Source organism: Glycomyces salinus (assembly GCF_016428645.1).
GTDB lineage: Bacteria > Actinomycetota > Actinomycetes > Mycobacteriales > Micromonosporaceae > Glycomyces > Glycomyces salinus.
Map to the genome: position 1 here is coordinate 1 of NZ_JAELXW010000015.1, position 55,931 is coordinate 55,931.

General features: G+C 68.5%; 53 protein-coding genes, 1 tRNA gene and 4 pseudogenes (1 of these 58 running past the window's edge). 34 read left to right on the forward strand and 24 right to left on the reverse strand.

The window, feature by feature from the left end:
- Nucleotides 1-71: 71 nt before the first annotated feature.
- Nucleotides 72-1,337, reverse strand: coding sequence for a M18 family aminopeptidase (locus tag JFB92_RS05955; RefSeq protein WP_233162458.1), 1,266 nt, complete (start codon nt 1,335-1,337; stop codon nt 72-74).
- 49 nt (nt 1,338-1,386) lie between these two features.
- On the opposite strand from JFB92_RS05955, the gene folP reads away from it, so the two are divergent.
- Entirely contained in the window at nt 1,387-2,253 is an 867-nt protein-coding gene (gene folP / locus JFB92_RS05960; RefSeq protein ID WP_199035915.1) for a dihydropteroate synthase, read from the forward strand.
- A 12-nt stretch (nt 2,254-2,265) separates the two neighbouring features.
- On the opposite strand, the gene JFB92_RS05965 is transcribed toward folP, so the two are convergent.
- The 3 genes from JFB92_RS05965 to dapE form a co-directional block, all read right to left on the reverse strand.
- Entirely contained in the window at nt 2,266-2,877 is a 612-nt protein-coding gene (locus tag JFB92_RS05965) for a Uma2 family endonuclease (RefSeq protein ID WP_199035917.1), read from the reverse strand.
- 165 nt (nt 2,878-3,042) lie between these two features.
- Nucleotides 3,043-3,729, reverse strand: a complete 687-nt coding sequence (locus tag JFB92_RS05970; protein ID WP_199035918.1) for an LOG family protein — start codon at nt 3,727-3,729, stop codon at nt 3,043-3,045.
- The gene (dapE, locus tag JFB92_RS05975; RefSeq protein ID WP_199035920.1) at nt 3,726-4,829 is read right to left on the reverse strand and encodes a succinyl-diaminopimelate desuccinylase; all 1,104 of its coding nucleotides are present in this window, start codon (nt 4,827-4,829) and stop codon (nt 3,726-3,728) included. The genes JFB92_RS05970 and dapE overlap by 4 nt, the downstream gene beginning before the upstream one ends.
- 73 nt (nt 4,830-4,902) lie before the next feature.
- On the opposite strand from dapE, the pseudogene JFB92_RS26860 reads away from it, so the two are divergent.
- The 4 genes and pseudogenes from JFB92_RS26860 to JFB92_RS05990 form a co-directional block, all read left to right on the forward strand.
- Nucleotides 4,903-5,019, forward strand: a pseudogene (locus JFB92_RS26860) (helix-turn-helix domain-containing protein); the annotation flags it as partial.
- Between the two features lie 53 nt (nt 5,020-5,072).
- Nucleotides 5,073-5,240 (forward strand): annotated as a pseudogene (locus JFB92_RS26865) (transposase); the annotation flags it as partial.
- A 36-nt stretch (nt 5,241-5,276) separates the two neighbouring features.
- Nucleotides 5,277-6,206: a DapH/DapD/GlmU-related protein gene (locus tag JFB92_RS05985; RefSeq protein WP_307789035.1), complete on the forward strand. Its 930-nt coding sequence runs from the start codon at nt 5,277-5,279 to the stop codon at nt 6,204-6,206.
- Between the two features lie 106 nt (nt 6,207-6,312).
- Complete coding sequence (locus JFB92_RS05990; protein ID WP_199035931.1) at nt 6,313-6,681, forward strand: YbjQ family protein; 369 nt, start codon at nt 6,313-6,315, stop codon at nt 6,679-6,681.
- On the opposite strand, the gene JFB92_RS05995 is transcribed toward JFB92_RS05990, so the two are convergent.
- Nucleotides 6,671-7,810 (reverse strand): Mrp/NBP35 family ATP-binding protein, encoded by a 1,140-nt coding sequence (locus JFB92_RS05995; RefSeq protein WP_199035933.1) that lies wholly within the window; start codon nt 7,808-7,810, stop codon nt 6,671-6,673. The two genes, JFB92_RS05990 and JFB92_RS05995, sit on opposite strands and share 11 nt — an antisense overlap.
- A gap of 87 nt (nt 7,811-7,897) precedes the next feature.
- Here JFB92_RS05995 and JFB92_RS06000 point away from each other — a divergent pair, with 87 nt between their 5' ends.
- On the forward strand, nt 7,898-8,737 hold the full coding sequence (locus tag JFB92_RS06000; protein ID WP_199035935.1) for a PhzF family phenazine biosynthesis protein: 840 nt from the start codon (nt 7,898-7,900) through the stop codon (nt 8,735-8,737).
- A 10-nt stretch (nt 8,738-8,747) separates the two neighbouring features.
- On the opposite strand, the gene amrA is transcribed toward JFB92_RS06000, so the two are convergent.
- A complete protein-coding gene (amrA, locus tag JFB92_RS06005) occupies nt 8,748-9,344 on the reverse strand; it encodes an AmmeMemoRadiSam system protein A (protein ID WP_199035937.1) in 597 nt (198 codons plus the stop codon).
- A gap of 118 nt (nt 9,345-9,462) precedes the next feature.
- Here amrA and JFB92_RS06010 point away from each other — a divergent pair, with 118 nt between their 5' ends.
- Nucleotides 9,463-10,353 (forward strand): SDR family NAD(P)-dependent oxidoreductase, encoded by an 891-nt coding sequence (locus JFB92_RS06010; RefSeq protein WP_199035939.1) that lies wholly within the window; start codon nt 9,463-9,465, stop codon nt 10,351-10,353.
- Between the two features lie 43 nt (nt 10,354-10,396).
- Nucleotides 10,397-11,047, forward strand: coding sequence for a vitamin K epoxide reductase family protein (locus tag JFB92_RS06015; RefSeq protein WP_233162462.1), 651 nt, complete (start codon nt 10,397-10,399; stop codon nt 11,045-11,047).
- Here JFB92_RS06015 and JFB92_RS06020 read toward each other — a convergent pair.
- Both JFB92_RS06020 and cysC read right to left on the reverse strand, forming a co-directional pair.
- Nucleotides 11,044-11,466, reverse strand: coding sequence for a hypothetical protein (locus JFB92_RS06020; RefSeq protein ID WP_199035941.1), 423 nt, complete (start codon nt 11,464-11,466; stop codon nt 11,044-11,046). The two genes, JFB92_RS06015 and JFB92_RS06020, sit on opposite strands and share 4 nt — an antisense overlap.
- Nucleotides 11,467-11,520: 54 nt before the next feature.
- Nucleotides 11,521-13,065 carry an adenylyl-sulfate kinase gene (gene cysC / locus JFB92_RS06025; protein WP_199035943.1) on the reverse strand — a complete coding sequence of 515 codons (1,545 nt, stop codon included), beginning with the start codon at nt 13,063-13,065 and terminating at the stop codon, nt 11,521-11,523.
- 339 nt (nt 13,066-13,404) lie between these two features.
- On the opposite strand from cysC, the gene ppc reads away from it, so the two are divergent.
- Nucleotides 13,405-16,161 (forward strand): phosphoenolpyruvate carboxylase, encoded by a 2,757-nt coding sequence (gene ppc, locus JFB92_RS06030; RefSeq protein ID WP_199035945.1) that lies wholly within the window; start codon nt 13,405-13,407, stop codon nt 16,159-16,161.
- A gap of 12 nt (nt 16,162-16,173) precedes the next feature.
- Here ppc and JFB92_RS06035 read toward each other — a convergent pair whose 3' ends face one another.
- Nucleotides 16,174-17,034 carry an arylamine N-acetyltransferase family protein gene (locus JFB92_RS06035; protein WP_199035947.1) on the reverse strand — a complete coding sequence of 287 codons (861 nt, stop codon included), beginning with the start codon at nt 17,032-17,034 and terminating at the stop codon, nt 16,174-16,176.
- A 138-nt stretch (nt 17,035-17,172) separates the two neighbouring features.
- On the opposite strand from JFB92_RS06035, the gene JFB92_RS06040 reads away from it, so the two are divergent.
- The gene (locus tag JFB92_RS06040; RefSeq protein WP_199035949.1) at nt 17,173-18,018 is read left to right on the forward strand and encodes a metal-dependent hydrolase; all 846 of its coding nucleotides are present in this window, start codon (nt 17,173-17,175) and stop codon (nt 18,016-18,018) included.
- An 83-nt stretch (nt 18,019-18,101) separates the two neighbouring features.
- Nucleotides 18,102-21,761 (forward strand): transcription-repair coupling factor, encoded by a 3,660-nt coding sequence (gene mfd / locus JFB92_RS06045; RefSeq protein ID WP_199035950.1) that lies wholly within the window; start codon nt 18,102-18,104, stop codon nt 21,759-21,761.
- A gap of 30 nt (nt 21,762-21,791) precedes the next feature.
- Here mfd and JFB92_RS06050 read toward each other — a convergent pair whose 3' ends face one another.
- The 5 genes from JFB92_RS06050 to JFB92_RS06070 all read right to left on the reverse strand — a co-directional run bounded on the left by JFB92_RS06050 (nt 21,792) and on the right by JFB92_RS06070 (nt 27,664).
- Entirely contained in the window at nt 21,792-22,844 is a 1,053-nt protein-coding gene (locus JFB92_RS06050; RefSeq protein WP_199035952.1) for a hypothetical protein, read from the reverse strand.
- The gene (locus tag JFB92_RS06055) at nt 22,841-24,937 is read right to left on the reverse strand and encodes a hypothetical protein (protein ID WP_199035954.1); all 2,097 of its coding nucleotides are present in this window, start codon (nt 24,935-24,937) and stop codon (nt 22,841-22,843) included. Before JFB92_RS06055 ends, JFB92_RS06050 begins: the two co-directional genes overlap by 4 nt.
- Nucleotides 24,934-25,968, reverse strand: a complete 1,035-nt coding sequence (locus JFB92_RS06060; protein WP_199035956.1) for a nucleotidyl cyclase domain-containing protein — start codon at nt 25,966-25,968, stop codon at nt 24,934-24,936. The genes JFB92_RS06055 and JFB92_RS06060 overlap by 4 nt, the downstream gene beginning before the upstream one ends.
- A gap of 106 nt (nt 25,969-26,074) precedes the next feature.
- Nucleotides 26,075-26,704, reverse strand: coding sequence for a Crp/Fnr family transcriptional regulator (locus tag JFB92_RS06065; RefSeq protein ID WP_199035958.1), 630 nt, complete (start codon nt 26,702-26,704; stop codon nt 26,075-26,077).
- Between the two features lie 216 nt (nt 26,705-26,920).
- The gene (locus JFB92_RS06070; RefSeq protein ID WP_199035960.1) at nt 26,921-27,664 is read right to left on the reverse strand and encodes an SDR family oxidoreductase; all 744 of its coding nucleotides are present in this window, start codon (nt 27,662-27,664) and stop codon (nt 26,921-26,923) included.
- An 81-nt stretch (nt 27,665-27,745) separates the two neighbouring features.
- On the opposite strand from JFB92_RS06070, the gene JFB92_RS06075 reads away from it, so the two are divergent.
- From JFB92_RS06075 to JFB92_RS06110, 8 genes are all read left to right on the forward strand, one after another.
- Complete coding sequence (locus tag JFB92_RS06075) at nt 27,746-28,216, forward strand: RrF2 family transcriptional regulator (protein WP_199035962.1); 471 nt, start codon at nt 27,746-27,748, stop codon at nt 28,214-28,216.
- Nucleotides 28,217-28,307: 91 nt separating this feature from the next.
- Entirely contained in the window at nt 28,308-28,988 is a 681-nt protein-coding gene (locus JFB92_RS06080; RefSeq protein WP_199035964.1) for a hypothetical protein, read from the forward strand.
- Nucleotides 28,985-29,902: a nucleoside triphosphate pyrophosphohydrolase gene (locus tag JFB92_RS06085; protein ID WP_199035966.1), complete on the forward strand. Its 918-nt coding sequence runs from the start codon at nt 28,985-28,987 to the stop codon at nt 29,900-29,902. Before JFB92_RS06080 ends, JFB92_RS06085 begins: the two co-directional genes overlap by 4 nt.
- 114 nt (nt 29,903-30,016) lie before the next feature.
- Nucleotides 30,017-30,583 carry a diaminobutyrate acetyltransferase gene (ectA, locus tag JFB92_RS06090; RefSeq protein WP_199035968.1) on the forward strand — a complete coding sequence of 189 codons (567 nt, stop codon included), beginning with the start codon at nt 30,017-30,019 and terminating at the stop codon, nt 30,581-30,583.
- 169 nt (nt 30,584-30,752) lie between these two features.
- Nucleotides 30,753-32,012, forward strand: a complete 1,260-nt coding sequence (ectB, locus tag JFB92_RS06095; protein WP_199035969.1) for a diaminobutyrate--2-oxoglutarate transaminase — start codon at nt 30,753-30,755, stop codon at nt 32,010-32,012.
- Nucleotides 32,009-32,425, forward strand: coding sequence for an ectoine synthase (locus JFB92_RS06100; protein ID WP_199035971.1), 417 nt, complete (start codon nt 32,009-32,011; stop codon nt 32,423-32,425). Before ectB ends, JFB92_RS06100 begins: the two co-directional genes overlap by 4 nt.
- Before the next feature lie 17 nt (nt 32,426-32,442).
- A complete protein-coding gene (thpD, locus tag JFB92_RS06105; RefSeq protein WP_199035973.1) occupies nt 32,443-33,330 on the forward strand; it encodes an ectoine hydroxylase in 888 nt (295 codons plus the stop codon).
- Between the two features lie 251 nt (nt 33,331-33,581).
- A complete protein-coding gene (locus JFB92_RS06110) occupies nt 33,582-34,418 on the forward strand; it encodes a cellulose binding domain-containing protein (RefSeq protein ID WP_199035975.1) in 837 nt (278 codons plus the stop codon).
- 83 nt (nt 34,419-34,501) lie between these two features.
- Here JFB92_RS06110 and JFB92_RS06115 read toward each other — a convergent pair whose 3' ends face one another.
- The 4 genes from JFB92_RS06115 to JFB92_RS06130 all read right to left on the reverse strand — a co-directional run bounded on the left by JFB92_RS06115 (nt 34,502) and on the right by JFB92_RS06130 (nt 38,966).
- Complete coding sequence (locus JFB92_RS06115) at nt 34,502-36,031, reverse strand: hypothetical protein (RefSeq protein ID WP_199035977.1); 1,530 nt, start codon at nt 36,029-36,031, stop codon at nt 34,502-34,504.
- A gap of 15 nt (nt 36,032-36,046) precedes the next feature.
- A complete protein-coding gene (locus JFB92_RS06120) occupies nt 36,047-36,580 on the reverse strand; it encodes a SigE family RNA polymerase sigma factor (RefSeq protein ID WP_199035979.1) in 534 nt (177 codons plus the stop codon).
- Between the two features lie 225 nt (nt 36,581-36,805).
- Nucleotides 36,806-38,440 (reverse strand): hypothetical protein, encoded by a 1,635-nt coding sequence (locus tag JFB92_RS06125; protein ID WP_199035981.1) that lies wholly within the window; start codon nt 38,438-38,440, stop codon nt 36,806-36,808.
- A 7-nt stretch (nt 38,441-38,447) separates the two neighbouring features.
- Nucleotides 38,448-38,966, reverse strand: coding sequence for a SigE family RNA polymerase sigma factor (locus tag JFB92_RS06130; protein ID WP_199035983.1), 519 nt, complete (start codon nt 38,964-38,966; stop codon nt 38,448-38,450).
- 249 nt (nt 38,967-39,215) lie between these two features.
- Between JFB92_RS06130 and JFB92_RS06135 the strand changes: the two genes are divergently transcribed.
- Nucleotides 39,216-39,290, forward strand: a tRNA-Gln gene (locus JFB92_RS06135).
- A gap of 177 nt (nt 39,291-39,467) precedes the next feature.
- On the opposite strand, the gene JFB92_RS06140 is transcribed toward JFB92_RS06135, so the two are convergent.
- The 3 genes from JFB92_RS06140 to JFB92_RS06150 form a co-directional block, all read right to left on the reverse strand.
- Entirely contained in the window at nt 39,468-40,058 is a 591-nt protein-coding gene (locus JFB92_RS06140; protein WP_199035985.1) for a nucleotidyl transferase AbiEii/AbiGii toxin family protein, read from the reverse strand.
- Nucleotides 40,055-40,255: a hypothetical protein gene (locus tag JFB92_RS06145; RefSeq protein ID WP_199035986.1), complete on the reverse strand. Its 201-nt coding sequence runs from the start codon at nt 40,253-40,255 to the stop codon at nt 40,055-40,057. Before JFB92_RS06145 ends, JFB92_RS06140 begins: the two co-directional genes overlap by 4 nt.
- Nucleotides 40,256-40,550: 295 nt before the next feature.
- A complete protein-coding gene (locus JFB92_RS06150) occupies nt 40,551-40,937 on the reverse strand; it encodes a nuclear transport factor 2 family protein (RefSeq protein WP_199035987.1) in 387 nt (128 codons plus the stop codon).
- A gap of 59 nt (nt 40,938-40,996) precedes the next feature.
- Here JFB92_RS06150 and JFB92_RS06155 point away from each other — a divergent pair, with 59 nt between their 5' ends.
- On the forward strand, nt 40,997-41,989 hold the full coding sequence (locus tag JFB92_RS06155) for an RNA polymerase subunit sigma-70 (protein WP_307789036.1): 993 nt from the start codon (nt 40,997-40,999) through the stop codon (nt 41,987-41,989).
- Between the two features lie 202 nt (nt 41,990-42,191).
- Here the strand turns inward: JFB92_RS06155 and JFB92_RS06160 are convergent, their stop codons facing one another.
- Nucleotides 42,192-42,365 carry a hypothetical protein gene (locus tag JFB92_RS06160; RefSeq protein ID WP_199035988.1) on the reverse strand — a complete coding sequence of 58 codons (174 nt, stop codon included), beginning with the start codon at nt 42,363-42,365 and terminating at the stop codon, nt 42,192-42,194.
- Nucleotides 42,366-42,767: 402 nt separating this feature from the next.
- Between JFB92_RS06160 and JFB92_RS26870 the strand changes: the two are divergent.
- The 8 genes and pseudogenes from JFB92_RS26870 to JFB92_RS06190 all read left to right on the forward strand — a co-directional run.
- Nucleotides 42,768-42,884, forward strand: a pseudogene (locus JFB92_RS26870) (ABC transporter ATP-binding protein); the annotation flags it as partial.
- Between the two features lie 4 nt (nt 42,885-42,888).
- Nucleotides 42,889-44,148, forward strand: coding sequence for a sensor histidine kinase (locus JFB92_RS26490; protein ID WP_199035989.1), 1,260 nt, complete (start codon nt 42,889-42,891; stop codon nt 44,146-44,148).
- Nucleotides 44,145-44,819, forward strand: a complete 675-nt coding sequence (locus JFB92_RS06170; protein WP_199035990.1) for a response regulator — start codon at nt 44,145-44,147, stop codon at nt 44,817-44,819. The genes JFB92_RS26490 and JFB92_RS06170 overlap by 4 nt, the downstream gene beginning before the upstream one ends.
- Nucleotides 44,820-45,496: 677 nt before the next feature.
- The gene (locus JFB92_RS06175) at nt 45,497-45,658 is read left to right on the forward strand and encodes a hypothetical protein (RefSeq protein WP_199035991.1); all 162 of its coding nucleotides are present in this window, start codon (nt 45,497-45,499) and stop codon (nt 45,656-45,658) included.
- 202 nt (nt 45,659-45,860) lie between these two features.
- Nucleotides 45,861-47,003, forward strand: coding sequence for an amidohydrolase family protein (locus tag JFB92_RS06180; protein WP_199035992.1), 1,143 nt, complete (start codon nt 45,861-45,863; stop codon nt 47,001-47,003).
- A gap of 114 nt (nt 47,004-47,117) precedes the next feature.
- Entirely contained in the window at nt 47,118-47,315 is a 198-nt protein-coding gene (locus JFB92_RS06185; RefSeq protein WP_199035993.1) for a transposase, read from the forward strand.
- Between the two features lie 49 nt (nt 47,316-47,364).
- A pseudogene (locus tag JFB92_RS25320) lies at nt 47,365-47,593 on the forward strand (integrase core domain-containing protein); the annotation flags it as partial.
- Between the two features lie 229 nt (nt 47,594-47,822).
- The gene (locus JFB92_RS06190; RefSeq protein ID WP_199035994.1) at nt 47,823-48,443 is read left to right on the forward strand and encodes a pyridoxamine 5'-phosphate oxidase family protein; all 621 of its coding nucleotides are present in this window, start codon (nt 47,823-47,825) and stop codon (nt 48,441-48,443) included.
- Nucleotides 48,444-48,585: 142 nt separating this feature from the next.
- Here the strand turns inward: JFB92_RS06190 and JFB92_RS06195 are convergent, their stop codons facing one another.
- Complete coding sequence (locus JFB92_RS06195) at nt 48,586-49,137, reverse strand: TetR/AcrR family transcriptional regulator (protein WP_199035995.1); 552 nt, start codon at nt 49,135-49,137, stop codon at nt 48,586-48,588.
- Nucleotides 49,138-49,191: 54 nt separating this feature from the next.
- On the opposite strand from JFB92_RS06195, the gene JFB92_RS06200 reads away from it, so the two are divergent.
- Nucleotides 49,192-49,998, forward strand: coding sequence for an SDR family NAD(P)-dependent oxidoreductase (locus tag JFB92_RS06200; protein ID WP_199035996.1), 807 nt, complete (start codon nt 49,192-49,194; stop codon nt 49,996-49,998).
- 39 nt (nt 49,999-50,037) lie between these two features.
- Here the strand turns inward: JFB92_RS06200 and JFB92_RS06205 are convergent, their stop codons facing one another.
- Nucleotides 50,038-51,060 carry a LacI family DNA-binding transcriptional regulator gene (locus tag JFB92_RS06205; protein WP_199035997.1) on the reverse strand — a complete coding sequence of 341 codons (1,023 nt, stop codon included), beginning with the start codon at nt 51,058-51,060 and terminating at the stop codon, nt 50,038-50,040.
- A gap of 132 nt (nt 51,061-51,192) precedes the next feature.
- On the opposite strand from JFB92_RS06205, the gene JFB92_RS06210 reads away from it, so the two are divergent.
- The 4 genes in view from JFB92_RS06210 to JFB92_RS06225 are tightly spaced (at most 15 nt apart) and all read left to right on the forward strand, a layout consistent with a single transcriptional unit that may run on beyond the window.
- On the forward strand, nt 51,193-52,812 hold the full coding sequence (locus JFB92_RS06210; protein ID WP_199036183.1) for a glycoside hydrolase family 13 protein: 1,620 nt from the start codon (nt 51,193-51,195) through the stop codon (nt 52,810-52,812).
- Between the two features lie 10 nt (nt 52,813-52,822).
- Nucleotides 52,823-54,169, forward strand: coding sequence for an ABC transporter substrate-binding protein (locus JFB92_RS06215; RefSeq protein ID WP_199035998.1), 1,347 nt, complete (start codon nt 52,823-52,825; stop codon nt 54,167-54,169).
- A 15-nt stretch (nt 54,170-54,184) separates the two neighbouring features.
- Nucleotides 54,185-55,156, forward strand: coding sequence for a carbohydrate ABC transporter permease (locus JFB92_RS06220; protein WP_199035999.1), 972 nt, complete (start codon nt 54,185-54,187; stop codon nt 55,154-55,156).
- A protein-coding gene (locus JFB92_RS06225; protein ID WP_199036000.1) for a carbohydrate ABC transporter permease crosses the window boundary here: on the forward strand, nt 55,153-55,931 show its 5' portion. 127 nt of this gene lie beyond the right edge of the window; 779 of the gene's 906 nt are visible here — the first part of the coding sequence; the start codon lies at nt 55,153-55,155; the stop codon falls past the right edge of the window. Before JFB92_RS06220 ends, JFB92_RS06225 begins: the two co-directional genes overlap by 4 nt.

Below are 55,931 nucleotides of genomic sequence, written 5' to 3' on the forward strand. Positions count from 1 at the left end.
ACCCATCCGTAGCCGGGCTGCTCCAGTGGCCCGCAAGCCGGAAATCTCCGTCCATTAGGGCGAAGAGGATGTCAATCGTGGGTATACAGACCCAGCGCCAGATCGGCCAGGTAATGCGGGTCGTCGGCGCCGCAGAGCTCCCGCGAGGAGTGCATCGACAGGATCGGCGCGCCGACGTCCACAGTGAGGATGCCCAGCTGGGTGCCCGAGAGCGGACCGATGGTGGTGCCGCCGGGGATGTCGTTGCGGTTGACGTTGAACTGCCACGGGATGCCGGCCTTCTCGGCGGAGCGGGTGAACACGGCCTGCTCCTCGGCGCCGGTCGCATAGCGCTGGTTGGCGCTGACCTTGATCATGGGCCCGCCGCCCGGGATCGGGCGGTGACCCGGCTCGTGCTTCTCGGGGAAGTTGGGGTGGATCGCGTTGCCGGTGTCGGCCGACATCATCCGGGACGAGGCGACGGCGCGTGCGTACCGCTCGTAGTCCTCGCCGAACATGCGGCGCAGCACCGTCTCCAGGAACGGGCCCTGGGCGGCCGAATAGGTCATCGAGCCGATCTCCTCGTAGTTGAAGGAGACGAACACCGGCACCTGCTCGGTGTCGTCGGCCGCGATGATCGCCTCCAGGCCCGCGTGCGTGCTCAGCAGGTTGTCCAGCCGCCAGGCGGCGAACAGCTCGTTGTCCTTGCCCAGGTAGGACGGCTTGTCGAGGGCCGAGGTGAACAGGTCGAAGCCGAGCACGTCGGCCGCGTCGACGCCCGCCTCGGCGGCCACGAACTCGAGGAACTCGCCGTCGCGGGGCTCGCCGAGGCCCCAGATCGGCGTCAGGTGCGACTGGGCGTTGAGGGCGCGGCCGTCGTTGGTGCCCCGGTCGAGGTGGATCGCCAGGCGCGGGATGCGCAGCAGCGGCCGGTCGACATCGACCAGGACCTCGGAGCGGTCGCGCATGACCAGCCGCCCGGCCACGCCGAGGTCGCGGTCCAGCCAGGTCTGGTGCGGGACCCCGCCGTAGACCTCGACGGCGACCTGCTTCCATCCGGCCGAGCCGGTGTCGGGCCGGGGCTTGACCTTGAAGGTGGGGGTGTCGGTGTGCGCGCCGAAGATGCGGAGCCCGGAGGCGTCCTCGTGCCGTTCGTCCATCCGCCAGGCGATGATGGAGCCGTCTCGGACCACGTAGTACGCGCCGAGGTCGGTCGGCCACCGCTCGGTCTCGTCGAGCCGCCGGAACCCGGCCTTCTCCAAGCGCGCGCCCGCGACGGCGCAGGCGTGGTAGGGCGTGGGGGAGAGGCGGATGAACTCGGCGAGGTCGTCGGTGTGGGACCGGTCGAACCGCGGCATCAGGGCTCCTTCACTGGCGGAAATCGGGCGCGCCTGCCAGCATAGACGCATGCGCGAGTTGAAACTGGGGCGAAGGACGTTCGGTGAGGGCGACTACGCCGTGATGGCCATCCTCAACCGCACGCCCGACTCGTTCTACGACGCCGGGTCCACCTTCGAGTTCGACGCGGCGATGACGGCGGCCGCCGCCGCGGTCGCGAACGGTGCCGACATCCTCGACATCGGCGGCGTCAAGGCCGGGGACGAGGGCCCCGAGGTCACCGTGGATGAGGAGATCGAGCGGGTCGTCCCGTTCGTGGAGGCGGTGCACGCCGCCCACCCCGAACTGGTCCTCTCGGTCGACACCTGGCGCGCCGAGGTCGCCCGGGAGGCGGTCGCCGTGGGCGCCGAGCTCATCAACGACACCTGGGCCGGCTGGGATCCGGGCGTGGAGAAGGTCGCGGCCGACACCGGCGCGGGCCTGGTCTGCTCGCACACCGGAGGGCTGGCCCCGCGGACCATCGCCGAGAAGGCCGTCTACGGGGACGTGGTCGCCGAGGTCGCCGCCGAACTGGTGGAGCGGGCCGAGGCGGCCGTGGAGGCGGGGGTCCGCGCCGACGGCATCCTCATCGACCCCACCCACGACTTCGGCAAGGCCACCCACCACTCGCTGGAGCTGACCCGCCGCCTCGACGAGCTCACCGGCACCGGCTGGCCGACCCTGGTGGCCCTGTCCCGCAAGGATTTCGTCGGCGAGACCCTGGATCTGCCGGTCGACCGCCGCCTCAACGGCACCCTTGCGGCCACCGCGATCTCGGCCTGGAACGGCGCCAGGGTCTTCCGCGCCCACGACGTGTCCGCGACCCGCGAAGTCCTCGACATGGTCGCCTCCATAAAAGGCCACCGCCCCCCGAAGAACCCCCGCCGCAGCCTGTAAGCCGCGTTGGGATCAGCCCTTGGGCTGTCTCGACTTGAATTCGGCGGTATCCAGCTTGCCGAACGGCTTCGGCAAAGCCAGTTCAGTCCCGAACTCGACTGTCTGGTGCAGCCTATAGGCCCCGGACCTGTCGGGCCGGTGGTAAACAGTGACCGTTCCGTCGCTTTCGAGGGGATCGATTACCAGGTAGATCGGTATGCCGGCTTTGGCGTAGCTGTCCAGTTTGAACGACCGGTCCCGTTCGCGAGTGGATGGTGAGGTGATCTCTGCGGCAAGCCGCACCTCGTCTGGCGGCAGGCGCCATTCCTCAGCGTTATCGATCGCTTCGTCAGGCACGACGAGCAAGTCCGGAATGGCGGCTTCATCTGTCGCGGGAAGCAGCACCGTTTGCGTGTTGATGATCTCCCATCCGAGGTCTTCCGTTACCGTGATGAGCTGTTTCGAAAGCTTGGCGTACAGACGGTTGTGCCTGGGCACCGGTGTAGGCGACAAGTAGATAGCTCCTCGCAGGATCTCCGCGCGAGAGCCAGGCGGCAATTCGAGGTTCTCCCAGGTCTCCCAGAGGAGATCTCGGTCGGACTTGCGCTTGGGCGATTCGGTTGCCACCATCGTCAGACCTCCCATGTCGGCCCCCTTCCTGATCTCTCGATTCGTTCATGACCAGGACGGATCGGCGCTTCCAGTATGCGGCAACACGGGAGGGCGCGCCACCGTCCCGGACAGTCCAACGATCGAGGGATGAAAAGGTGACAAATCTTAGTCGTTTTGTCGAGAAGCCGACAGAACGCCTCAGCGCTGCGGCTTCATGTGGGCGATGGCCTCGTCGAGGTCGTCGGTGACCAGCAGCAGGTCGACGTCCTCGCGGTTGATCTTGCCGTCGGCGGCCATCCGGCCGCGCAGCCAGTCGACCAGGCCGCCCCAGTACTCGGTGCCGATCAATGCGATCGGGAACCGGCCGACCTTCTGGGTCTGCACCAGCGTCAGCGACTCGAACAGCTCGTCCATCGTCCCGTAGCCGCCCGGCAGCGCGCAGAACCCGCACGAGTACTTCAGGAACATCACCTTGCGGACGAAGAAGTAGTGGAAGTCCAACTGGATGTCCACGTACGGGTTGATGCCCTGCTCGAAGGGCAGCTCGATGCCCAGGCCGATCGACTTCACCCCGGCCTCGGCCGCGCCCCGGTTGGCGGCCTCCATCGCGCCGGGGCCGCCGCCGGTGATCACGTTGTAGCCGGCCTCGCCGAGCCTGCGTCCCAGCTCGACGCCGAGTTTGTACTCCTCGGAGTCGACCTCCGTGCGAGCCGAGCCGTAGACGGCGACCGCGTCGTCCAGGTCGGCCTCCTCCAGCGTGTCGAAGCCCTCGACGAACTCGGCCTGGATCTTCATGACCCTCCAGGCGGCCTTCTGCTTCCACTCCTCGCGGTGGCGCAGGTCGAGCAGGTGCTCGTCGGCGGTGATGCGGCGCTTGACGGTCATGATTCCTCCAAATACGCTCTCAGCGCGTCGGCGCACGCGCGGATACGCGGCACTTCGACGTGTTCGTCCTGCTTGTGGGCGAGATTCGGGTCGCCCGGTCCGTAGTTGACCGCCGGGATGCCGAGGGTCGCGAAGCGGGCCACGTCGGTCCAGCCGAGCTTGGCGCGCACCTCGCCTCCGGCGGCGGCCACGAATTCGGCCGCCTCGGGCCGGTCCAGGCCCGGGCGGCAGGACGGGGCCGAGTCGGTGATCTCCACGTCGTAGCCGTCGAAGACCTCCCGGACGTGGGCCTCGGCGGCCTTCTCGTCGCGGTCGGGCGCGAAGCGGTAGTTGACGGTGACCGAGGCGGCGTCGGGGATGACGTTCCCGGCCACGCCGCCGTCGACGAACACCGCGTTCAGGCCCTCCCGGTAGGTGCAGCCGTCGACCTCGACCGTCCGGGCCTCGTATGCCCCCAGCCGCTCCAGGACCGGCGCGATCTTGTGGATGGCGTTGTCGCCCTTCCAGGAGCGCGCCGAATGGGCCCGCCGGCCGCTGGTGCCGATCCGCGCCCGCATCGTCCCCTGGCAGCCGGCCTCGACGTCGCCGTAGGTCGGCTCCAGCAGGATCGCGAAGTCGGCCTCCAACCAGTCGGGGCGGGACTTCGACAGCCGGTTGAGGCCGTTGCGGTCGGCCTCGATCTCCTCGCAGTCGTAGAACGCGAAGGAGAGGTCGAACCGGGGATTCGGCACCGCCAGCGCCGCCCACAGCGCCAGGGCCGTCCCGGACTTCATGTCCGAGGTTCCCAGGCCCCACATCAGGTCGCCGTCGTTGCGGGTGGGGAAGTTGTCGTTGACCGGGACGGTGTCGAGGTGCCCGGCCAGCATGACCCGCCGGTCCCGCCCGAGCTCGGTGCGGGCCACCAGGGTGTTGCCCTCGCGCCGCACACTCAGGTGAGCGGCCCCTTCGAGGGCCCGTTCGACGGCGTCGCAGATCTCCCGCTCCTCGCCCGAGACCGACTCGATGTCGCACAGCGCCCTGGTCAGCTCCACCGGATCGGCGAGTACTGCCTCACTCAAGACTGCCTGCAGAGCCCCGTGCGGCGCATCATTGTGTCTCATCCCACTCTTCTTCACCGGTCGATGATCGCATTGGCCGATCAGACTGTCACACCCTGTTCCTAGCCTTGTGCGCATGGGCACGCACCTGCGGTATTCCTACCGGGTGTATCCGACCGTGCCGCAACGCATGCAGGCTGCGCGGCTCTTCGGATGCTGCAGGGTCGTGTTCAATGACGCGATCGCGGCCCGAAGACGTGCTCATATCAAGGGGCTGTCCTATCCGCGAAGTGCGGAGTTGCAGAGGTGTTGCGTGGGGGAAAGACCATTGACAACCCGAGATTCTTCAAACGTCTCGAACGCCGCCTCGCGAAGGCGCAACGCGCGCTTGCCCGCAAAGAGAAGGGATCGGCCAATCGGGAGAAGACTCGGATCAGGGTGGCGAAGATGCACGAGAGGACGGCCGACCGGAGAAGAGACTTCATTCCGCCGCGCCGATACGCTTATGGGGTGAGTGATTTCCTTATCGACGCAGCATGGGGTGCCGGAGTGGCGACGGTTGCCGCCGACGGCACCGTCCTCGACGTGTGGTTCTCCGAACTGGGCCTGGGCGAGGCCCCGGCCGATCTGGCCGCACCCGACGTGGACGCGCCCAATCCGACCGGGACCGTCTCGCGCGGAGTGAAGGTGACCGTCGGCTCCCTGGCCGAGGAGCCCGCCGACACCGCCGACGTCTACCTCCGACTCCATCTGCTCTCGCACCGTTTTGCGATTCCCCACACGGTGAACCTGTCGGGGATCTTCGGGCTGCTGCCCAACAACGCCTGGACCGACCACGGGCCGGTCCCGGCCGCCGACGTCAACGCCGCCCGCCTGGAGTTCCGCCGTTCGGGGCAGGCCCTCCAGGTCAAGTCCCTCGACAAGTTCCCGCCGATGGCCGACTACGTGACCCCCTCGGGCGTGCGCATCGCCGACGCCTCCCGGGTCCGCCTGGGCGCGCACCTGGCCGAGGGGACCACGGTCATGCACGAGGGCTTCGTGAACTTCAACGCCGGAACCCTCGGCAACTCGATGGTCGAGGGCCGCATCTCCGCCGGGGTCCTGGTCGGAGACGGCTCCGACATCGGCGGCGGGTCCTCGATCATGGGCACCCTCTCCGGCGGCGGCAAGGAGGTCATCTCGATCGGCGAGCGCTGCCTGCTGGGCGCCAATGCCGGCATCGGGATCTCCTTGGGCGACAACTGCGTCGTCGCCGCCGGCTGCTACGTCACCGCCGGATCGAAGGTGACCCTGCCCGACGGCGACGTGGTCAAGGCCGCGACCCTCTCGGGCAAGAAGAACCTCCAGTTCTGGACCAACACCCAGACCGGTGTGCTGGAGGTGCGCCCCCGCGAGGGCACCTGGGGAGAGCTGAACCAGGCGCTCCACGCCGCCCAGTAGCCTCCGATGTAGTACCCGGGTACCGCGCCTCGTGCTCCGGCACGAGGCGCGATCTCGTTCCGTGGTCCGACGCCCCCGGCCCGATGGAACGGATAACCTTTACCGCATGGTCCACGTAGGAGAATACGGCGCCGTCAACACTCCGGATGACGGCTTCCTCATCACCACCACGGAGAACATCCCCGGCCACGAGGTCTCCCAGGTCTACGGCGAGGTCTTCGGGCTGACCGTGCGAGCCCGCAACGTCGGTTCCGACATCGGCGCCGGACTCAAGTCGCTGGCGGGCGGCGAGCTCAAGGGCCTGACCAAGGCCCTGGTCATGGCGCGCGAGCAGGCCGTCCAGCGCATGATGGAGCAGGCCAAGACCGTCGGCGCGAACGCCGTGGTCATGATGCGGTTCGACGTCGGCGAGGCCCGCGGCATCGGGACCGAGGTCTGCGCCTACGGGACCGCCGTCACCGTCGTCAAGACGTAGGCGTCAGGCCCAGCTGCTTGCCCGCCAGGGAGACCTTGCGGACGGCCAGCTGGTCGGCCACCTGGATGATCGCCCGCGACGCGGGGGCGTCGGGGTCGGAGATCACCAGCGGCATGCCGGCGTCGGCGCCCTCGCGCAGTCGCGGGTCCAGAGGCACCTGGCCCAGCAGCGGCACCTCGGTGCCCACGTCCCGGGTCAGCGCCTCGGCCACGGTCTTGCCGCCGCCGGAACCGAACGGCTCCACGTGCGAGCCGTCGGGCAGCTCCATCCAGGACATGTTCTCGACCACGCCCGCCAGCTTCTGGTGGGTCTGGGTGACGATCGCCCCGGCCCGCTCGGCCACCTCCGCGGCGGCCTGCTGCGGGGTGGTCACCACCACCAGCTCGGCCGTCGGCAGCAGCTGGGCCACCGAGATCGCGATGTCGCCGGTCCCCGGCGGCAGGTCCAGCAGCAGCACGTCCAGCTCGCCCCAGTAGACGTCGGCCAGGAACTGCTGGAGCGCGCGGTGGAGCATCGGCCCGCGCCAGACCACGGCGGTGTTCCCCGGGGTGAACATCCCGATCGAGATGACCTTCATCCCGTGCGCCTGCGGCGGCATGATCATGTCCTCGACCTGCGTGGGCGAGCCCTCGACGCCGAGCATGCGCGGCACCGAGTGCCCGTAGATGTCGGCGTCGGCCACACCCACCGAGAGCCCCTTGGCGGCCAGAGCGGCGGCCAGGTTCACCGTCAGGGAGGACTTGCCGACCCCGCCCTTGCCGGAGGCGACAGCGAACACGCGGGTGCGCGACTCGGGCAGGTTGAACGGGATCACCGGCTCGGCGGCCTGCCCCGGGCCGCGCAGCTGGGTCTGGAGGTCCCGGCGCTGCTCCTCGGTCATGACCCCGAACTCGACCTCGACCGAGTCGACGCCGTCGAGGGCCTCGACCGCGGCGCGCACGTCCCCCTGGAGGGTCTCGCGCATCGGGCAGGCGGCCACGGTCAGCAGGATCTTGACGAGCATGCGGCCGCCGTCGACCTCGATGGCATCGACCATCCCCAGCTCGGTGATCGGCCGGCGGATCTCAGGGTCGTTCACGTGCGAGAGCGCCTCACGGGCGGCCTCGACGACAGCGGCGGTATCAGACATGACTCAATCGTAGCCACGCACATTCGAGCGGCAATGTGAGCGTAGGCTTACCGCCGCCCTCTCGAACCCGCGAGCTATACATGGCTCGTGCTTTCCTTCGAGATCATCGACGTCTTCACCGACCGCGCCTATGCCGGCAACCAGCTCGCCGTCGTCTACGACGGTCAGGACCTGACCGACGGGCAGATGCAGGCCATCGCTCAAGAGTTCGGCTACTCGGAGACCTCGTTCATCCTCCCGCCGACCGTCGACGGCGCCGACTACCGGGCCCGGATCTTCACCCCCGCGGAGGAGCTGCCCTTCGCCGGGCACCCCACGATCGGCTCGGCGCTGGCGGTCGTGCGTTCCGGTCGAGTGACAGAAAATACGGACAACGTCGTCCAAGAATGCGCGGCCGGACTCATGCAGGTCGCCGTCGACGGCGACACCGCCAAGCTCACCTCGACCGCGATCAGCGTCGGCGACCTGCTCGATCCCGCCCTCGCCGCCGCGGCCTGCAACCTGGACCCCTCCCGCGTCATCGGCAGGCCGCAGAACACCAGCGCCGGACTCGACCACAACTTCGTCCGCGTCTCCGACTCCGACGTCACGGCCGCCGCCGACGTCCCCGGCCTGATGTACAAGGTCTACCCGTTCAGCTTCGACCCCGAGACGAACGCCGTGCGCGCCCGGCTGTTCCACGAGGGCGTCGGCGAGGACCCCGCGACCGGCTCGGCCGCCGTCGCGCTCGGGGTCTACCTGGTCGAGCAGGGCCTGATCACCGGCGACGGCACCCATGCCTACGAGATCAGCCAGGGCGCCGAGATCGACCGCCCCTCCAAGCTCTACGGCGAGGTCGTCGTCTCCGGCGGCAAGGCCGTCTCGGCCTCGGTCACCGGCTCGGCCGTCCAGGTCGCCCGGGGCGAACTGGTCGCACTTCCCGACTAGCGGCCGCCGTTCAGGCCGTGAACGACTCGGTGGTGTAGCACTCGGCGATCAGGCCCTCGGGCCAGACCGCCCGGCGCAGGTCCGCGGTCCACAGCGACCGCGGCCACCCGCCCTTGCGCAGCAGGGCGGCCACGAACCGCTCGGGTTCGGCCAGCGCCTTCCACACCGAGGGCAGGAACGTCGCCCTCCGGCGCTGCCCGACCAGGGTGAGTCCGTCGGTGCCGGGCCGGAGCCGGTCGATCAGGCCGGCGAAGGAGTCGACTGCGAGCGGCTCGGACGGCGAGATGAGCGCGACGGTGATCGACAGGTCCGGCAGTTCCTCCCGGGAGACCGGCGGCAGGCGCGGGTCGCGCGCAGCCGCGCGCGCGTTGCGCACCACGTCGGCCGCCAAGGGCCGCTGCGGGGTCAACGATCCGATGCAGCCGCGCAGCTCGCCCTCGCGTTCGAGGGTCACGAACGTGGCGGCCGGTTCGGCCAGAGGCGCGGACGCCTCCGGTCCGGCCAGGTTCGCGACGAGGTCTTCGGCCGCGGCCGGTTCGGGCTCGAACCCGGTCGCGACCGCGGCGCGGGCCAGCGCCGTCAGGGTCGTGCCCAGTGAAGCCTCCATCCCTCGATAGTGACACGCGGACACACGCACTGCGATGCGGCCGCCGTGGCGATGTTCACCGCCGTAGGCGAGCACGGCGGTGCTGTGTTTCGTCATCTTCTCGTGAGAGACTGCCCCCATGAACTCTCCGCGCCCCAGGCAAGCGCCCCAGGACCGTGACGGCGACCTGGCCGAGGTGATCGACCTGCCCGCGAACGACATCGCCGATGCGGGCCGGCCTCAGCTCGCCCGCATCCAGGAACTCGACTCCCTCGCAGGCAAGGTCGCGCTGGTGACCGGTGCCGGCGCCACCGACGGCATCGGCTTCGCCATCGCCACCCGGCTGCGGCTGCTCGGCGCGGCGGTCGCGGTCGTCTCGACCACCAAGCGGATCCACGAGCGCGCCGGCGAGATCGACGCGGTCGGCTTCGTCGCCGACCTGACCGACGAGGCCGAGGTCGGCGGGCTCGGCGACGCCGTGGTCGACAGCGTCGGCGAGGTCGACATCCTGATCAACAACGCGGGGCTGACCTCCAAGTCCGATCCGGCGGTCGTCAAGCCGGTCGCCCAGCTGTCCTATGCGGACTGGAAGGCCGAGATCGCGCGCAACCTCGACACGTCCTTCCTGGTCTCCCGAGTCTTCGTGCAGGGCATGGCCGAACGCGGCTGGGGCCGCATCGTCAACATCGCCGCGGCCATCGGCGTGGTCAACGCCGTCCCGGCCGAGGCCGCATACGCCGCCGCCAAGGCCGGGGTGACCGGCCTGACCAAGGCCCTGGCCACCGAGGTCGTCGCCGACGGCGTCACCGTCAACGCCGTCGCCCCCGGCCTGATCCGAACCGGATCGTCCACCGTCAACGAGCTGCAGCGGGGACTGGACGGGCCGCTCGGGCGTCCCGGCACGCCCGAGGAGGTCGCCGCGGCCGCGGCGTTCTTCTGCGCCCCATCGGCCTCGTTCGTGACCGGTCAGACCCTGGTGGTCGACGGCGGCGCGGGAATCCGCGCCTTAGGGCACGAGCCGGGGCGATAGTCCGCAACTCCCTTTGAGGTGTGGTCGTTACATTGGCATGGCGATGACTGAGACACAGACACGGACGGCGGGCATGGACGAGACGTTCGGCGAGACCGCGCGGGAGCACAGAGGACGGTTCATCACCGGAGCGGTGCTGCTCCTCGGCGGCCTGGTCGGGCTCGCGGCCTCCTTCGACCTCAGCTACGAGCGGGTCGCGAGCCTCATCGACCCCGAGCACGCGATCTCCTGCGACTTCAACCCGGTCCTGTCGTGCGGGACGGTGATGGACACCTGGCAGGCGTCGGTGCTCGGCTTCCCGAACCCGCTGGTGGGGCTCGTGACGTTCCCGCTGGTGGTGTTCATGGGCGTGCTGCTGCTCTCGCGGGTCGAGCTGCCGCGGTGGATGATGCTGACGTTCAACCTCGGCACGCTCGCCGGACTGGCCGCCGTGACCTGGCTGATCTTCCAGTCGGCCTACCGCATCGGCGTGCTGTGCCCGTGGTGCATGGCCGTGTGGGCGGTCGTCATCCCGATCTTCTGGTTCACCACCGTGAACAATCTTCGGAACGGGGTGATCCGGATCGGCGAGGACTGGCGCGGCCCGGTCGACGACCTGCTGCGTTTCCACTGGGTCGGGCTGATCGTCCTCTACGGCGCGGTGGTCACCGTCGTCGGCACCGAGTTCTGGGACTACTGGTCGACCCTGCTTTAGGAGACCTTCTGGCCGTTGACCGGGACCTCCAGCACTTCCGGCCAGGTCCGGCGCGCCAGCGCCAGGAACACGTCGGCGCCGATCCGGTCGGCCAGGGGCGCCGACAGCAGCAGTCGGTAGACGTGCCTGGAGTTGACCAGGATGAACGTGTCGAAGGCGATGTCGCTCTCGGTGAGGTGGGCGTTGAGCCACGTGCCCGAGCGGTGCTCCCAGTAGAACAGGTCCACCGGGTCGTAGAGCTCCTGCGCCCGGTCGAATTCGGTGGTCTCGATGTATTCGGCGAACGCGCCGGTCAACTCGGGCGTCCGCGGGCGCTTCCTGGCCAGCAGCGAGGCCAGGTGGCCGCTGTCGAGCCCGGCGGTCAGCGAGACCTCCAACCGGGTGCGGCCGACGGACGTGGGCCGAGAAGCGGTTTCCACCTGATAGACGTCCGAGGCGAACCTGAGGTTGCCTCGGGTCGGCGGCGATATGCCTCAGTTGAGTCTGATGCCCGTCGGTTCCAGCCAGCCGCCTTCGGAGAGGTACTCCAGGACCTGTTCGACGGCCTCGCCGACGGTCATCTCGGAGGTGTCGATCGTCAGCTCGGCGGCCGGTGGCTCCTCGTAGGGGTCGGAGATCCCGGTGAACTCGGGGATCTGGCCCGACCGGGCCTTGGCGTACAGGCCCTTGCGGTCGCGCGCCTCGCACACCTCCAGCGGCGTGTTGACGTGCACCAGCACGAAGTCGGCGCCGGCGGCCTCGGCCATGCGGCGGGCCTGGGCCCGGTCGGCCTCGTACGGGGCGATCGGGGCGGCCATCCCGATGCCGCCGTGGCGGGCGACCTCGGCGGCCACGAACCCGATCCGGCGGATGTTCATCGACCGGTCGGCCTTGGAGAAGCCGAGCCCGGACGACAGCAGCCGCCGCACGACGTCGCCGTCGAACATCGACACCGTCCGGGTGCCGTCCTCCAGCAGCGACTCGTGGACGCCGCGGGAGATAGTGGACTTGCCCGAGCCGGACAGGCCGGTGAAGAACAGCACCAGGCCCCGGTGCCGCCGCGGCGGGCGGGCCCGCCGCAGCTCGGCGGCCACGCTCGGCGGAGTGTGCCACTCCGGGAGCCCGAAGCCGCGGTCGAGCATGTCGGCTATCTCGGGTTCGGACAGCGCGGCGCGCCTGAACGGCGGCTCGATGTCCTCGACCGGCCGCCACTGGCCGTCGCGGGTGTCGTAGGCCAGCTCGCGGGGGACCATCGAGCGGATGCCGTCGCCTCCGCCGAGCCCGTCGGGGCCGGTCATGATGTGGGTCGCGCCGTAGGCGGTGGCGACCTTCGCCGTCAGCAGCCCGTCGCGGACGCGGTCGCCGCGCTTGGACAGCGGCACGGTCAGCACCGTCGCGGTCGGCAGCCGGTCCTTGGCGGCCAGGACGCTGCGCACCAGCGCGGCCGTCGGCAGCCGCAGCGCCGGGTGGCCGCTGGTCTCGTCACCGGTGGGGATCATCACCAGCACGTGCGCGGCCAGGTTGTGCGCGGCGCGGGCCAGCTGCGCCAGCTGGGGCCGGTGCAGGGGCCGGTCGGCCACCAGCGCCAGCACCCGGTCCTTGGCGTAGGTGGTCCGGGCCTGCTCGGGGGTGGCGCGCAGGCCGATGAACACCCCGTGCGCGGCGTCGGCGATGCGCCGCACCGGTCCGCCCACGCGCACCATGTCGGGGCCGAGCGGGTCCAGCGAGTGGCACTCGACCGCGGCGACCGGAGCGCCCTCGGGGTCGGTGATTCGCAGCACCCGCCGTTTCGGGTCGGGGTCGTCCAGGAGTTCGGCTACGGTCACCGGGACGTCCAGGGTCACCGGCACCGGCCAGGAGGACCCGTCGGGGAGCGTGCCGGTCCTGGTGACGTGCCTGGCGTCGGCCTCGCTCATGAAGCCCCGCAGCGGCGCGTACGCGCCGTACAGCAGGAGCTCGAGGTCCGCCAGCTCGTGGGGCAGTGGGGTGTGGCTCGGAGCCTCGGCGAGGACCTCGTCGGGCAGTACCCAGTCAGACATCGTCGGTCGCGATCCCTTCGCAGTGAGCGGACGGCCAGGCGGCTAGCGGATCCAATGGTGGCACCAGGGTATGTCACGCCCTGTGGGCGCGCCCCACCCGCAGTCCCCGGTTCTCGTCCCGCATCTCGGAAGCGAACGGTGGCGCTCGCATTACCGGTAAGTTACGCTGGCACCGCTCGATTGCGGCTCCGCAAGCGTCGCCGAGGTGCTCTTTCACGGCTCCGCGGGCGTCGCCTGTCGTGCCCCAACAGATGCGAGTAGTGCAGCAGTGACCGCGGACATCGGCGTCGGCGTGAGCGGCCCTATCGGGTTTGCCCAATCCACCCAATGGAGAACTCCATGGACTACTTCGAGACCTCTCGCGAAGCGGACGAAAAGCAGCTTCGCCGCGACATCCGCCGGCTCGGCAACCTCCTCGGACAGACCCTGGTCCGCCAGGAGGGCCCCCAGCTGCTCGAACTGGTGGAGGAAGTCAGGGGCCTGGTCAGGGATCAGCCCGAGGCCGTGGCCGCGCGGCTGGCGAAACTGGACGTGTCCGAGGAGGTCGACCTCGCCCGCGCCTTCGCCACCTACTTCAACCTCGCCAACATCACCGAGCAGGTCCACCGCGCCCGCGACATGCGCCGCACCCGCGCCGAGCAGGGCGGCTGGCTGGCTCAGGCCCGCGCCGAGATCACCCTCGAGAACGTCCCGACCGAGCAGATCGCGGCCGCCGCCGAGCGCCTGGAGGTCCGCCCCGTCTTCACCGCCCACCCCACCGAGGCGTCCCGCCGCTCGATCCTCACCAAGCTGCGCGGCATCGCCGACCTGCTCGACCAGGAGGCCGCCGAGCAGGCCGTGCTCGGCTCGGCCGACGTCGACTCGGTCAACGCCCGCCTGGCCGAGATCGTCGACCTGCTGTGGCAGACCGACGAACTGCGCGTCGAGAAGCCCGAGCCGACCGACGAGGCCCGCAACGCGATCTACTACCTGACCGACCTGTACCGCGACGCCGCCCAGCGGGTCCTGACCGACCTCAACGCGACCCTGACCGACCTGGGCGGCTCGCCCCGGCCCGGCTCGGCGCCGCTGAAGTTCGGCACCTGGATCGGCGGCGACCGGGACGGCAACCCGTTCGTCACCCCCGAGGTCACCCGGCAGGTGCTGCTCATGCAGCACGAGCACGGCATCGCCGCCGCCGAGGGCGCGGTGGCCATGCTGATCAACGAGCTGTCGGTCTCCCAGGCGGTGCGCCCGGCCACCCAGGAGCTGCTCGACTCGGTCGCGACCGACCTGGAGAACCTCGACAAGATCCCGGCCCGGTACAAGCGCATCCACGCCGAGGAGCCCTACCGGCTCAAGGCCCGCGCCATCGAGGCCAAGCTCGCCAACACCCGCAACCGGCACGCCGAGGGCATGCCGCACCGGCCCGGCATCGACTACGCCGACGGTCGCGAGCTGCTGGCCGACCTCCAGATCATGCGCGACTCGCTGTCCCGCCAGCGCGGCCAGCTCGCCGCCAAGGGCGTGCTCGACCGCGTCATCCGCACCGTCGCCGCCTTCGGCCTCCAACTGGCCACGATGGACGTGCGCGAGCACTCCGAGGCCCACCACGCGGTCCTCGGCGAGCTCTACGACGCCTCCGGGGAGCTCGACAAGCCCTACGCCGAGCTGACCTCCGCCGAGCGCGAGGATCTGCTCGCCCGGGAACTGTCGGGCCGCCGCCCGCTCGCCCCGCACGACGTCGACCTGAGCGCGACCAACCGCAAGACCTTCGACGTGTTCGGCGCCATCAAGGACGCCCAGCAGCAGTTCGGCAACGCGATCGTGGAGTCCTACATCATCTCGATGACCCACGAGCCGGCCGACGTGCTGGCCCCGGCGATCCTGGCCCGCGACGCCGGGCTGCTGGACGTCGCCCGCGGCCGGGCCGACATCGGCTTCGTGCCGCTCCTGGAGGAGGTCCAGGAGCTGGCCGGCGCCGACACGCTGCTCGACCGCCTGCTGAGCATGCCGGCCTACCGGGCGCTCGTCGCCGCCCGCGGCGACGTGCAGGAGGTCATGCTCGGCTACTCCGACTCCAACAAGGACGCCGGCATCACCGCCAGCCAGTGGAACATCCAGGCCGCCCAGCGCAAACTGCGCGACGTGGCCGCCAAGCACGGGGTGCGGCTGCGGTTCTTCCACGGCCGCGGCGGCACCACCGGCCGCGGCGGCGGCCCCACCCACGAGGCGATCCTCGCCCAGCCCTCGGGCACCCTCGACGGCGCGATCAAGATCACCGAGCAGGGCGAGGTGCTCTCCGACAAGTACACCCTGCCCGCGCTCGCCCGCGAGAACCTCGAGCTGACCGTGGCCGCTTCCCTCAAGGCCACTCTGCTGCACACCGAGCCGCGCCACCAGCCCGAGGTGCTCGGCCGCTGGTTCGACGTGATGGACCAGACCTCCGAGGCCGCCAAGGCCGCCTACCGGGACCTGACCGGCCGCAAGGGCCTGTCGGACTACTTCTGGGCCGTCAGCCCCACCGAGCTGCTCGGAGCGCTCAACATCGGCTCGCGTCCGGCCAAGCGCCCCAACACCGAGGCCGGGCTCGGGGGCCTGCGAGCCATCCCGTGGGTGTTCGGCTGGACCCAGTCGCGGCAGATCGTGCCCGGCTGGTTCGGCGTCGGCTCCGGGCTGACCGCCGCGCGCGAGGCGGGCCTGGGCGATGACATCGCCGAGATGTACGGCAAGTGGCACTTCTTCCGCAACTTCATCTCCAACGTGGAGATGACGCTGGCCAAGACCGACCTGGACATCGCCGCCCAGTACGTGTCCACCCTGGTCCCGGCCGAGCTGAGGCCGATCTTCGACGTCATCCGCGCCGAGCACGACAAGACCGTCGCCGAGGTGCTGGCCCTGACCGGCGGGGACGAGCTCCTGAGCGCCAACCCGCAGCTGGCCCGCACCCTGGAGGTCCGCGACCGCTACCTGGCGCCGCTGCACCACCTCCAGATCTCGCTGCTCAAGCGCTACCGGTCCGAGGGCGGGCCCGACGGCGAGATCGACCCGCAGCTCAAGCGGGCCCTGCTGATCACCGTCAACGGGATCGCCGCGGGCCTGCGCAACACCGGCTGAGGCGGTCCGTCGTCAGTTGGCCGAGCGGGCCTTCTCGGTCTGCTCGGCCAGGTACCGCTTGTGCTGCTCCCCGGCACGCTCCCACAGCACGGCGATCTCGTCCTCGGACAGGTTCAGACCGAATTCGCCGGTCAGGAACGAGGCGAAACGGTCCCGGTCGGGGGCGGTCTCGCTGGTCTTGCCGTCGGACAGGGCCGGGTCGTAGACGATCCGGGTGAGAGCGCGCAGCACGGTGATCCGGTCGGGGCCGGGCCGCTGCACGGTCATGGTCTTGACGAACCCCGACTCCGGCGAGGTCTGCAACTCGCGGCACTTCGGCTCGAATTCCTCGACCCGCCTGGGGGACAAGTCGAAGTCGAAGGTCAGGTCCTGCACGCGGGGGTCGATCGCGCAGCGCCACAGGTGGTCGTCGAGGCGGCGCAGGCTGAAGTTGAACGAGCCGACCCGCAGACCGCCCTCAGTCAGCGGCAGCGGGTCGTAGAAGCCGACGCCGAGCCCGGCGTCGGCCAGGAAGTCGCCCTGCCGCAGCCGGACCAGCAGCGGCATGTGGTTGAACCACTCCTTGTCTCCCCGGGCCGACCGGTCGACCGCGCCGCGCAGCCGCACGACCTCGAAGCCGAGCGCCTCCAGCGCGTGCGCCAGCGCGCCGTTCTGCTCGTAGCAGAAGCCGCCGCGCCGCCGCGCGACCAGTTTGTCGAACAGGGCGTCCCGCTCCAGCCGGATCGGTCTTCCCAAGTGGATGTCCAGGCTCTCGTAGGGGATCGCCTCGATGTGCGCGCGGTGGACCGCGGTCAGCGTCCGCAGGCTCGGGCGCCTGGGTGCGCGGAGCCTGATCCGCTCCAGGTAAGCGTCGAGCTGGACTGAAGTGAACACCCTTCGACGGTAGCGCGTGAGGGTAACGGAAATGTCGCACTCCTCGGATAGCTTCGCGGGGGCGGCAGAGCCGTTGCGGCGGTATGGCATAGTCGCACCGTCCTCCCCCGAACCGCCCTTCTTAAGGAGACCCCCACTATGGTCATGGGCCCTACCCACGCCATGTCCGGCGCCGCCCTGTGGTTGGCCGGATCCGCCGTGGCCGACATCGCCTTCGGCATCGACCAGTCCTCGGCCGAGCTCGTCGTCGGCACCATCGCCGTCTCCGGCGCCGCCCTCTACCCCGACATCGACTGCGCCGGAAAGGTCACCGAGAACAAGGGCGGATCCACTGTGGCCCGGTCGTTCGGCGTCGCCTCGCTCCTGGTCGCCGAGGTCGTCGAGCGCCTCTGCTACTGGTTCTATCTGCTGACTAAGTCCAAGAAGGACAAGAAACGCAAGAACGGGCACAGGACCTTCACGCACACGGCCGTCCACGCCGGACTCATGGGCCTGGGTACGGGGTACCTCGCGGCCCAGTTCGGCAAGCCGGCCGTGATCGCGATCCTGTTCGTGCTGACCGGGCTGGCCGTGCGCGGGCTCCTGCCGTCCGCGGTCAACAAGAAGGGCTGGATCATCACCACCGGCGTGGCGCTGGCGGCCTCCTTCGGGATGTTCCGCCTGCTGCCCGAGGACCGCTCCTACTGGATCCTGGGCCTGGCGATGGGCCTGGGCTGCCTGATCCACATCCTCGGCGACATGGTGACCAAGATGGGCTCGCCGATGCTGTTCCCCATCCCGATCCAGAAGCGCCGCTGGTACGACCTGGGCCTGCCCAACGCCATCGCGCTGCGGGCCGGCGGCAAGGCCGAGCACCGGGTCCTGCTGCCCATCCTGACCGGCATCGTGGTCCTGGGCATGTTCTACAACCTGCCCGAGGTCCAGGCCATGATCTTCGGCGAGGCCGTCACCGAGTCCGCCGGGGACGCCGGAGGCGCGAGGTAGACTCGTTCGGTCGCCGGAACCGGGCCCCCGAGCCCGAATCCGGCCGCTCGTCGTGCCCGATTCACCGCGCAGGGAGTCCGCGAATGTCCGCTGGCCAGGTCCAAGCCCCACTCACTGAACTGCTCCAGGCCGCGGCGGGATCGGCGCGGTCGGCGGACGGCGGTGCGGGCACGGCCGCGAAGCTGGCCCGCGTCGCCGACCTGGCCGCCGGCTCCGAGCTGCCGGTGGACCTGGTCGCCGTCCCCGGGGCCCGTCCCCTCGCGATCGCCCAGGCGGCCGCGAACGCCCCCGGCCCGGTCCTGGCCGTCACCGCCACCAGCCGCGACGCCGAGGAGCTGGTCGAGTCGCTGGCCTCGTTCGTGCCCGAGGACGACATCGCCCTCTACCCGGCCTGGGAGACCCTCCCGCACGAGCGGCTCTCGCCGCGCTCGGACACGGTCGGCACGCGGCTGGAGCTGCTGCACCGCATCCACTCCGGCGACGTCCCCGACATCATCGTCACCCCCGTCCGCGGTGCCCTGCAACCCCAGCTCAAGGGCCTGGGCGCCCTGGAGCCGATCCGGTTGCGGCGCGGCGACGAGACCGACCTGACCGAGGTGTCCGAACGCCTCCTCGGCCTGGCCTACGAGCGGGTCGACCTGGTCGAGAAGCGCGGCGAGTTCGCCGTGCGCGGCGGCATCCTCGACGTCTTCCCGCCCACCGCCCAGCACCCGCTGCGGCTGGAGTTCTTCGGCGACGAGGTCGACGCCATCCGCGAGTTCTCCGTGGCCGACCAGCGGTCCCTGGACGAGGCCGACGGCCTCGTGGCCGTCGCCTGCCGCGAGCTGCTGCTGACCCCCGAGGTCCGCGAGAAGGCCGCCGAACTGGCCGAGACCCACCCGGGCCTGGCCGAGATGTGCGCCAAGCTCGGCGAGGGCATCCCGGTCGAGGGCATGGAGTCGCTCATGCCGGTCCTGGTCGGCGCCGACCGGCTCGAGCTGTTCAGCCAGACCCTTCCGGCCCGGACCCTCGTGATCGCCATCGAGCCCGAGCGAATCCGCGCCCGGGCGGTCGACCTGGTGGCGACCTCGAACGAGTTCCTGGCCGCCTCCTGGGAGGCCGCCGCGGCCGGGGCCGAGGCGCCGGTGGACCTGGGCGCCGGCATCTTCCGGGAGCTCGCCGACGCCAGGAGGACAACGATATCCAGCGGGCAGCGGTGGTGGACGATCTCCCCGTTCGCCGCGGTCCCCGAGAACGACCCGATGTCCGCCGAACTGGCCGCCATCACCGGAGAGGGCCCTAGCCAAATTTACGGCCCCGCAGGCGTCGCCGAGGGCGGCGACGTCTCCGACGACTCGGTCACCGTCGACCTGGGCATCACCGAGACCCCGCGGTACCACGGGGACGCGAACCGGCTGACCGCCGACCTGAAGTCCTGGACCCAGTCCGGCAAGGCCGTCGCCGTCGTCTACCCCGCCCTCGGAGGAGCCGAACGGGCCGCCGAGCAGCTGCGCGGCGCCGGAATCGGCGCCCACCTGGCCGAGCGGCCCGAGACCCTGCCGCCCGGCGAAGTGACCGCATGCGTCGGCACCCTGGCGATCGGGTTCGACGCGGACGAGGTCGTCGCGGTGACCGCCTCCGACATCGCCGGAGGCAAGGCCCTGGCCGCCCAGCGCCCCCGCAAGGGCAAGGCCGTCAAGCGCCGCGGCCAGGTCGACCCGCTCGAACTCAAGGCCGGAGACTACGTCGTCCACGACGCCCACGGCGTCGGCAAGTACATCGAGATGGTGCGGCGCAACATCGGCGGCGCCGAACGCGAGTACCTGGTGATCGAGTACGCCGCCTCCAAACGCGGCCATCCCGGTGACCGCCTCTTCGTGCCGACCGACGCGCTCGACCAGCTGACGCGCTACGTCGGCGGCGAACAGCCGACCGTCCACAAGCTCGGCGGCACCGACTGGCAGAAGACCAAGCGCCGCGCCCGCAAGGCGGTGCGCGAGATCGCCGCCGAGCTGATCCAGCTGTACGCGGCCAGGCAGGCCGCCGAGGGCCACGCGTTCGCGCAGGACTCGCCGTGGCAGCGCGAACTCGAGGACTCCTTCCCCTACATCGAGACCCCCGACCAGCTCTCGGCGATCATCGACACCAAGCAGGACATGGAGTCCCGGGTCCCGATGGACCGCCTGGTGATGGGCGACGTGGGCTACGGGAAGACCGAAGTCGCCGTCCGCGCCGCGTTCAAGGCCGTGCAGGACGGCAAGCAGGTGGCGGTCCTGGTCCCGACGACGCTGCTGGCGAGCCAGCACTACGGTACGTTCGTCGAGCGCATGGGCCAGTTCCCAGTCCGCGTCAAGCAGCTCTCGCGCTTCCAGTCGGCCCGCGAGGCGGCCGACATCCAGCGGGGCATCGCCGCCGGCGACATCGACATCCTCATCGGCACCCACCGGCTCCTCCAGGCCGAGACGCGGTTCAAGGACCTGGGCCTGATCGTCGTGGACGAGGAGCAGCGGTTCGGCGTGGAGCACAAGGAGAAGCTCAAGGCCCTGCGCGCCTCGGTCGACGTGCTGACGATGTCGGCGACCCCGATCCCGCGCACCCTGGAGATGGCAGTGACCGGCATCCGCGAGATGTCCACGATCGCCACCCCGCCCGAGGAGCGCCACCCGGTCCTGACCTACGTGGGCGCCTGGGAGTCCAAGCAGGTGGCCGCCGCGATCCGCCGCGAGCTCCTGCGCGACGGCCAGGTCTTCTACCTGCACAACCGGGTCGAGTCGATCGACCGGGCGGCGACCAGGCTGCGCGAGCTCGTCCCCGAGGCCAGGGTGGCCGTCGCCCACGGCAAGATGGGCGAGGGCCAGCTCGAGCAGATCATGCAGGGCTTCTGGGAAGGGGAGTTCGACGTTCTCGTCTCCACCACCATCATCGAGTCCGGCATCGACATTCCGAACGCCAACACCCTGATCGTCGAGCGCGCCGACATGCTCGGCCTCTCGCAGCTCCACCAGATCCGGGGCCGCGTCGGCCGCAGCCGCGACCGCGCCTACGCCTACTTCCTGTACCCGCCCGAGGCGCCCCTGTCCGAGACCGCCCACGAGCGGCTCGCCACGATCGCCCAGCACGCCGAGCTCGGCGCGGGCATGTACGTGGCCATGAAGGACCTGGAGATCCGCGGCGCGGGCAACCTCCTGGGCGCCGAGCAGTCGGGCCACATCGCCGACGTGGGCTTCGACCTGTACCTCCGCATGGTCGGCGAGGCGGTCACGGCCTTCAAGGGCGGCGGCGAGGAGCCGCCTGCCCCGGTCAAGGTCGAACTGCCGCTGGATGCGAACATCCCCTTCGACTACATCGAGGTCGAACGGCTCCGCCTGGAGATGTACCGCAAGGTCTCCGAGGTCCACGACGAGGCCGAGCTCGAAGAGGTCCGCGAGGAGATGGAGGACCGCTACGGCCCGGCCCCCGAGCAGGTGGACAATCTCTTCCACCTGGCGAGGTTCCGCCTTCTGGCCCGCCGCCACGGCCTGTCGGACATCGCCCTCCAGGGCAAGAACCTCCGTCTCTCCCCGGTGGACCTGCCCGACTCCAAGCAGACCCGCCTGCAACGGCACTACCCGGAGGCGCGCTACAAGGCCCCGGCCAACCTCATCAGCCTCCCCCGCCCGACCACCGCGAAAATCGGAGGCACCCCCCTGGAGGGCCTGGCCCTCCTCCAATGGTGCACCAACCTCATCAACGACATAATCCCCGAATCGCAATCGGTGAGCTGACGCGTTGGGCGGTGCGTCCACGCGTCGCTGTCAGAGCGCGATCGGGCCTTTGGCCCCAGGGGGATCGGCCTCTCCGCTCGGCTGGGCATAGCCCGCATCCTCGGGTGAATCGGCATAGGGCGGCGGCTGCGCATACCGTTGGATCCGATCGGCGAGGTCGTGTCGGCCGTTCTCCCGGTAGAGCCTGGAGAGGACCACGCCGATGGCAGCCTGCCCCGCCTCGTCGGCGTCCAGGAGGAACTGGTCGAGCAGCTGTCCGTCGGTGGCGGCGGCGGGATCGGGCGGCGGTTCGTCGACGCCGCCGCCCATGCCGTGCGGCTCATCGAGGACGATCGGTTCCGGTTGTGCCGGTTCGGTCTCCGACTCCTCGGTGTCCTCCTCCCGGATCGAGGCGGCCGGGATGCGGTGCGGATTGAACCAGCGGTCCAGCTCGGTGAAGAGCTGCGCCTTCAGGGGTAGTTCCTCCAGGCGGTCCTGATGCTGGGCGAACCACCAGATGGTCGCGATCTTCGGGTCGTCGAAGATGCGACTGAACGAGCGAATCCGGCGCTCCAGAATCCAGTTCTCGTGTCGTTCGGACTCCCAGGCGAGTTTGCGCTGCTGGATGCTGCGGACCAGCTCCAACTCCGCGGGCTTCGCCTGTACCGATACGCACCGTCCCCAGTACGTGACTCTGGCGCCATGCAGCGTGCGGCGCCGCATCAGCTGCTCGGTTATCCGGTAACTGAGCTGCTCCTGCTCCGTCAGTGCCAGGCGAGCGGAGATCTCCCGCACGGTCGAATAGAGGTCCTGTTTGAGCAGTGCTTCCAGGTCGTCGGCCGTCTCTCCCGGGCCGCTCGGCTCGAACTTGATGTGCAGCACGCAGCGGAACTCGAGTTCCGGCTTCTCACTAGGCAGATTGAGGTGGAGGTTCCGGCTCGCTGGCGGCGGAGGCTCGGGCGCAGGTTCCGGCTCGGGCTCGGGCTCTTCGAACACGGGCGGAGGGTAGGAGGGCACCGTATAGGGCTCTTGCCGTCCGAGCCCGAACAGCCGTCTCCAGAAGGAGGGCCGCCTCGCGGACTGCCCGTAGTAGAAATCGGTCATGGCGTCGGTTCCTTGTACTCGAGGAGATTGATCATGATTCGGGTGCTGAGGTCGGCCAATCGCCCTTCGGGGCGTCGCGTCAAGAGGACGCGGGCGGTCTGCGCGAGCTGGCCTGTGCTTCGGAAGTCCCGCGCGGCCGCCGACACCAGGTGGTCGGCCATCGCGTCGCCTATGTCGAAGTCGAGGTCGGCGGCCGCCTCCAGCCAGGTCGTGGCCGCGACTCGGACCGCCGCGGGATCGGTCGTGGTGAACAGTCGCTGCCAGAAGGTCGCGACATGTCCGCTGGGATCGGTGTTCAGGGCGTCGGGGTCGCGTCTGAGACGGAGGCGGTACTCGTCGCGTCCGTAGACGGACTTGACCATTCGCGGCACGAGTTCCCGCAGTCGAGACGAGCCGGCCGGATCCAACCAATCGGTGAACCGGATCAACAGGATTCGCGGACGGTAGTGGAGCGACACATTCGACACGCCAATGAGGATGGCCTGCCTGACCCGCTCGTCGTCGCATTTAGCCAAGTGCTGCAAGCGGTACAGAGCGTTGCGGGGGAACCGCTCCGCATAGGCGGGGTCGCCGCAGACGTTGGCAACTATGAGTTGCTTGTGGACCGGAACGTTCGCGGCGTACGCGGTGTCCCAGAGGTGTCTGCGGATCTCTCGGCCGATGTTCGCATCCAGGGCGGCCTGCAGCAGCAGCTGGCTGCCGAGCCCGATGTCCTTCGCCAGGTGCCTTGAGACCGAATCGGTGATCAGGCCGGGGTCACGAACCGCGGAGGCGAGCGAGACGAAGGAGACGATCGCCCTGCCCGGGCTGCGATCGTCCAGATACTTGGGAAAGCGCAGCAGCTCCAGGAACCAGGACTTGAGGTGGTCCCGCCAGTTCGGGTACTCCTTCCAGACGTGCGAGACCACGGCCTCGGCGTATCCCGGATTGCGGAAGACCGACGCGGACGGGTCGAACACGTCGGTGAGCTGGCCGAACTCCGCGGTCAGGCTCGGCTGGTTCAGCAGGTGTCGGTGTTCCTCCTCGTATTCGACGAGTTCGAGAAATCGTTTGGCCGCATTCACGATCGACTCCTTTGGCGCGGTTTCGAGTACCGCGGCCGCCATTAGGAGCGCCCGGCTGGCGGCGTCCAGCCTCTGTCCGAGCCGTTCGTTGAGGTCGCGGTGCCAGTCGGACAGGCCGTCCCGGACCCGCTCGTGCAGGTGGCCCATTGACAGGCCCGGGCCGGCGCTGCCGATGATCTCGGCCAACCGAGCGATTCTCGGAGGCCAGGATTTCGCGAGTTCGTCCCGGAATCCCTGGTGTCCGAGGACCGGTCGCAGGTAAGTCGCGCCGTCGGAGCCCTGAAGGTACCTGGTGAGCACCGCTTCGCCGCTCGGCCGCCGGAGTCTGAACGCGGTTCCTGTCACCGACTCCGCGGCCGGGTCGAAGTGCTCGTGTCCCAAGGCGATGATCAGATGACTGCGCTGGGATTGAACGGACGCCTGAATCTGCGGGAGCCGGCGAACCAGCTCCCTTCCCAGGTCCCGATCGACGCTGGCGTCCAGCAGCATCAAGGTCGGTTTCTCCAGATCGTCGACCGACCGCTCGAGGTCGCGGACACTGTCGGCGAACACCCGTGCGATCTCCATCGGGCGGCGCCGAACGAACTCGACCGCTCGGTGCTTGGCCGCGGTGGACAGACCAGAGCGGGGCTCCCCGCACAACACCAGAATGCCGTGCTCCTTCAGAACGCCGAGGTGTTCCTCTAGCTGCGGAGGCGGCACCACCAGAGCGAGTTCGCGCTCGATGGACTCCGCATCGGTCGCGTACCGCCGCTGCCCGTTCAGGTCGCGGAGGATCTGATCGAAGTTCTCGGGCGGCTCGACGAAGTTGAAGGTGTTGTTGTCCCGGCCGGCCCTGAGGCTGTCGCGTCCGATCCGTGCCGCGCCCGGCGCTGGGGAGGCTACGGCCGGAGCGGTCTCGTTGGCCTCCGTGTCTGCTTCCTCGCGCGGGGAGGGGGGTTTCGGGGCCGCCGCTCCCTCCCCGCGAAGGCCCGACCAACTGCGCGGGAGACCGTAGGACTCCGGTGCCCTGTCGGGAGCGTCGGTCATGCCCCTTCACCTCGGTTCCAGAAGGGAGCGCGCCCGTCACCTCGAGCGTTGTTCTGGTCACGGCCGACATTGTTGACCGTGGCGTCGCCCTCGGCCGTGATGGAGTCCCGGCCGATGTTGGTGGTGGACCGGTCCTGGCCGCTGTGGTTCTGCGAGTGGTCGTCCTGGCGGACGTCCCCGCCGGCTATGGCAGCGCTCTCAGCGACGTTCCCGGTGCGAAGGTTTTGGGCTCGTGCGTCCCCGGAGACGTCGCCGATGCCGACATTCTGGCCGCCGGTCGCCGCGGAGTCCGAGCGGCTCAGGCGCTCGGCCTTGAGGAGGCGGTCTTCCAGGTGCTCGCCAGGGGATGCAGCGTCGGTCTCCTCGGAACCGGGCAGGTTCGCCAGACCGAAGCGCAGGAGGTCGCCCGAGGGTGTGGGCACGTGTACGAACGCGTTGGTGGTGTAGTCCTTCTCCTCGATGAACACCGAGACCCGGACGAACTCGGAGTCCCTCACCCAGAGCGGGTCGGGGCCGATCACGTCGGAGATGACCCGGGGGCTGACTGCGAGGGACAGAAACGTCGCCTCGGGGTCGGACTTGTCCAACAGGACGCGGTTGGGCAGGCAGTCGGCGATACGGACGGCATCGATGATGGGCTGGTTCGGGGCGATGTCGATCCGGTCGTCATCGAGGGCCTTGACGGGGCCGACCGAGATGCCCATCCGCATCCGGACGTTCAGTCGGTTGCGGTGGTGGAGCTCGCGGAGCTGGCCCTGCAGCGCCACCGGGATCCGGTCGACGATGTCGCGGAGGTGCGCTTCGTCGAAGCCGGCGACGATGCCGTCCCCGGTGTTCTGTTCGAACACCTTGGCCGCCCAGACCTCTCCGAGATCAGTTCGCGTGAAGGATTCCTCGATCGCGTCGCGGAACGCGACGGCGACCTCGTTGCGCTGGGTGTCCGTGTACGAACTGAACTTCCTTATGTCGACGGCCATGATCACGAGGTTGCGGGTGGTCGTGTGCTGTTGGGGGATGCTTGCGGTGTCCATTGACACTCCTACGGTCGGTCGAGTTGTAGCCGATGTGTCAATCCTCAGGGGGCGCAATGGATTACGATGTCCAAAGTTGGACATCGCAGGCTATGACGTGCGGCACTCAGGATCCGGTGGCGCGGCGGGCCAGGGCCGAGCGGTCGAGCAGTTCGATGCGGGACTGGCCGATGCGGACGGTCCCCGACCGGCGCCAATGCGCCAGCAGGCGGGTGACCGAGCTCCTCGATACGCCGAGCGAGTCCGCGACCTGCTGCTGCGTCATAGGGACCCTGGAAGCGTCCGGGGCCGAGGCGGCGCTGAGCACTTCGAGGAAGAGTTGGGCCATCCGTTGCTCCGTGTTGAGGTTGGCGGCGCGCCAGACTCGTTCCCCCACTTGGCGGGCCTTGGCGAGCATGTACCGCCGGAGCGGTTCGGTCAGGCCGCGGTGTTCGAGGGCGCTCTCGAACTTCTCGCCCGCAAGGGCGGACGTCTCACAGTCTTCCAGCGCCCACACCGATGCCATGTGGGTGCCGTGGTCCTGTTGGGCGTATTCACCCAGCAGGTCGCCAGGGCCGCGGATCGCCACGAGGACCTCGTTGCCGTCGGATTCGGTGTACACGACGCGAACGCGGCCGGCGAGGAGCGCGTAGACCACCTCGCCGCGGGCGCCCTGGTCGAGAAGGTGGCCCCCGGCCGGAAACGAGCGCCGCCGACCGCGCCGGACGAGGTCCTGCCATTGGGTCGGGGCGATCATCGCTTGGAATCCGCGGAGATGAGGGCGCGGTGCCGTGGTGTTCACCCGACATTCCTAACGGCTCGCGATGGGACTGTCTGTCGTCATCTCGACACTTGAGGCATGAGTCGTATTCATGAGGTGCCGGTGCCGGTGCCGGTGCCGGTGGGGCGAGCGGGAGTCGGAGCGGTCGCGTGCCCGACTGCGCGCTCGCCCGCCGGGCCCGCTTCGCGGTCGTCAGTTTCGGGTGGTCAGCCAGGCTTCGAAGGTGGTGGGGGCCAGGCGGGCCGGTTCGGCCGGGAGGAGGACTTCGCCGGACATGCCGGTGCCGAACGGTCCCGACCAGGTCGGGACGAGTTCGACGTCGCGGCCGCGCGCTCGGAGGGTGCGGCGGGCCATGTCGACCAGGTCCTGGGGTTCGGGCCCGGCCACGTCGGGGTGGCGGCCCCGGGGTCGGCCCACCGCGACCTCGGCGAGGATCTCGGCCACGTCGTCCGGCGCGATCGGCTGCACCAGCAGCGGCGCGATCTCGGCCGCGCCGTCTCGCTCGGTCCAGCCGACGACCATCTCGGCGAAGTCGTGGAACTGGGTGACCGGGACGATCGTCCACGGCACCGGGCCGGCCTCGATCAGGCGCTCCTGCTCGCGTTTGCCTTCGTAGTGGGCGTTGCCGTCGGCGCGGTGGATGCCGACGATCGACAGCAGCACATGGTGGCCGACGCCGGCGCGGGCCTCGGCCTCCAGGAGGTTGCGGGTGGCCGCTCCGAAGTAGGCGGCGGTGCTGTCGCGGTCGCCCGCCGGGGCGTTGGTGGCGTCGACGAGGGCCTCGACACCGGTCAGCGCCCGGTCCAGGCCCTCGCCGGTGTGCAGGTCGACGCCCAGTGAGCGGCTGATGCGGACCACTTCGTGGCCCTCGCGCTCGAGGACCTCGACGGTCCGGGCGCCGATGTTGCCGGTGGCGCCTGCGATCGCCAGTCGCATGATGGTGCTCCTCTCGGTGGGTGGTACCGCGACAATATAACGGACTAAAAAGATCCGCAATATCTTAGATATGATGGACCCGTGAAGTTGCCCGCAAGCACCGAGTGGGTGTTGCACTGCGCCACCTCGCTCGCCCAGCTCGACGAGCGCGCCTCGGCCTCGACGAACCAGCTGGCCGAGTACTTCGACCTGCCGCGGGCCTATCTCGCCAAGCAGCTCAAAGCCCTGGTCAAGGCCGGAGTGCTGACCGCGACCACCGGCCCGAGGGGCGGATTCCGACTCGCCCGCCCTCCCGCGGAGATCTCCCTGCTCGACATCGTCGAGGCCGTCGACGGCGGGGCCGACCCCTACGAATGCCGGGAGATCCGCCAGCAGGGCAGGGGCGCGCTCTCGGCCGAGGCGTGCCGCCACACCTGCGTCCTCGCCGCGAAGATGGCCGAAGCCCATGAGGCGTGGAGGAGCAGCCTCGCCGGAGTGACGCTCGCCGAGATCCTGGACCAGATCCCCGACTGGGCCCCGGCGCGGACCCGCTCGATCCTCGGCGGCGGGTGATCGTCGGGCGCCGGGTGAACCTGAAGCGGGCTCCGCACCCGGCTGCGACTAACCTCACAGGGGCAGTTCTGTGTGTCGAAGGGATTTGAGCGTGCGAATTTGGAAAGCGGTCGGGGCCGCGGCGGTCGCCTTGGGAGCGTTGACGGCATGCGGCGGGGTCCAGGGGGCCGGGCTGTTCGTCGGCGGCGAGCGGATCTCCGAGGACGTCGTCGACGGCTACGTCGACGAGCTCGCGACCATCCAGACCGAGCAGGGCGGCGGCGACCTCGCCGGACACGACTACTCGCAGGAGCGCGTGGCGGTCGTCGAGTTCCTGGTGATGGCCGAACTCGGACGCGAACTCGAGCTCGACAGGCCCGACGGCGCCGGGGACGACATCAACGGGCTCTACGCCGAGTACACCTCCTACCTCGGCCAGCTGAGCGAGGATGCCGAGCCCCGGGAACTGACCGACTCCGAGTTCGAGTCGCTGTTCGAGGCGGTCTCGAGCGACGAGCAGGTGAACCAGCGCGTGGTCTCGGAGTGGATCGAGTCCTCGGGTCTGTCCGACGCCGAGCTCCAGGAGCTCAGCGCGGCCTCGCAGACCGACCCGACCATCTTCGAGGAGATCGTGCGGCAGTGGAGCGCCAACCAGGGCGCGGCCCTGGCCGGCCTGTCCGATGACCTGAACGAGTACGTCGAGGAGTACGACATCACCTCCAGCCCGCGCTACGGCGAAGCGGCCGTCACCGTGCTGCCGGGCGTCTGGGAGATTGCGATCCCGCAGCGGTGAGCGCCGTCGTCTGGCTGCTGACCTCGCCGCGCGTCCCCGCCGGGCTGCTCTCGGTGGAGGCATGGGACGCGCTGCACGGGGCCGAGTACGTCGGGGCCGGCGCGGAGTCGCCGCTGGTGCGGGCGGTCCGCGACGCCGGGATCGAGGTGAGCGCGGGCGAGGACTTCGCGGCGTTCCTCAAGCGCGGCGGGGTCTGGCTGGTCGCCGAGGACGGCGACGAGGATCTGGGCGGGGCCCTGGCCGGGGCGGTCGCTGACGGCTCGGTCGAGCTCGAGGTGGTCTACGGGTCCTGGGATCCGCCCGGCGCCAGGCTGCTCGATCTGGTGGCCGCGGTCGCCCGGTTGCACGCCGACGAGGGCGGATGCCCCTGGCATCGTGAGCAGACTCACGATTCGCTTGCGCCGTTCCTGCTCGAGGAGGCCTACGAGGTCCTCGACGCCATCGCCGCCGGCGACCCCGCCGAACTGCGCGAGGAGCTCGGTGACCTGCTGTTCCAGCCGGTCCTGCACGCCTCCCTGGCCGCCGGGTTCGACATCGACGACGTCGCCGGCGACCTGGTGGACAAGATCATCCGCCGCCATCCGCACGTGTGGGGCGACGCCGACCCCGCCGACCTCTATCGGCACTGGAACGACGCCAAGGCCGCCGAGAAGCCCCACCGGGACCACCCGGCGGACGGGGTCTCGCGCGATCTGCCCGCGCTGGCATTGGCCTCCAAGGTGATCGACCGCTTCGAGGACGCCGGGACGCCGCTTCCGACGCCCGAGCTCCCCGAGGACCTCAAGCCCGGGGCCGAGGAGGTCGGGGACTTCCTGCTGGCCGCCGTCGCCGCGGCCAAGGCCGCCGGGGTCGAGCCGGAGCTCGCGCTGCGTCGGGCCCTTGTGGTCAGGGCCGACCTTGAGCAGGAAGGATGATGTCCTACAGGTAACACCTGGGCGCGAGAGTTCACTTGAACTCAACGTATGCGACTTAACAGTAACGTTCGGCTGGGCTTAACAATGCCGCCGATCCTTGCTACCGTTGTGCTCATGCCACCCGGTGACGCAAGTGATGCCGACCTTCATAAGTCGGACACCCAGGTCCAAGGTTCGAAGGCCTTCGGAGCTGGGGAGCTGACCTTCGGCTCCCCGGAAATCTCCGACGGGCCGCAGCTGTGGGACCTCGCCTCCGCGGCGGGGAACCTCGATGTCAACAGCAGGTACCACTACCTGCTGTGGTGCCGCGACTTCGCGGACACCTCAGTGGTGGCCCGCGCCGCCGACGGGCGGATCGCGGGCTTCCTGACCGGCTATCGCCGACCTTCCGCACCCGACACGTTCTTCACGTGGCAGGTCGCGGTCTCACCTGATTTCCGTCGCCGGGGCCTGGCGAGGCGTATGCTCGACCACCTGGTCGATTCACTGCGCCCCCAAGGAGTTCGCTTCGTGGAAGCGACAGTGACTCCGGACAATAAAGCGTCCATACGGCTGTTCGAGTCGTTCGCGGAGGCGAACGGAGCGGACTTGGCCCTGGACGTGCTGTTCTCTGAGCGGGAGCTCGGTTCCGGCCACGAGTCGGAAGTGCTCCACCGAATCGGACCGCTCGCGGGCCGATGAACGAGCTCAGCTGTCCGTTGCGGAACTGAGTCCGCCCTACCCGGGCACCGACGAGTGCCGGCCCGGGTAAGCGCCCGGCGGTCCGGTCATGGCGAGCTTCGCGAGCCATGAGGTGGGACACGCCGCCGGGAAGCGGGGAACAGCCAATCAGGCCGACCAAAAAGAGACAATGCAGGTTTTCGAAAAGGTCGAATCAGAAGTCCGTTCCTACTGCCGCAGCTGGCCCGCGGTATTCACCACCGCACGGGGCAGCAGTATCAACGACGAGACCGGGAAGTCGTACATCGACTTCTTCGCCGGGGCCGGGTCGCTCAACTACGGGCACAACCATCCCCAGCTGAAGGAGGCCCTGCTCTCCTACCTCGCCGAGGACAACGTCATCCACACGCTCGACACGTACTCCGAGGCCAAGCGCGGGTTCCTCGAGGCGTTCGACGAGATCATCCTCCAGCCCAGGGAGATGGACTACAAGATCCAGTTCCCCGGCCCGGCGGGGAACAACGCGGTCGAGGCGGCCCTCAAGCTGGCCCGGAAGTACACCGGCCGGGAGACGGTCATCTCCTTCACCAACGGCTTCCACGGCATGACCCTGGGCGCCCTGGCCGTCACGGGCAACTCGATGAAGCGCGGGGGCGCGGGCGTGCCGCTCAACAACGCCGCCACCATGCCCTACGACAACTACATGGACGGGCAGACGCCCGACTTCCTGTGGTTGCGCAGCCTCCTCGAGGACTCCGGCTCCGGGCTCGACCAGCCCGCCGCGGTCATCGTCGAGACCGTCCAGGGCGAAGGCGGCATCAACGTCGCCTCCTCCGAGTGGCTCCGCGGCCTCCAGGAGGTCTGCCACGAGCACGACATGCTGTTCATCGTCGACGACATCCAGATGGGGTGCGGCCGCACCGGCACCTTCTTCTCCTTCGAGCGGGCCGGCATCCAACCGGACATCATCACGCTGTCCAAGTCCCTGTCCGGCCTGGGCCTGCCGTTCGCGGTCACGCTCATGAAGCGGCACCTGGACGTGTGGGAGCCCGGCGAGCACAATGGCACCTTCCGCGGCTTCGCGCCCGCCTTCGTCACCGCCACCGCCGCGCTCGAGCTGTTCTGGCGCGACGACGAGTTCACCAAGGCGATCGACGTCAAGGCCGAGTGGCTCGACAACGAGCTGCGCTCGATCGTCGAGGCCCATCCCGAGCTGGAGCTGTCCACCCGCGGCTGCGGTCTGGCCCGCGGCCTGGTCTTCGGACAGCCCGAGCTCGCCGGGAAGACCTGCAAGGAGGCCTTCGCGGGCGGCCTGCTCATGGAGACCAGCGGCGCCGAGGACGAGGTCGTCAAGTTCCTGCCGCCGCTGAACACCTCGTATGAGGAATTCGAGGAGGGAGTCGCGATCCTCCGCGACGCCGTCAAGACCATCGCCAAGGAGAACGCATGATCGTCAAACGCCTGGAGGACCTGGTCGGCACCGATGCCGACGTCGAAGGAAACGACCGCGACAAGGCCAAGGGCACCTGGCGGTCGCGCCGCCTGCTCCTGGCCAAGGACAGGGTCGGGTTCTCGCTGCACGACACGGTCCTGTTCGCCGGGACGTCGACGACCATGCAGTACGCCAATCACACCGAAGCGGTTTACGTCATCGAGGGGGCGGGAAAGCTCCATGATCATGAGACCGGGGACGTGCACGAGCTCCGTCCCGGGACGATGTACCTGCTCAACGGCGGAGAGAAGCACACTCTCATGGTTGAAGAGGACCTCCGTGCCGTCTGCGTGTTCAATCCCCCGGTGACCGGAAGGGAGGTTCACGACGAGAACGGCGTCTACCCTCTGTTGACCGAAGACGAAGACTGATGAAGGAGTGAGGGATCATGTCACCCCGCGACAGTTATCCGACGCGGGTCGCCAAGGAACCCCAGCTGATCTATCGAAGCGACGACCCCGCCGTCTGGGGCGAACCCGACGACGGCCCGCTCGACGCAGATCAGCTGGACTCTCACGAGGCGAACGGATTCACCCAGATCGACCAGCTGCTCGAGCCCACCGAGCTCGCGGCGGCCCAAGAGGAACTGCACCGCCTGCTGCAGGACTCCTCGCTGGACGGCGACGAGAGGGTGATCCGGGAGAAAGACTCCAAAGAAGTCCGATCGGTGTTCGAAGTCCACAAGCTCTCCAACCACTTCGCCGAGCTGCTCCGCGATGAGCGGATCGCCGGGTTGGCCCGCCAGATCCTGGGTTCGGACGTGTACATCCACCAGAGCCGGGTCAACTACAAGCCCGGCTTCGGCGGCAACCCGTTCTACTGGCACTCAGATTTCGAGACCTGGCACGCCGAGGACGGCATGCCCAGACCCCGGGCGGTCAGCCTCTCGCTGGCGCTGACCGACAACCACCACTACAACGGATCGCTGATGATCATGCCCGGCTCGCACAAGACCTTCGTGTCCTGTGTCGGCGAGACCCCCGACGACTACTACAAATCCTCGCTGAAACAGCAGGAGATCGGGACGCCGGACGAGACTTCGCTGCGGCTGCTGGCCGACAAGCACGGCATCAAGCAGTTCACCGGCGCGGCCGGCTCGGCGATCTGGTTCGACAGCAACTGCATGCACGGTTCGAACGGGAACATCACCCCGCTCCCGCGCTCGAACCTGTTCATCGTGTTCAACAGCGTGGACAACGCGCTGGTCGAGCCCTTCGCGGCCAAGACTCCCCGCCCGGAGTTCCTCGGCTCGCGCGACTGGCAGGTCCTGCGCTAGACAGAACCTGATAATTCACGCCGCGGCGCCCCGCTCGTATCGAGCGGGGCGCCGCGGCGTGTCCGTCCGACCGCTCCACTTCTATTGATCGGTATCGATGGTTCATGCCATAATGGAGTCCCGGACCACCGCCGCCAAGGGCGCGCGAACGGGTTGGGAACGCCGCCGGACCGACCCGGCGGCCGTTCGTTCAGGTTCGGGACCGATCTCCAATACCCCTGGTCCAACCCGATTCGAACTGGAGCGTCCCCATGTCCGCCTCATTCCGGCGCCGTTCGGCCGCCGTCCTCGCGGCCGCCGTCGGCCTCCTCCTCGCGCCCATGGCCGCCTCGCCGGCCGGGGCCGACCACCCCGAACCCGACCCCCAGCGCTACTACGTCAACGGCTTGGCCGGTCTGTGCACCTTCTGGGACGTCTCCGGCGAGGTCCGGTTCGCCGCGACCCACGATCCCGAACCCTCCGCCGTCACCGTCGACGGCGACATCGGCATGTCCGTGATCGACCTGCCTCCCGGCGAGAGCTGCGATCCGGTGCCGTACCCCGCCACCCAGGTCGAGTACACCTTCGAGGGACAAGGGACCGAGCTGGGACGCGAGACCAGACCCCTCGAGGACTTCGAACCGATCGATTTCACCTTCACCTCCGAGACCGAGATCGACTCGGTCACGATCGCGATCTGCGCGCCGCGCGGCGAGGACGGCTCGACCTGGCCGGAGCGGTGCGGCGAGGCGGAGACCCTCAGCGCCGACTACGTGCCGCCCCCGCCGCACTGCGAGTACAGCTACACCGTGAACCAATGGGACGGCGGCTACCACGCCGAGATCACGGTAACGTCGCTGGACCTTTCCGTGACGAGGTGGAGCGTCTACATCAACCCCGCCGACGGCGTCTCGGTCCAGACCGCCTGGAACGTCGACTGGAGCAGTTCGGGTTCGATCATCTCGATGGAGAGCCTGGACTGGAACGGCGGGCTCGACCCGGGCGATTCCACGAGCTTCGGTCTCATCGGCACCGGCCAGGCGCCGGATCCGTCCGTGATCGAGGTCTACATGGGCGGCTACACGTGCGCCGAGGCCGGGACCTGGTGAGGACCTGGGCACACGAAGGAGCGGCCCCGACTCCCATCAAGTCGGGGCCGCTCCCTTTCCTATGGGGAGGGAATCAGGCCCTGCTACTCGCCCGCGGGCAGGGCGTCCTCGTCGTAGACCGGCGCCGGCATGGCCGCCGCCATCTCCGTGAACTCCTGCTCGCTGAGCTCGAAGTCGACCGCGGTGTCGAAGGTCAGGAAGAGCTGCACCGCCCAGCCGGACTCGTCGAAGACGGTCACGTCGTAGATCCCGGCCTGCGCGTTGGATTCGAGGACGGCGGTCCGGCCGCCGACCTCGATCTGCTCGCATTGGGTACCGGCCTTCCCGTCGCAGTCCGGCAGGACGCGCCCGGCGTCGTCGCTGGTGCCGGGGGTCCACTGCTCCCAGCCGCCCGGCAGCGTGTAGGTGATGTTGACGTGGGTCTCGCCCTCGGCGACCGAGCCCGGGCCGTCGCCGCCCTCGTAGGAGGTGATCGGCAGCGAGGCGGCGATCGAGTACTGATACAGAGGCGTGGCCCCTTCGCCCTCGCTCGGCGGCAGCATCACGGCTCCGACCGACTCCTCGATCACGGCGGACTCGGAGTGGAAGCCGGTCATCGCCTCCTCGACCTGGTCCGCGGTTGCGACCGCGTCGCCGTCGGCGCCTTCTGTCCAGTCGTCATCGGCCGGCTGGCCGGAGCCGTTCGCCGGGCCCTCGTACGGCACGAGCGCGCTCGTGTCGTACTCGATCCCTGGCATGGCGAGCATCGCTGCCTTCAACTCTTCGGCGGTGACGTCGTATTTCTGGCCCTCGCAGCCGGTGTCCCAAGAGGAACGCAGCCCCGAGCCGTTCGGGTAAGCCACCGTGACGTGCACCATGCACCCGTCCATGGCGACCATGAGCCGGCGGCCGTCGTCGAGGTCCTCGACCGAGACGCCGGACCCGTCGTCGATCATCATCGGCTGCGGGAAGGCGTACTCGTCTTCCGGTCCCGGCTCGGGAGTCCAGCCGCCGGGCGCCATGGCCTCGAACGAGAAGTCCGGGGACATGTCGTCCTCCTCGTCCCCGGTCCAGGCGTGGTGGCTGCGCAGATAGACATCGCCCTCGTTGCCCGCCGAGAACTCACGCGGACTGAACAGCAGCGGCAGGTCGTGGTATCCGAGCTCGGAGAGCGCCGCGCCGTAGCCGCCGCTGCGCTCCAGCACCCCTTGAATCTCCGAATCCGAGGGCGGCGAGTAGTCCAGGTCGCCCTCCTCGACGTAGCCGGCCTCCACCAGGAGGTCACCGAATTCGGCCTTGGCGGCCTCGGTCAGCTCCTGGGCCTCGATCGCGGCCGCCTCGGTCCGGTACCAGTCGGCCTCGGCGTAGGCGGACATGACCAGGCCCTGGTCGACCTCGAAGCCGTCGGCGGCCTGCGGCCCGGGGTCCTGCGGCGAGTTGAGGGTGAAGGCCAGCGCCGTGACCGCGGCCAGAGCGGACACTCCGGCGGCGGTGGCTCCGCCCAGGACGGCCCGGTTGCGGCGTCGGGTGCGGTAGCCGTCGGCCACGATCCGGTCCAGGTCGAACTGCGTGGGAGGCTCGGTGTCGGGGAGCGCCCGCCCGATCGCCTCGCGCGAGATTTCATCGTCGTGCATCGTCATTTCCTTCTCTCACCGCTCTGTCTGGGCTGGACGTGGATCGTTCGGGGCCGGAATGGACATCGTCCGACGCAGCGTTCCGATGGCCTTGGACGTCTGGCTCTTCACGGTCCCGGTCGAACAGCCCATGGCGTTCGCGGTCTCCTCGACGGACAGTTGCTCCCAATACCGCAGGATCAACGTCGCGCGTTGCCTCGGCGGCAGACCGTTCAACGCGTCCGCCATTTCGAGCTGCCGGTCTATGTCGTCCTGAGGCGTGTCGGCGGTACCCCGGTCCGGCAGGTCGCCGGTCGCGCGCTCGCGGCGCACCCAGCTGCGGCGCAGATGCGACAGGTAGGTGTTGGTCACTATCTTCCGGGCGTACGCGGAGGCGCCCCCGGGATCGACCCGCTTCCAGGCGGCGAACAACTTGGTGAGCGACTTCTGGACGATGTCGTCGGCCTCGTACCAGTCGGCGCACAGCAGGAAGGCGTATTTGCGCAGGCTTGCGCGCTGCGCTGTGGCGAAGGCCCTGAATTCGGCCTCCTGTTGCTTCTTGAGCTTCACAGGGTTCTCTCTCGACGGGTGTCGGGTTCCGAGGCCGTCCGGCTCGACGGGGTGGGCCGCGACGGTCGGCACAGCTCAATACGGCTTCGACGGGTACGGGGTTGCCCCGGTCCGGACCATTCTCCGCCGGATCTTCCGGCCGGGCCCTCAGAGGTGCGAAGACGCCGCGGCCCCGACTCGCATCGAGTCGGGGCCGCGGCACTGTGCTCTTGTCGGGGGCTCCGGTCAACCGGCCGGTATCTCCGGGACGGCGTCGGCGTCGAATTCCGGCGCGGGCAGCGCGCGCAGGATCTCTTCGAGCATGTCGCGGTCGACCGGGGTCTCGTTCTGCCATGAGATCCACATGCCGACCGCCCAGCCGTCCGGGGAGTACATGGTCGCGTAGATCTGGTGCTCGGTGATGGGATCCCAGTCCTCACCCTCCATCGGCTCGTGCCTCACCTCCAATTCCTCGAAGGCCCAGGTGACGCCGTCGTCGTCGGTCCAGGACTCGCACTGGAAGTCGTCCTTGCAGACGGTCAGATGCGTGTCCCAGCCACCGGTCTCGGAGAAGCCCGGAACCCAGCCTCCGGGCAGGTAGTAGCGCAACGAGAAGCTCGTGTCCTCGACGGTCTCGTCGACGGTGGTCTCGAACGGCAGGGCGCCGTTGGCCGAGTACGAGCGCTGCATGTTCGCACCGCGATCCATCTGCCCGAGCGATACCGCGCCGCCTTCGGTGAGGGTCGCGCCCGGGTACAGCTCCTGGAGCGCGTCGCGCGCCCCGCTGTAGGTCTCCCGCGCCTGGGCATTGGCGTCTGCGGAGTCCGCCCAGGCGTCCTGGTCGTACACCCAGCCGGTGGGGACCTCGTCGAGCTCTTGGACCGCCGTGAGTTCGGAGGTGTCCACGTCGAATTCCGGCACCGACTGCATCGCGTCGACCAGTGCGTCGTAGTCGACCGGGTAATTCGTGCCCGCGCAGTCGACGTCCCAGGTGACCCGCATGGCCGTCCCGTTCGGGTAGGTCATGGCCAGATCGTAGGCGCAGCCGTGGTCGGCGACCATGAGCGTCCGGCCATCGTCCAGCTCCTCCGTGGAGAAGTCGGGGGCCTGGTCGGTGTAGTACGGGCCGTCGCTGATGAGGTGCTGCGGGAACAACTGCTCCGTGATGGGGCCGGGTTCGTCGGTCCATCCACCCGGCAGCATCACCTCGACGCTGAAGGCGTCGCGGAGGTAGCCGGCGACACCTTCGGCGCTGCCGATGTCCTCGGAGAATCCGCCGCGGTAGCTGCGCAGCCAGGTCTGCCCGTAGTTGCCCGGACGCTGCTCCCCGCTGATGGCGAGTCCGATTCTCGCGGGTTCGCAGTCGTCCGGATCCGGCGTTTCCGGATCGTCGGGATCGAAGCCGTCGGGCATCTGGCATGCCCCTTCGTCGGTGTTCTGCGGGTCGTCCCACATCCCCGACTCCGCCAGCAGCAGCCCGAACGCCTCGGTGAGGGCCCCGTGGACCTCCGCGGCCTCCTCGGTCGAGCGGTTGTAGCCGGTCTCCTCGTCGAGCTCGGATGCCCAGTCGACGTCATAGGGGTACCCGGCCATCGACGGATCCTCTATAGGTTCCTCGCTCGGTTCCTCCGCCGGCGACTCGCTCTGCTCCTGGGCGACCGGTGCGTCCCCGTCGTCGCCCGTCGGAGACAGCGTCGTGGCCACCACCACCCCGGCCAGGACCGCCACCGCGGCGGTCGAAGCGCCGCCGAGGACCAGCCGGTTCCGGCGGCGAAGTCGGGTGCCATCGCGGATTATCGCATCGACGTCGATATTCGCCGGGGGCTGGGAGTCGGGCGTTGCCCCGCGTAGTTTGTCGGCGATATGCGGGTCATCGTGCATCGTGATGTTACCTTCCCTGGAATTCCGGCTGTGACTGTGCGGGGAGAAGCCTTCGCAGTGTCTGGATTCCCTTTGAGGACTGACTCTTGACCGTCCCGATGGAGCAGCGCATGGCCTTCGCGGTCTCCTCGACCGACAGCTGCTCGCAGAACCGCAGCACGAGCGTCGCGCGCTGCCGCTTGGGCAGCCGACGCAGTGCGTCGAGCACCTCCAACCGCGTGTCCACGCCCTCCTGCGGGGTGCCGGTGACGCGGGTGTCCGGAGGCTCAGCGGTCGACCTTTCGCGCCGCACCCAGCCGCGTCGCAGATGCGAGAGGTAGGTGTTGGTGACGATCCGCCTGGCGTAGGCGGAGGTGCCACCGTGCTCGATGCGATGCCAGGCGGGGAACAGCTTCGTAAGGGACTTCTGGACCAGATCGTCTGCTTCATGCCAGTCGCCGCACAGCATGTACGCGTATCGGCGGAGGCTTTCGCGATGGGCGAGGACGAATGACCTGAATTCGTCCTCACGGTTGTCAGTCTGCACAGGGGGTCTCTCTAGACGGTTAAGATTGCGTGGTCGACCGGATGTCGCAAGCTCGGGTCGCGGGGGTCGCCCGCTGAACTAGATACGCGGCCCGATCGACTCGGGTTGCCCGAGCACGGCGCATTTTTGGGTCCCCCCGGCACGCCGCAAGGTGGCACCCGTCACGGGAACCCGTTTGCGAGCGCGCAAAGCCATCCGGTAACCTTGTTCCGCGTCGGCGCGACGAACTCCGAAGCGTCCGGACACCATTGGGGTATGGTGTAATTGGCAACACGGCTGATTCTGGTTCAGTTGTTCTTGGTTCGAGTCCAGGTACCCCAGCCAACAGACCTTATACGAACTTCGGGCCCGCAGAGCGGGCCCGTTCTTCGTCCTCAGGTGGCCGACGCAGTGCACTGAGGGTCGTCGAGGGGAACGATCAAATGTAAACGTCGTGCCCAGAAATGTAGATCTCTGCGGTCGACATTTGTTTCCAGACCAACCTCGGCGCGATGGCGCGTGTCAGAGTGCTGCCAATTCTTCCAGCATGGCCCGCAATGAGCGGCCGCGGTGGAAGCCGCGGGCCTCGATCAGGTCGACGGCAGCTGCCGCTTCGGCGAGGTCGTCATCAGTGGCGGCCTGCACGAGCGCGCGAAGGTCGCTGCGGTCCTGCGGCCTTGTCTCGTCATCGCGGGCAAGGAGTTTGACTGCGATGAGGTGCCCGGTGCTGGCGACGGGCATGACCAGCCCCGGAAAGACTTCGACGGGCTCGGCGCTCGCGGTGATTTCGGGTTCGATTCCGGAGCTTGCGAACAGGAGGTCAACGATGACGCGACCGCCAGCGCTGCGCGTATCTGTGAATCGGACGAGGGCGAGACGGCCGGTGTCGGCCTGGTCGACGAACTTGAAGACCTCGAAACCGTTCGCGGTCAAAGTGCGGGTCACCGCCTCGGCATTGTGATCGTCGGCGACCGCCACAGCCAGGTCGATGTCGCGGGTGAACCGGGGTTCGGTCCTGACCGAGACGGCGAATCCGCCGACCACAGCCCACCGGAGGTGTTCTGCGTCGAGTGTGGCGCTGATTCTGGCAAAGGAGGCTTCGAGCTCGGTCACGAACGCCGTCCGGCGTCGCGGACGGTGAGACCACGTGCGGCGGACTGGCGGGTCAGCCAGGCGAACAGGGCCTCGCGGATCTGTTCATCGCCGGCCTCGGGATAGCGGCGGCGCAGCGTCTGTTCGTGCATGCGCAGGCCGGCCTCATGCAAGTCGAGGGCGATGCGGAACTTCTCGGCCGGTGTCGGCTGGCTCATTCCATGATTCTATCGAGCGACCAGCGCCAGAGCCCAGTGTCACGGCCGGAGCGGGTTGCGGGCGCTGCTCGTTCCGGCATCAGCCATGGCGATTCTTCCGCCGGATAGGGCCGTGAGGCAGTTGTGCAGGGCGTCTACCTGGGGAAACAAGTTCCCATACGCTTCGAGAAGGCCAGCGAACAGCTCATATACGAACAACGGGTCCGCGAAGTGGGCCCGTTCGTTGTATTACTCGGGGTTCTGGGCGGGCCGCCGCACTTTCGTGGGTGGCCCGCCGTCCAGTGCGGTAAGGCCGTCAGTCGTTTCCGGTGCTATCCGTCGCGGTGCGGCGGCTGAACTTGATGAACGGCGCTCGGTCGAAGATGAAGCGGTTGTGGACGATCTTGCCGTCGTGGACCGTGAGGCACTCGGAGGCCGGAGCGCTCGCGGCCGGGACCGTTTCGGTGTCGTACATGATCAGTGCCGTGGAGTCGTCACCGAAGGCTGCGATCAGCTCGGAACTGATGAGGAGCTGCTCCGCGAACGGTGCCAGGAACTCCCGGTACGCCGCGACTCCGTCGATCCTTCCTGATGGAGCGAGACAGATTACGTCTGCGGCCAGGTACTCCATAGCCGAATCGATGTCCTTTCCGGTCCAGGCGCGCTGGTAGGGGAGTGCGATCTGCAAAGCTGTGCTGGTCATGGTGAATCCTTCCGGTGTTTGCTCTCTTGGACACCGGTGAGACCCGGAAAGGAACGGTCGTGCCCGAAATCGAGTTCGAAGAGCTGGCCGAGCGGCATCGACACGAGCTCCTGCTGCACTGCTACCGCCTGCTCGGTTCGCTCACCGATGCCGAGGACGCGCTGCAGGAAACCCTGCTGGCGGCCTGGAAGGGACTGGACCGCTTCGAGGGCCGTTCACTGCCGCGGACCTGGCTGTACAGCATCGCCACCAACCGGTGCCTGAACGCCCTGCGCGCCCGTCGGAGGAGGAATTATCCCCCGCCCACACCGCCGTTCCGGCCTCCCGAGCCCAGCCGCCACGGCGACCTGCCCTGGCTCCAGCCCTACCCGGACTCGCTGCTGGAAGGAGTGAGCGACGACGCCCCCGGTCCGGAGGTGCGGTACACCACGCGCGAGGCTGTGGAGCTCGCGTTCATAACCGCGCTTCAGCGTCTGGCACCGCGCCAGGCGGCCGTCTTGATCCTGTGCGACGTGCTCGGCTACACGCGCACCGAGGTCGCACCGATGCTCGACGTCTCCCCGACGGCGGTCAAAGGGCTCCTCCAACGGGCCCGTGCCTCGCTTGAACGACACCGCGATGGCGGCGAGAAGCAATCCTCGCCGGAGTCGGCCGCTGAACGTCGGCTCGTCCGACGCTTCGCCGACGCACTCACCACCGATGATTTCGTTTCCCTGGTCGCCTTGCTCGTCGACGATGCGTGGCTGGCCATGCCACCGGCCCCGCACGAGTATCACGGAGCCGAGGCGATCATCGAGTTCCTGCGCGTCGTGGCCGAATGGCGTCGGCCGAGCCGCATGCGGCTCGAACCGTGCCGGGCCAATGGGCAGCCGGCGTTCACCTGCAGACTCATCGGCGCAGCCGAACGGGATGCCGGATTGTTCGCGCTCACTCCCGCCGGGGAACGTCTACAGGGCTTCACCTGGTTCATCGATGACCGACTGCCTCCGTACTTTCAACCGGACCGGGCCTCGGCCGGAGACTCCGCTTCAAAGTCAGTGAGGCGAGCGTGACTAGTCTTTACCTGCGAATATAGGATCGCATACGCTTTTAGAAGGCCAGCCACGAACTCAAAGAGGGCCGCGTATCGCGGCCCTCTTTGCTGTCGCAGGTATCTGAGCTCCAGAGCGCTGCAATTGTCAACGTGGGTCCGGCAAGTGTAGAGGTGAGCGGTTGACATTTCCGTCCGTCGACATGCACCTTTCGTGTTTTGGGCTATGCCAGCAGGATGCGTTTGCGGAGTAGGTCGACGCGGGCGCGGCCATAGACTCGCGCCGCCGAGACCGGCAGTGCCGTCGCGAGCTCGCCGGTCGATCCCACCCGATCGGCGATCCTGCGCAGCAGCACCACGCCCGGGTGACCGACCAGGCCCTTACTGTCAGCGGCCACGCCAAGCCCGCAACCCCGTCCGATACGATTCACCTGAAAGGTGCTCCATCAACCCGCGTTTCTGTGTACTGGACACACGCATTTCTGCAGGTGAACGGGCATCATTCCTCATCGGATTCCATCAAGGACGTCGGGCCGCAGAATAACTGAGGTTAGACGGTAGTGAGTTGGTGTGCGTAGTCAACCGGCAGCCGGATCTCCTAACGCCGAGCCTACCGGCCCGGCGATCAGGGTGTCCCCCTCAAGGGTGGAAGCTCCGCCGTTCCCACACCGCTATGCAACCGAGCTCGCGCCTACTGCGGACGCAGTAGGCGCGATCGCCTGCGCAGAGACGACGACGGGCGCAGTTGCGATGCGGATGGTGGGACGTGCACAGCCGTCCCAGCAAGGAGCACCGACGAGATGATCGAGGTCATCAACCTCACGAAACACTACGGCTCGCATACCGCCGTCGATGGCTTGAGCTTTGCCGTCAGACCCGGTGGGATCACGGGTTTCCTCGGACCCAACGGCGCCGGGACGCGTGAGGATCGCCGACCTGCGATGTGGCCCCAACGCACGGTTCATACTGGTGTTTGCCTTGTCTAACCTTTCGGGTGTCGATCGCTCGTGGCCAGCACGGCGCCCTATCGTCGTCGATCTGGCGATCGCCGCCACCGTCTGCGCTGGAGCCCTGATCTTCGAGGTGTTCGACGCGGGCGACGTCGGCGCCAGGCTCGATGCCGTCGACTTCGTAACGAGCGCTGGCGCGGCGGCGCTGATCCTGTTGCGCCGGCGTGCTCCGCTGCCGGTGTTGGTGGTCGCTGTGATCGCCGCCGTGTGGTCGCTGATCTCGGACGATGACCACGGTGTACTGGGGGTCGCAGCGATCGTCGCTCTGTACACCGTGGCGTCGACGGCGGGCCGTAGGACCGCCTTGATGGCCGGCGCGGCGACGGCGGCTGCCCTGTCCGTGACGGCGGCGATCACATCACCGGGCCCGTGGTACGACGGCGAGAACCTGGAGCTGATCGCCTGGGCCGGCGTCGCCGCCGCGGCAGGCGACGCCATGAGGAGCAGGCGCGCATACAATCTGGCACGGCAGGAGAGAGCTACAGCCCTTCAAGAGCGCGCCGAACGCGCAGAATTTGCGCTCGAGGAGGAGGCCAGGCGGCAAGTGATCGAGGAGCGCATGCGCATCGCTCGCGAGCTGCACGACGTCGTGGCTCACCACATCGCCGTGATCAACGTCCAAGCTGGGGTCGCCGCACACCTCCTACGGGACGACCCGACCGGTGCGCGGGAAGCGCTCACGCACGTCCGTCGCGGAGCCGCAGGTGTGCTCGACGAGCTGAGCAGCATCCTCAGCGTGATCCGTCGGTCCGACGAAGCGACCTCGAATACAGACCCTCTCCCCACCCTCGACGACCTGCAACGCCTCATCGACGACTTCGCCAAGGTCGGCCTCGAGATCGAATGGCACACCGCCGGCGCGCGCAGACCAGTGGCGCCGGCGATCGGCCTCGCCGCCTACCGGATCATCCAGGAATCCCTGACCAACGCCCATCGCTACGGCCGCCATCATCGGGCCACCCTGCGACTCGCCTACGAGCGCGATGCGCTGCGCATCGAGATCCTCAACGACATCGACGCCGCCCGACCCATTGGAACGCGACGAGGACACGGGATTGTCGGCATGCGAGAGAGGGCCGCCGCCGCCGGTGGCACGATCGAGATCGGGCCGACCGCAGGCGGCCGGTTCCGCGTCCATGCCACCCTCCGCACCGAACAGGCCGAACCATGACGATCCGTGTGCTGCTCGCCGACGACCAAGCGCTCATCCGTGCGGGCTTCAAGGTTCTGATCGACTCCGCCCCCGATCTCACCGTCGTCGCCGAAGCGGCAACGGGCGCCGAGGCCGTGAGGCAAGCCCGGTCGAGCCGCGCTGACATCGTGCTGATGGACATCCGTATGCCCGACATGGACGGCATCGCGGCTACACGAGCGATCACCACAGACGACGACATGGCCGGTGTCCGTGTCGTCATCCTCACCACCTTCGAGATCGACGACCTGGTGATCAGCGCCGTCCGGGCCGGAGCCAGCGGGTTCCTCGGCAAAGGCGTCGACTCCGCTGAACTCCTCGATGCGATCCGCATAGTCGCCTCCGGTGAGGCACTGCTCTCCCCGCGAGCGACGAGCGGTCTGCTGGCCCAGCTCCGCCACCACGAGCGGCCCCTCCCGACGACCGAATCCGAACGGTTCAACAGCCTCACCGCGCGCGAGCGCGAGCTCACGACGATCGTTGCCACTGGACTCAGCAACGACGACATCGCCGAACGCCTCCACCTGTCACCGCTCACCGTCAAGACCCACGTCAACCGGGCCATGATGAAACTCGGGGCGCGCGACCGCGCCCAACTCGTGGTCCTCGCCTACGAAGGTGGGCTCATCCAACCCGGCCAGCAACCCTGACCCTCGCGGAACAGATAGCCAACCTCAGCTATTCTGCGGCCCAAAGTCCTTGATGGAAGCCGATGAGGAATGGTGCTCGTTCACCTGCGAATATGCGTGTGCTTAGTGCACAAGAACGTGGGTTGAAGGAGCACCTTTCAGGTGAATCGTATCGGGTGGGATCGCGGCCTGGACGTGGCCGCTGACGGTGAGGGTCTGGTCGGCCATGCGGGAGCGGTGCCGCTGCGCCGCCCCGCTGCCCGAGTCCGCCTGGGCCGTAGCGGTCCACACCGACGGTGAGGTCCAGCACGGCTACTGGGTCGCCGAGCTCACCGCCTTGGCCGCCAACGATGCGACATCGCCTCTACGCCATTCCCGGGCGCCTTGCCCGCCACGCCCGCAGGCGCACCCTCCGCCTCGTTGCTCCGATCGACGCGGATGAACCCGCCCGTCGGCCAGCGGCCCGCCGCGACGTCGGTCGGTCGTGAGGATGCGCATCGGCGCAGCACCGCACGCGCCTTCCGCCGGTCGTCGCGGTGGGTGTGCGTGAAGCGGGTGACCGGTGTGATCGTCGTTGACGAGCTGTCGCTTACTGCAGGTGCAGTAGCTGCGATCGCCTGCGCAGAGACGACGACAAGCGCAGGCGTGATGCGGATGATGGGAAGTGCACAACCACCCCTAGACGCAGGACAACGAAGATGATTGAAGCCGCCAACCTTGCGAACTACTACGGCAGACACGCCGCCGTCGATGACTCGAGCGTCAGCGTCAAACCCGTTGTCGGCGAGGTGCTCGGCCTCGGCGGTGCAGACGAGATCGCCGATCGCGGCAGCAGCGGCACTCGATGCTCGGCGGGTTGAGTCCCTGGTTTGGTGTCGCTGGCCCGTCGAGTGGGGCGCCGCCCATCTCGGTGGTCGCCCCGGGACGGTCAAGTCGCGCCACGCCCGCGCACTCGCCAAGATCCGCACGGGACTGTCATGACTCCCGAGGACGAACTCCCCGGCCTGTTCCACGAACTCGCCGACGCTCACTACGCAACCCAACAAAGGAGCACATACAGATATGAAACCGATCGAACAAGGCCCCGCGGAACTGTTGATGGGACGCCGCAGTTTTGTCACTCGCGCGGCTGCACTCGGCGCTGGCGCTGGATTGTCCGCGACGGCACTCGCGTCATGCGCCGACGACGAAAAGGACCCGGACATCTCGCTTCGTGACCAAGACCTGCCATTTATCGGTACGGAGGAGACCTTTTCGACCCCCGAGTTGTTGACGCTGAACTCCATAAACGAGGATCACATAGCGTTCCTTGAGGAAACAGGACTTTCGGATCTGGGTGAGCGCCGCATCGGTGATATGGACGAGGGTGGCCTCAATGTTCAAATCCTCTCTGCGCATACGCCGTCGGTGCAGAATATCCCGGGGCAAGATGGCATCGACCTTGCCTATAATCTCAACCGACAGCTCGTAGAAGGGCCAATGGCCAGTTATCCGGGCCGCTTCCAGGCTTTCGCAACCTTGCCCTTGCAGAGCCCGGAGGCGGCTGCGGACGAACTGGAACGCTCGGTTCAGGAAGACGGTTTCCTGGGTGCACTGACCAACGGACACATCGGGAAGAAATACCTCGATCATCCCGAATTCGAGACCGTTCTGGCGCGTGCCGAAGCTCTCGATGTGCCGATCTACCTGCATCCCGGCTATCCGGCTGACGAGATCTTCCAGATCTACTACAGCACGACACGGTCGGAATACACGGACGATTACCAAGACTACATTTTCAGTGGGTCGGGATACGGTTGGCACCAGGAGGTGCTGACCCAATGCATCCGGATGATCGCGTACGGGGTTTTCGACAGATTCCCCAATCTGAAGATCATCATCGGCCACATGGGCGAAGGTCTTCCGTTCTACTACGAGCGGATCGCCGGAGACATGGGCGAGCCGACCGAAAACTCGCTCAAGAAGCCCTTTGAGCAGTACTTCCAGGACAACTTCTGGTTCACAACCAGCGCGTTCTTCCAGGATGAGCTGCTCCATCTCTTGCTGAAATACATCAGTGTGGATCGAGTGATGTTCGCAACCGATTATCCCTTCGCAGGCATCAAAGAAGGGACCGACTGGTTCCGGGCAGTCGATCTTCCGCGTGACGACAAGGAAAAGATCGCATTCCGCAATGCCGAGAAACTGTTCGGCATAAAGGTCTGACGCATCGGGGTGAGGTGTACCAAGGTGTTGGACGCGGATCCTGATCTGGGAGGATTCCGTCCATGCCCGCGAAACGCCGGAAGTTCAGCCCGCAGTACAAGGCCGAGGCTGCAGATGGTCGTCCGGACCGGTCGAACTGTCGCCGAGGTCGCCCGCGATCTCGGGATGAACTCGACCGCCCTGGGCAACTGGGTGAACAACTGGACGACCGAACACCCCGAGACATCACCAGAGGATTCACCGGTGGACCGAGCCCGAATCTGTGAGCTGGAGGCTGAAGTCGCGCGCCTGCGCATGGAGAACGAGTTCTGAGAAAGCCGCGGCGGCCTTCGCCGCCTGGTGCAAGGCCAACGGCGTCGATCGTTCGATGGGCCGTACCGGCGTGTGCTGGGACAACGCCGCAGCCGAGTTGTTCTTCGCGAGCTTGAAGGACGAGTGGTATCACCAGAGGACCTTCGCCACCAGGGCTGACGCGCCTGGCGGTCGCCGGCTACATCGAGGGATTCTACAACCGCAGACGCCTACACTCGACACTCGGCTACCGGGCCCCAGCCGAAGCCCTGGCCGAGTACTTCACTCGCGCTGCCTGAAACCCGACTGCTACGAAATCCCTGTCCAAAATCCTTGCTACAGCTCAGCCCTTGGGTGGTGTGCTGTTCATGAGGTGTTGTGCGGGGAGCGGTTCGCTCGGGCTGAGGCGGCAGGTATCGGGAATTTTCGATATGCTCGCCGGACTAGGTTAATCGTTCGGCCAGATGCAGCGGGTCTTGCTCTGTTCGTTCGCCTCGAATTGTCGAGAGTGCTCAGCTGGAGGAGATCGTGGAGTACATCAGCTCGCGTGAGGAGCTTCGTTCGATCTACAGGACGCCGGATTCCGCCGATGTAGCGGTTCGCAAGGAGCTGGGGCGCTTGGACGGGCACTGTCGGTCCTTCATCGAGCGGAGCCCGTTCGTGCTGATCGGCTCGTCGGATGGGGATGGCAGCGCCGACGTGACCCCCAGGGGCGACCGGCCCGGTTTCGTGACGGTGCTGGACGAGAGCACCATCGCCATTCCGGATCGGCCGGGCAACAACCGGCTCGACACCTTGGAGAACATCGTCGCCAACCCGGCGGTCGGTCTGCTGTTCCTCATCCCCGGCATGAACGAGACGCTGCGCGTGAACGGCGAAGCGAAGGTCACCGTGGATGCGGCGCTTTGCGAGCGTATGGCGGTCAAGGGGAGACCGGCGATCAGCGTGCTCGTCATCAACGTGCGGGCCGCGTATCTGCACTGCGCCAAGGCCTTCATGCGTTCCCAGCTGTGGAGGCCGGACACCTGGCCGGACCGCGGCGCGCTGCCGACGCTCGGTCAGATGTTCAGTGACCAGCTCGCCGTCGACGACTCACCCGAGCAGACCGACCGGCATCTCGACAGGGCCTATAAGGAAACGCTCTGGTAGGTCGGTGACCGCGCCCGATTCGGATGCGGAATCGCTTCGGCCAGGTGACGGGGGTTCGGCGGACCCGAGCGCGCCGTCACCGTCCTGCCGTCGAGCAGGCCGGTGGTGCAACCGTCGGTTCTCCGGTTCGCGTACCGAGGCTTCAGACGACGCCGTTGAGTACCTGGTCGGAGAGGCGTTCGAGGAATGCCGGGTCGGTCGGGTCTGTTTCCGACATCGCGCGGCCCAGGACTGCGTGAAGGAGCGCTCCGAGAACGGCGTTCGCGGCGTCGGCGGGGTCGGCGACGGCGCATTCGGCCAGGAGGTCTCGCAGAGGGCCGGCGATCCACTCGTCGTTGACCTGTAGGACCTCGCTCATCCGGCCTGCCGCGCCGAGGGCGCCGAGTAGGCCGACGCAGACACCGGGGTGGTGGCCGAGGTAGTCGGCGAGTGCGGCCACCGTCTCGCGCAGCCGCTGCTCGGGCGGGGCGTCCGGGTCGACCGACTCCCGGACCGCTCGGGCCCCGTCCTGGGCGTGGGCGGTCAGGAGAAAGGTCAGCAGGTCGTCGCGGCCGGCGAAGTAGTAGTACAGCGTGGCCCGCGAGGCGCCGATTTCCTTGGCGATGTCCTCCAGCCGCGGCGGCGGTGTCGCGAGCAGTACCTGCTCGCTGGCGTCGAGCAGGCGCCGCGCGAGGTCTTCCGGTGGTCGCTTCACGTCGTACAGCCTAGCCGCTTGCCCTGGACTCGATATTAGATTAGAGTCTAAATCATGGTTGAAATTAGAACTTACGGCCCGTGGGCCGTGGTGACCGGGGCTTCTTCCGGCATCGGCCGGGCATTCGCCGAACAACTCGCCGCGTCCGGACTGCACCTGGTCCTCGCGGCCCGATCCACCGACCGGCTCGAAACGCTGGGCGCCGGGCTCGCGCGGGCTCACGGCATCGAGTGCCGCGTCGTCACCGTCGACCTCGGCCGCGAAGGCACGGCCGAGGAGATCGTCCAGGCGACCGCCGACATCGATGTCGGCCTGCTGATCTCCAACGCCGGCACCGGCATGCCCGGCCGGTTCCTCGACCAGGACCTGGCCGACATGCACCGCAGACTCACCGTCAACGCCACCGCTCACCTCGACCTGGCCCACGCCTTCGGGCGGCGGTTCGCCGACCGCGGCCGTGGCGGCATGGTGCTGGTCTCTGCGCTGGGGGCCGACCACGGGCTGCCCAACATGGCCCACGAAAGCGCCTCGAAGGCGTACGTGCACAGCCTCGGCGGGGCCCTCCACTACGAACTCGCCTCCGTCGGAGTGCAGGTCATGGTCCTGATGCCGGGCAACGTCGACACGCCGATCATGGACGAGTTCGGCATCGACCGGGCCTCCATGCCGATCCGGCCGCTGCCGGCGCACGTCGCCGTGCGGGAAGCCTTGGCCGCGTTCCTGAAGGGTCGCGCGAAGCACATCCCCGACCGGAAGATGCGGGCCATCGTCAGGCTCCTGCCGCACAAGGTCTCGATGCGAGCCAACGGCAGAATGCTGGGCCGGGCCGCCCAGAACCTCGCTGAACGGCGGGCCGCCTGAACCGACCCGCCGCCGATCGGGGTCGGTCCGTGATCGCCCTCAGGCCGTCGGCGGGGCCGTGGTGGATCGTTCTATGAGGGTTACGTCTAGGGTTGTGGCTTTTTCGGGGGTTTCTGCTCGGAGTAGGTGGTCGAGGAGGAGGCGGACCGTTACTGAGGCTTTGGCGGGGAGGTCCTGGGCCACTGTGGTCAGCTTCGGGGTCACGTAGCGGGCTATCTCGGTGTCGTCGAAGCCGACCACCGACACGTCGCCGGGGACGGCCAGGCCCGATTCGGTCAGGCCCTCCATCGCGCCTATGGCCAGGATGTCGGCGGTCGCCACGATCGCGGTCGCGCCGGAGTGCTCCGCGGCCAGGCGGCGGCCGAACTCGCGGCCGGAGCCGTGGGTGGTCTCGACGGTGTTCTGGAGGGTCTCATCCCAGGGGATCGCGGCCTCGCGCAGGGCCTCCCGGTAGCCCTCGAAGCGCTGGCGCACGACGCCGGTCGCCGCGAAGGCCGGGCCCGCGAAGGCGATGCGCCGGTGGCCCAAGGCGACCAGGTGCCTGGTCGCGAGGAGCGCGCCGGTGTAGTCGTCGGAGCGGACCCCGAGGGTCAGCGGGTTCTCGGAGTAGCTGTCCATCGCCACGATCGCGACGTTGCCGACGGTGCGGCTGGTGAGGCGGTCGATCACCTTGTCCTGGAAGCCGAGCAGCACCGCGCCGTCGAGGTTCCACGAGCGCAGCGCCTCGTTGATCTCGGCGGTCTCGGCGATGCCGCGCAGCATCAGGTGGTAGTCGTGCCGGCGCAGCTCGCGCTCCAGGGTGCCGACGACCTCGACGGTGTGGGGGCTGATCGTGAGGTTGCCGTCGCCCTCGGCCGGGACGAGCAGGCCGATCAGGCGCGAGGACCTGGCCGCCAGACTGCGGGCCGAGGCACTGGGGACGTAGCCGCGCTGCCGGACGATCCGGAGGATGCGCTCCCTGGTCGCCTCCGAGACGCGGGCCTTCTTGCCGTTGACCACGTTGGAGACGGTCATGAGGCTGACGCCGGCCTCTTCGGCGATGTCCTTGAGCGTGACGCGCACAGCGGCTCCTTTCAGGCGGGGGAAACCCGCTGTTGACAAGTCTGACACCTGGGGCTAAGCTCACCGTCAAAGGTATAGCGCTAAACCTATCACACCCAGCGAGGACGACCCGCTGGAGCGGGTTCAGCGCGGCTGTCGAACGGAGTGAACGTGTCCTCAGGGCCCCGAAATTGGTGGCGCAACGCCGTGATCTACCAGGTCTATCCGCGCAGTTTTGCCGACGCGAACGGCGACGGCACCGGCGATCTGGCCGGTGTCCGCTCGCGGCTGCCGTACCTCGCCCGGCTCGGCGTCGACGCGCTCTGGTTCACCCCCTGGTACCGGTCGCCGCAGAACGACGGCGGCTACGACGTGGCCGACTACCGCGACATCGACCCGGTCCTGGGAACCGTGGAGGACGCCGAGGCCCTCATCGCCGAGGCCCTCGAGATGGGGATTCGGACGATTGTGGACATCGTCCCCAACCATGTCTCCAGCGAGCACGAATGGTTCGCCGAGGCCCTGGCCGCCGCCCCCGGCGACCCGGCGCGCGACCGCTTCTGGTTCCGCGACGGGCGCGGCGAATCCGGCGAGCTGCCGCCGACCGAATGGACCTCGAGCTTCTCCGGGCCCGCCTGGAGCCGCCTCGACGACGGGCAGTGGTACCTCCACCTGTTCGCCCCCGAGCAGCCCGACCTCAACTGGTCCCATCCCGACGTCGTCGCCGAACACGAAGCGGTGCTGCGGTTCTGGTACGACCGCGGCGTCGCCGGGGTCCGCATCGACTCCGCCTCCATGCTCGTCAAGGACCCCGACCTGCCCGAGGTCGGCGACCACGAGCCCGGCGGCCACCCCCACAACGACCGCGACGGCGTCCACGACATCTACCGCCGCTGGCGCAAGATCGCCGACTCCTACGCCCAGCCGCGCGTCCTGGTCGGCGAGGTCTGGCTCCCCGAGGCCGACCGCTTCGCGCGCTACCTGCGCGACGACGAGATGCACATGGCCTTCAACTTCGACTTCATGACCCGCGGCTGGGACGCGGAGACCCTTCGCGAGTCGATCGAGACCACCCTGGCCACGCACCGCGACGTCGGCGCCCCGCCCACCTGGGTCCTGTCGAACCACGACATCACCCGCCCGGTCACCCGCTACGGGCGCCGGGACTCCTCGTTCTCCTTCGAGACCAAGCGCTTCGGCACCCCCACCGACCTCGAACGCGGGGCCCGCCGGGCCCGCGCCGCCGCGCTGCTGACCGCCGCGCTCCCCGGGGTCCTCTACGTCTACCAGGGCGACGAACTCGGACTTCCCGAAGTGGAGGACCTGCCCGCCGAGGTGCGCGAGGACCCCATGCACCACCGCTCCGGCGGCGTCGACCCCGGACGCGACGGCTGCCGCGTCCCGCTGCCGTGGACCTCCGGCGGCAAGGCGTTCGGCTTCGGCGGCCCGCCGTGGCTCCCGCAGCCGGCCGACTGGGGCCGCTACGCGGTCGAGTCCCAGCTGGCCGACCCCGACTCGACCCTCTCCCTCTACCGCCGGGTGATCGGCCTGCGCCGCGAACTGCGCGACGCCGACTTCGCCTGGATACCGACCGACCCGCAGGTGCTCGCCTTCCGGCGCGGCGAGGACCTGACCTGCGTCGTCAATTTCGGCGACGCGCCCGCGGCCCTGCCAGACCACGCCGAGGCGCTCATCGCCAGCGCCCGGCTCGAGGACGGCCGCCTGCCCGGCGACGCGGCCGTGTGGCTGCGGACCCGACCCTCACATCAGTAAGGAGCAACCGATGAAACCCTCTCGTATAATCGCCGCGACCACGGCCGCGGCCCTGGCCGCGCTCGGCGCCGCCTGCTCGGACGAGCCCGACGACGGCCGCGTCCACCTCGCCGTCGCGATGGACCCCGGCCTCGAACAGGGCGCGATCGACGCGTTCAACGAGCGCATCGCCCAGTTCGAGGACGCCAACCCCGACATCGACATCGAGGCCCAGGAATACAACTGGACCGCCTCGACCTTCACCGCCCAGCTCGCCGGCGGCACCCTGCCCGACGTGTTCACCATCCCCTTCACCGACGGGCGCGGCCTGATCGAGCGCGGCCAGATCGCCGACATCAGCTCCCTCACCGACGAACTGCCCTACGTCGACGACTTCAACCCGAACGTCGCCGCCGCCGGCTCCGACGCCGAAGGCGGACTGTGGGCCGTGCCCACCGCCGCCTACGGCCAGGGCCTGCACTACAACCGGACCCTGTTCGAGGACGCCGGGCTCGACCCCGACGCCCCGCCGCAGACCTGGGACGAGATCCGCGAGGCCGCCGACGCGATCAGCGAGGCCACCGGCGAGACCGGCTACGCCCAGATGACCAACGGCAACACCGGCGGCTGGATCCTCACGACCATGGTCTACGCCCTCGGAGGCCGCACCGAGTCCGCCGACGGCGGCACCGCCACCATCGACACGCCCCAGATGCGCGAAGCGGTCGACCTGCTGCGCGACATGCGCTGGGAGGACGGCTCCATGGGCGACGACTTCCTCTACGACTGGGGCACCGTCAACCAGGACTTCGCCTCCGGCCGCATCGGCATGTACATCTCCGGCGGCGACGTGTTCACGCCGCTGTTCACCCAGAACGACCTCGACCCGGCCGACTACGGACTCACCGCGCTCCCCCTGGACGGCGCCGACTCCGGGGTCCTCGGCGGCGGCACCCTCGCCGCGGTCAGCCCGAACACCGAGGCCGACGAGCAGGCCGCGGCCGTGGAGTGGATCGACTTCTACTACATGGAGAAACTCACCGACCAGGACGCCGCGGTCGCCGACGCCGAGGCCCTGGCCGACTCCGGCCAGCCCGTGGGCGCCCCGCAGCTGCCGGTCTTCGACCGGGCCACCTACGAGCAGTCGCTCGAATGGGTCGACGAGTACGTCAACGTCCCGGTCGAGCAGATGACCCCCTACACCGAACTCATCTTCGACCAGCCATTGCTGCCCGAACCGGCCACGGCCACCCAGGAGGTCTACGCGGTCCTCGACACCGTCGTCCAGACCGCGCTGACCGACGAGGGCGCCGACATCGACGCCCTGCTGGCCCAGGCCGAGACCGACGCCCAGGCCGCCATGGACGCGGCCGCTTAAGGGAACGGTGCGATCATGACCACGACCGACACCCGCCCCGCCGGTGTCACCGGCGCCCGCACCGGGCCGCGCGACGCGGCCCGGCGCGGACGCCGCGGCCCCGCCTCCTGGTTCCGCGGCGGCGGCCACCACTCGCTCGTCTTCCTCCTGCCGCTGCTGATCGTCTTCGCGGTCTTCTCCTGGATACCGATCGGCCGCGCAGTCCTGATGAGCTTCCAGGCGACCAACCTCGTCACCGACCCGACCTTCGTCGGCCTGGACAACTTCCAGGCCGTCCTGGCCGACCCGCTGCTGTGGACGGCCGTGAAGAACACCTGCTACTTCGCGCTGCTGGCGCTCCTGTTCGGCTACCCGGTGCCGCTGGTCGCGGCGCTGCTGATGAGCGAGGTCAGGCGCGCCCGCGGGCTTTTCAGCGCCCTCGCCTACCTGCCGGTGGTCGTCCCGCCCGTCGTCGCGGTGCTGCTGTGGAAGTTCTTCTACGACGCCGGACCCGACGGCGTGTTCAACACCCTCCTCGGCCACATCGGCCTCGGCCCGCTCGCCTGGCTCCAGGACGCCGACATCGCCATGCCCGCCCTCGTCCTCGAGGCGACCTGGGCCGCCGCCGGGGGCACGATCATCATCTACCTGGCGGCCCTGACCGGCGTGGACTCGAGCCTGTACGAGGCCGCCGAGATCGACGGAGCCGGCATCTGGCACAAGATCTGGCACATCACGCTCCCGCAGCTGCGCGGCGTCCTGCTGATCACCTTCATCCTCCAGATCATCGGCACCGCGCAGGTGTTCCTGGAGCCGTTCCTGTTCACCGACGGCGGCCCGGCCAACTCGACGGTCACGGTCCTGCTGCTGATCTACCGGTACGCCTTCACCAACAGCCTCGGAGGCGACTACGGGGGCGCCACCGCGCTCAGCCTCATGCTCGCGGTCGTGCTCGCCCTGTTCTCTGCGCTCTACTTCCGCCTCACCCGATCCTGGAGCAGCTCATGAGGCCCGCGCAACGCACCGACCGGGGCCTGATCGCCCCCACCGACTGGAAGCGGCCCGGCGTCCGCTGGACCACCCGACTGACCCACACCGCGCTGCTCGGCGCACTGGTGGCGGTCGGCCTCGGCCCCATGCTCTGGCTGGCCAAGGCCGCCGTCACCCCCACCCAGGACACGCTGCGCCGGCCGCTGGCGCTGTGGCCGAACGGCATCGACCTCGCCAACCTGGCCGAGGCCTGGACCCGCATCGAGATCGACAAGTACTTCCTCAACACCGTGATCATCGCCGCCGGGGCCTGGGCCGTCCAGCTCCTGGTCGCCACCACCGGCGGCTACGCGCTGGCGGTCCTGCGGCCCCGGTACGGAAAGGCCCTCAGCGGGATCGTGCTCGCCACGCTGTTCGTGCCCAGCGTGGTGCTGCTGGTCCCGCTGTACCTGACCGTCCTCGACCCGCCGCTGCTGGGCACCTCGCTGCTCAACACCTTCTGGGCCGTGTGGCTCCCCGCGGGCGCCAACGCCTTCAACGTGCTGCTGATGCAGCGGTTCTTCGCCAACCTCCCCAGGGAGGTCTTCGAGGCCGCCCGCGTCGACGGCGCCGGACCCTACCGGCTGTTCTGGTCGATCGTGCTGCCGATGTCCCGCCCGATCGTCGGCGTGGTCTCGGTGTTCGCCGTCATCCTGTCCTGGAAGGACTTCCTGTGGCCGATGCTGGTGCTGCCCGACCCCGACCTCCAGCCGCTGTCGGTCCGCCTGCCCGCGCTCCAGCGCTTCGTCGAACT

What these genes read in the sequence shown, in the direction of transcription:
- JFB92_RS05955 (WP_233162458.1), bottom strand. Translation starts at nt 1,337, where the DNA reads ATGCCGCGGTTCGACCGGTCCCACACCGACGACCTCGCCGAGTTCATC.
- folP (WP_199035915.1), top strand. Translation starts at nt 1,387, where the DNA reads ATGCGCGAGTTGAAACTGGGGCGAAGGACGTTCGGTGAGGGCGACTAC.
- JFB92_RS05965 (WP_199035917.1), bottom strand. Translation starts at nt 2,877, where the DNA reads ATGGGAGGTCTGACGATGGTGGCAACCGAATCGCCCAAGCGCAAGTCC.
- JFB92_RS05970 (WP_199035918.1), bottom strand. Translation starts at nt 3,729, where the DNA reads ATGACCGTCAAGCGCCGCATCACCGCCGACGAGCACCTGCTCGACCTG.
- dapE (WP_199035920.1), bottom strand. Translation starts at nt 4,829, where the DNA reads ATGAGACACAATGATGCGCCGCACGGGGCTCTGCAGGCAGTCTTGAGT.
- JFB92_RS05990 (WP_199035931.1), top strand. Translation starts at nt 6,313, where the DNA reads ATGGTCCACGTAGGAGAATACGGCGCCGTCAACACTCCGGATGACGGC.
- JFB92_RS05995 (WP_199035933.1), bottom strand. Translation starts at nt 7,810, where the DNA reads ATGTCTGATACCGCCGCTGTCGTCGAGGCCGCCCGTGAGGCGCTCTCG.
- amrA (WP_199035937.1), bottom strand. Translation starts at nt 9,344, where the DNA reads ATGGAGGCTTCACTGGGCACGACCCTGACGGCGCTGGCCCGCGCCGCG.
- JFB92_RS06010 (WP_199035939.1), top strand. Translation starts at nt 9,463, where the DNA reads ATGAACTCTCCGCGCCCCAGGCAAGCGCCCCAGGACCGTGACGGCGAC.
- JFB92_RS06015 (WP_233162462.1), top strand. Translation starts at nt 10,397, where the DNA reads ATGACTGAGACACAGACACGGACGGCGGGCATGGACGAGACGTTCGGC.
- cysC (WP_199035943.1), bottom strand. Translation starts at nt 13,065, where the DNA reads ATGTCTGACTGGGTACTGCCCGACGAGGTCCTCGCCGAGGCTCCGAGC.
- ppc (WP_199035945.1), top strand. Translation starts at nt 13,405, where the DNA reads ATGGACTACTTCGAGACCTCTCGCGAAGCGGACGAAAAGCAGCTTCGC.
- JFB92_RS06040 (WP_199035949.1), top strand. Translation starts at nt 17,173, where the DNA reads ATGGTCATGGGCCCTACCCACGCCATGTCCGGCGCCGCCCTGTGGTTG.
- mfd (WP_199035950.1), top strand. Translation starts at nt 18,102, where the DNA reads ATGTCCGCTGGCCAGGTCCAAGCCCCACTCACTGAACTGCTCCAGGCC.
- JFB92_RS06050 (WP_199035952.1), bottom strand. Translation starts at nt 22,844, where the DNA reads ATGACCGATTTCTACTACGGGCAGTCCGCGAGGCGGCCCTCCTTCTGG.
- JFB92_RS06055 (WP_199035954.1), bottom strand. Translation starts at nt 24,937, where the DNA reads ATGACCGACGCTCCCGACAGGGCACCGGAGTCCTACGGTCTCCCGCGC.
- JFB92_RS06060 (WP_199035956.1), bottom strand. Translation starts at nt 25,968, where the DNA reads ATGGACACCGCAAGCATCCCCCAACAGCACACGACCACCCGCAACCTC.
- JFB92_RS06065 (WP_199035958.1), bottom strand. Translation starts at nt 26,704, where the DNA reads ATGATCGCCCCGACCCAATGGCAGGACCTCGTCCGGCGCGGTCGGCGG.
- JFB92_RS06070 (WP_199035960.1), bottom strand. Translation starts at nt 27,664, where the DNA reads ATGCGACTGGCGATCGCAGGCGCCACCGGCAACATCGGCGCCCGGACC.
- ectA (WP_199035968.1), top strand. Translation starts at nt 30,017, where the DNA reads ATGCCACCCGGTGACGCAAGTGATGCCGACCTTCATAAGTCGGACACC.
- ectB (WP_199035969.1), top strand. Translation starts at nt 30,753, where the DNA reads ATGCAGGTTTTCGAAAAGGTCGAATCAGAAGTCCGTTCCTACTGCCGC.
- JFB92_RS06100 (WP_199035971.1), top strand. Translation starts at nt 32,009, where the DNA reads ATGATCGTCAAACGCCTGGAGGACCTGGTCGGCACCGATGCCGACGTC.
- thpD (WP_199035973.1), top strand. Translation starts at nt 32,443, where the DNA reads ATGTCACCCCGCGACAGTTATCCGACGCGGGTCGCCAAGGAACCCCAG.
- JFB92_RS06110 (WP_199035975.1), top strand. Translation starts at nt 33,582, where the DNA reads ATGTCCGCCTCATTCCGGCGCCGTTCGGCCGCCGTCCTCGCGGCCGCC.
- JFB92_RS06115 (WP_199035977.1), bottom strand. Translation starts at nt 36,031, where the DNA reads ATGCACGACGATGAAATCTCGCGCGAGGCGATCGGGCGGGCGCTCCCC.
- JFB92_RS06125 (WP_199035981.1), bottom strand. Translation starts at nt 38,440, where the DNA reads ATGCACGATGACCCGCATATCGCCGACAAACTACGCGGGGCAACGCCC.
- JFB92_RS06145 (WP_199035986.1), bottom strand. Translation starts at nt 40,255, where the DNA reads ATGAGCCAGCCGACACCGGCCGAGAAGTTCCGCATCGCCCTCGACTTG.
- JFB92_RS06150 (WP_199035987.1), bottom strand. Translation starts at nt 40,937, where the DNA reads ATGACCAGCACAGCTTTGCAGATCGCACTCCCCTACCAGCGCGCCTGG.
- JFB92_RS06170 (WP_199035990.1), top strand. Translation starts at nt 44,145, where the DNA reads ATGACGATCCGTGTGCTGCTCGCCGACGACCAAGCGCTCATCCGTGCG.
- JFB92_RS06175 (WP_199035991.1), top strand. Translation starts at nt 45,497, where the DNA reads ATGATTGAAGCCGCCAACCTTGCGAACTACTACGGCAGACACGCCGCC.
- JFB92_RS06180 (WP_199035992.1), top strand. Translation starts at nt 45,861, where the DNA reads ATGAAACCGATCGAACAAGGCCCCGCGGAACTGTTGATGGGACGCCGC.
- JFB92_RS06185 (WP_199035993.1), top strand. Translation starts at nt 47,118, where the DNA reads ATGGTCGTCCGGACCGGTCGAACTGTCGCCGAGGTCGCCCGCGATCTC.
- JFB92_RS06200 (WP_199035996.1), top strand. Translation starts at nt 49,192, where the DNA reads ATGGTTGAAATTAGAACTTACGGCCCGTGGGCCGTGGTGACCGGGGCT.
- JFB92_RS06215 (WP_199035998.1), top strand. Translation starts at nt 52,823, where the DNA reads ATGAAACCCTCTCGTATAATCGCCGCGACCACGGCCGCGGCCCTGGCC.
- JFB92_RS06220 (WP_199035999.1), top strand. Translation starts at nt 54,185, where the DNA reads ATGACCACGACCGACACCCGCCCCGCCGGTGTCACCGGCGCCCGCACC.